Annotated in this window: 46 protein-coding genes and 2 pseudogenes (1 of these 48 running past the window's edge); 25 read left to right on the plus strand and 23 right to left on the minus strand. The window is 67.9% G+C overall.

Annotation, left to right across the window (positions count from 1 at the left end; genetic code table 11):
* Positions 1-130: 130 nt before the first annotated feature.
* Positions 131-1,831 carry a thiamine pyrophosphate-dependent enzyme gene (locus tag FPZ41_RS09290; RefSeq protein ID WP_152860917.1) on the minus strand — a complete coding sequence of 567 codons (1,701 nt, stop codon included), beginning with the start codon at positions 1,829-1,831 and terminating at the stop codon, positions 131-133.
* 473 nt (positions 1,832-2,304) lie between these two features.
* Between FPZ41_RS09290 and FPZ41_RS09295 the strand changes: the two genes are divergently transcribed.
* The 5 genes from FPZ41_RS09295 (at position 2,305) to FPZ41_RS09315 (ending at position 7,630) form a co-directional block, all read left to right on the plus strand.
* The gene (locus FPZ41_RS09295) at positions 2,305-3,666 is read left to right on the plus strand and encodes an MFS transporter (protein WP_228022624.1); all 1,362 of its coding nucleotides are present in this window, start codon (positions 2,305-2,307) and stop codon (positions 3,664-3,666) included.
* Positions 3,663-4,064 (plus strand): RidA family protein, encoded by a 402-nt coding sequence (locus tag FPZ41_RS09300; RefSeq protein ID WP_152860919.1) that lies wholly within the window; start codon positions 3,663-3,665, stop codon positions 4,062-4,064. The genes FPZ41_RS09295 and FPZ41_RS09300 overlap by 4 nt, the downstream gene beginning before the upstream one ends.
* Complete coding sequence (locus FPZ41_RS09305; RefSeq protein WP_322620006.1) at positions 4,061-4,861, plus strand: RraA family protein; 801 nt, start codon at positions 4,061-4,063, stop codon at positions 4,859-4,861. Before FPZ41_RS09300 ends, FPZ41_RS09305 begins: the two co-directional genes overlap by 4 nt.
* Before the next feature lie 45 nt (positions 4,862-4,906).
* Entirely contained in the window at positions 4,907-6,289 is a 1,383-nt protein-coding gene (locus FPZ41_RS09310) for an NAD-dependent succinate-semialdehyde dehydrogenase (protein ID WP_322620007.1), read from the plus strand.
* Positions 6,290-6,445: 156 nt separating this feature from the next.
* Positions 6,446-7,630 (plus strand): PucR family transcriptional regulator, encoded by a 1,185-nt coding sequence (locus tag FPZ41_RS09315; RefSeq protein WP_152860923.1) that lies wholly within the window; start codon positions 6,446-6,448, stop codon positions 7,628-7,630.
* Positions 7,631-7,766: 136 nt separating this feature from the next.
* Here the strand turns inward: FPZ41_RS09315 and FPZ41_RS50175 are convergent, their stop codons facing one another.
* Both FPZ41_RS50175 and FPZ41_RS09320 read right to left on the minus strand, forming a co-directional pair.
* A complete protein-coding gene (locus FPZ41_RS50175; protein ID WP_228022625.1) occupies positions 7,767-8,030 on the minus strand; it encodes a hypothetical protein in 264 nt (87 codons plus the stop codon).
* Positions 7,916-8,464 carry a DUF1062 domain-containing protein gene (locus tag FPZ41_RS09320; RefSeq protein WP_322620008.1) on the minus strand — a complete coding sequence of 183 codons (549 nt, stop codon included), beginning with the start codon at positions 8,462-8,464 and terminating at the stop codon, positions 7,916-7,918. Before FPZ41_RS09320 ends, FPZ41_RS50175 begins: the two co-directional genes overlap by 115 nt.
* A 436-nt stretch (positions 8,465-8,900) precedes the next feature.
* On the opposite strand from FPZ41_RS09320, the gene FPZ41_RS09325 reads away from it, so the two are divergent.
* Both FPZ41_RS09325 and FPZ41_RS09330 read left to right on the plus strand, forming a co-directional pair.
* Positions 8,901-9,521: an SMI1/KNR4 family protein gene (locus FPZ41_RS09325; RefSeq protein ID WP_152860925.1), complete on the plus strand. Its 621-nt coding sequence runs from the start codon at positions 8,901-8,903 to the stop codon at positions 9,519-9,521.
* A 507-nt stretch (positions 9,522-10,028) separates the two neighbouring features.
* The gene (locus FPZ41_RS09330) at positions 10,029-11,087 is read left to right on the plus strand and encodes a LacI family DNA-binding transcriptional regulator (RefSeq protein WP_322620009.1); all 1,059 of its coding nucleotides are present in this window, start codon (positions 10,029-10,031) and stop codon (positions 11,085-11,087) included.
* A gap of 64 nt (positions 11,088-11,151) precedes the next feature.
* On the opposite strand, the gene FPZ41_RS09335 is transcribed toward FPZ41_RS09330, so the two are convergent.
* The 4 genes from FPZ41_RS09335 to FPZ41_RS09350 are packed head-to-tail and all read right to left on the minus strand — an operon-like array spanning position 11,152 to position 16,703.
* Complete coding sequence (locus tag FPZ41_RS09335; protein WP_152860929.1) at positions 11,152-13,494, minus strand: glycosyl hydrolase family 65 protein; 2,343 nt, start codon at positions 13,492-13,494, stop codon at positions 11,152-11,154.
* A complete protein-coding gene (locus FPZ41_RS09340; RefSeq protein ID WP_152860931.1) occupies positions 13,495-14,367 on the minus strand; it encodes a carbohydrate ABC transporter permease in 873 nt (290 codons plus the stop codon).
* Positions 14,364-15,317 carry a carbohydrate ABC transporter permease gene (locus tag FPZ41_RS09345; protein ID WP_181586884.1) on the minus strand — a complete coding sequence of 318 codons (954 nt, stop codon included), beginning with the start codon at positions 15,315-15,317 and terminating at the stop codon, positions 14,364-14,366. Before FPZ41_RS09345 ends, FPZ41_RS09340 begins: the two co-directional genes overlap by 4 nt.
* A 12-nt stretch (positions 15,318-15,329) precedes the next feature.
* On the minus strand, positions 15,330-16,703 hold the full coding sequence (locus FPZ41_RS09350) for an ABC transporter substrate-binding protein (protein WP_322620010.1): 1,374 nt from the start codon (positions 16,701-16,703) through the stop codon (positions 15,330-15,332).
* A 323-nt stretch (positions 16,704-17,026) separates the two neighbouring features.
* On the opposite strand from FPZ41_RS09350, the gene FPZ41_RS50180 reads away from it, so the two are divergent.
* Together FPZ41_RS50180 and FPZ41_RS09360 are read left to right on the plus strand one after the other, a co-directional pair.
* A complete protein-coding gene (locus tag FPZ41_RS50180) occupies positions 17,027-17,548 on the plus strand; it encodes a TetR/AcrR family transcriptional regulator (RefSeq protein ID WP_407698767.1) in 522 nt (173 codons plus the stop codon).
* Positions 17,545-17,877 (plus strand): hypothetical protein, encoded by a 333-nt coding sequence (locus FPZ41_RS09360; RefSeq protein WP_152860933.1) that lies wholly within the window; start codon positions 17,545-17,547, stop codon positions 17,875-17,877. The genes FPZ41_RS50180 and FPZ41_RS09360 overlap by 4 nt, the downstream gene beginning before the upstream one ends.
* Positions 17,878-17,982: 105 nt before the next feature.
* On the opposite strand, the gene FPZ41_RS09365 is transcribed toward FPZ41_RS09360, so the two are convergent.
* The gene (locus FPZ41_RS09365) at positions 17,983-18,126 is read right to left on the minus strand and encodes a hypothetical protein (RefSeq protein ID WP_194236037.1); all 144 of its coding nucleotides are present in this window, start codon (positions 18,124-18,126) and stop codon (positions 17,983-17,985) included.
* A gap of 323 nt (positions 18,127-18,449) precedes the next feature.
* Between FPZ41_RS09365 and FPZ41_RS09370 the strand changes: the two genes are divergently transcribed.
* Positions 18,450-18,947 (plus strand): hypothetical protein, encoded by a 498-nt coding sequence (locus FPZ41_RS09370; protein WP_152860934.1) that lies wholly within the window; start codon positions 18,450-18,452, stop codon positions 18,945-18,947.
* Between the two features lie 290 nt (positions 18,948-19,237).
* On the opposite strand, the gene FPZ41_RS09375 is transcribed toward FPZ41_RS09370, so the two are convergent.
* The 5 genes and pseudogenes from FPZ41_RS09375 to FPZ41_RS50185 all read right to left on the minus strand — a co-directional run.
* On the minus strand, positions 19,238-23,440 hold the full coding sequence (locus FPZ41_RS09375; protein WP_152860936.1) for a serine protease: 4,203 nt from the start codon (positions 23,438-23,440) through the stop codon (positions 19,238-19,240).
* A gap of 39 nt (positions 23,441-23,479) precedes the next feature.
* Positions 23,480-23,791 (minus strand): trypco2 family protein, encoded by a 312-nt coding sequence (locus tag FPZ41_RS09380; RefSeq protein WP_152860938.1) that lies wholly within the window; start codon positions 23,789-23,791, stop codon positions 23,480-23,482.
* Between the two features lie 121 nt (positions 23,792-23,912).
* A complete protein-coding gene (locus FPZ41_RS09385) occupies positions 23,913-24,101 on the minus strand; it encodes a hypothetical protein (protein ID WP_152860940.1) in 189 nt (62 codons plus the stop codon).
* Positions 24,098-24,322 (minus strand): LexA family protein, encoded by a 225-nt coding sequence (locus FPZ41_RS09390; RefSeq protein WP_152860942.1) that lies wholly within the window; start codon positions 24,320-24,322, stop codon positions 24,098-24,100. Before FPZ41_RS09390 ends, FPZ41_RS09385 begins: the two co-directional genes overlap by 4 nt.
* 110 nt (positions 24,323-24,432) lie before the next feature.
* Positions 24,433-24,528 (minus strand): annotated as a pseudogene (locus FPZ41_RS50185) (hypothetical protein); the annotation flags it as partial.
* A 784-nt stretch (positions 24,529-25,312) separates the two neighbouring features.
* Between FPZ41_RS50185 and FPZ41_RS09400 the strand changes: the two are divergent.
* Both FPZ41_RS09400 and FPZ41_RS09405 read left to right on the plus strand, forming a co-directional pair.
* Positions 25,313-25,666 carry a CU044_2847 family protein gene (locus FPZ41_RS09400; protein WP_152860946.1) on the plus strand — a complete coding sequence of 118 codons (354 nt, stop codon included), beginning with the start codon at positions 25,313-25,315 and terminating at the stop codon, positions 25,664-25,666.
* Positions 25,638-30,875, plus strand: coding sequence for a S1 family peptidase (locus FPZ41_RS09405; RefSeq protein WP_152860948.1), 5,238 nt, complete (start codon positions 25,638-25,640; stop codon positions 30,873-30,875). Before FPZ41_RS09400 ends, FPZ41_RS09405 begins: the two co-directional genes overlap by 29 nt.
* A gap of 210 nt (positions 30,876-31,085) precedes the next feature.
* Here FPZ41_RS09405 and FPZ41_RS09410 read toward each other — a convergent pair whose 3' ends face one another.
* The 3 genes from FPZ41_RS09410 to FPZ41_RS09420 form a co-directional block, all read right to left on the minus strand.
* Positions 31,086-35,456, minus strand: coding sequence for an NACHT domain-containing protein (locus FPZ41_RS09410; protein ID WP_322620011.1), 4,371 nt, complete (start codon positions 35,454-35,456; stop codon positions 31,086-31,088).
* Positions 35,457-35,674: 218 nt separating this feature from the next.
* A complete protein-coding gene (locus FPZ41_RS09415) occupies positions 35,675-36,214 on the minus strand; it encodes a GNAT family N-acetyltransferase (RefSeq protein WP_194236038.1) in 540 nt (179 codons plus the stop codon).
* Complete coding sequence (locus FPZ41_RS09420) at positions 36,211-37,494, minus strand: XRE family transcriptional regulator (RefSeq protein WP_152860952.1); 1,284 nt, start codon at positions 37,492-37,494, stop codon at positions 36,211-36,213. The genes FPZ41_RS09415 and FPZ41_RS09420 overlap by 4 nt, the downstream gene beginning before the upstream one ends.
* A gap of 242 nt (positions 37,495-37,736) precedes the next feature.
* On the opposite strand from FPZ41_RS09420, the gene FPZ41_RS09425 reads away from it, so the two are divergent.
* From FPZ41_RS09425 to FPZ41_RS09455, 7 genes and pseudogenes are all read left to right on the plus strand, one after another.
* Positions 37,737-38,183 (plus strand): ATP-binding protein, encoded by a 447-nt coding sequence (locus FPZ41_RS09425; protein ID WP_152860954.1) that lies wholly within the window; start codon positions 37,737-37,739, stop codon positions 38,181-38,183.
* 211 nt (positions 38,184-38,394) lie between these two features.
* A complete protein-coding gene (locus FPZ41_RS09430) occupies positions 38,395-38,595 on the plus strand; it encodes a hypothetical protein (RefSeq protein WP_152860956.1) in 201 nt (66 codons plus the stop codon).
* A 93-nt stretch (positions 38,596-38,688) separates the two neighbouring features.
* Positions 38,689-38,868, plus strand: coding sequence for an FxLD family lanthipeptide (locus FPZ41_RS09435; RefSeq protein ID WP_152860958.1), 180 nt, complete (start codon positions 38,689-38,691; stop codon positions 38,866-38,868).
* 216 nt (positions 38,869-39,084) lie between these two features.
* Positions 39,085-42,041 (plus strand): annotated as a pseudogene (locus tag FPZ41_RS09440) (lantibiotic dehydratase).
* Entirely contained in the window at positions 42,038-43,303 is a 1,266-nt protein-coding gene (locus tag FPZ41_RS09445; protein ID WP_322620012.1) for a lanthionine synthetase C family protein, read from the plus strand. The pseudogene FPZ41_RS09440 and the gene FPZ41_RS09445 overlap by 4 nt, the downstream one beginning before the upstream one ends.
* A 25-nt stretch (positions 43,304-43,328) precedes the next feature.
* Positions 43,329-45,410 (plus strand): methyltransferase, FxLD system, encoded by a 2,082-nt coding sequence (gene fxlM / locus FPZ41_RS09450; protein WP_152860962.1) that lies wholly within the window; start codon positions 43,329-43,331, stop codon positions 45,408-45,410.
* A gap of 86 nt (positions 45,411-45,496) precedes the next feature.
* Positions 45,497-46,606, plus strand: coding sequence for a hypothetical protein (locus FPZ41_RS09455; RefSeq protein ID WP_152860964.1), 1,110 nt, complete (start codon positions 45,497-45,499; stop codon positions 46,604-46,606).
* Between the two features lie 170 nt (positions 46,607-46,776).
* Here the strand turns inward: FPZ41_RS09455 and FPZ41_RS09460 are convergent, their stop codons facing one another.
* Positions 46,777-47,040 carry a hypothetical protein gene (locus FPZ41_RS09460; RefSeq protein WP_152860966.1) on the minus strand — a complete coding sequence of 88 codons (264 nt, stop codon included), beginning with the start codon at positions 47,038-47,040 and terminating at the stop codon, positions 46,777-46,779.
* A gap of 270 nt (positions 47,041-47,310) precedes the next feature.
* Between FPZ41_RS09460 and FPZ41_RS49815 the strand changes: the two genes are divergently transcribed.
* The 3 genes from FPZ41_RS49815 (at position 47,311) to FPZ41_RS09475 (ending at position 50,471) form a co-directional block, all read left to right on the plus strand.
* On the plus strand, positions 47,311-49,113 hold the full coding sequence (locus FPZ41_RS49815) for an Hsp70 family protein (RefSeq protein ID WP_152860968.1): 1,803 nt from the start codon (positions 47,311-47,313) through the stop codon (positions 49,111-49,113).
* Positions 49,113-49,847, plus strand: coding sequence for a hypothetical protein (locus FPZ41_RS09470; RefSeq protein ID WP_152860970.1), 735 nt, complete (start codon positions 49,113-49,115; stop codon positions 49,845-49,847). The genes FPZ41_RS49815 and FPZ41_RS09470 overlap by 1 nt, the downstream gene beginning before the upstream one ends.
* Positions 49,848-50,039: 192 nt before the next feature.
* Positions 50,040-50,471, plus strand: a complete 432-nt coding sequence (locus tag FPZ41_RS09475) for a DUF317 domain-containing protein (RefSeq protein WP_228022628.1) — start codon at positions 50,040-50,042, stop codon at positions 50,469-50,471.
* Between the two features lie 54 nt (positions 50,472-50,525).
* Here FPZ41_RS09475 and FPZ41_RS09480 read toward each other — a convergent pair whose 3' ends face one another.
* Positions 50,526-51,023: a hypothetical protein gene (locus tag FPZ41_RS09480; protein ID WP_152860972.1), complete on the minus strand. Its 498-nt coding sequence runs from the start codon at positions 51,021-51,023 to the stop codon at positions 50,526-50,528.
* Positions 51,024-51,360: 337 nt separating this feature from the next.
* Here FPZ41_RS09480 and FPZ41_RS09485 point away from each other — a divergent pair, with 337 nt between their 5' ends.
* On the plus strand, positions 51,361-51,561 hold the full coding sequence (locus tag FPZ41_RS09485) for a hypothetical protein (RefSeq protein ID WP_152860973.1): 201 nt from the start codon (positions 51,361-51,363) through the stop codon (positions 51,559-51,561).
* Positions 51,562-51,635: 74 nt separating this feature from the next.
* On the opposite strand, the gene FPZ41_RS09490 is transcribed toward FPZ41_RS09485, so the two are convergent.
* The 5 genes from FPZ41_RS09490 to FPZ41_RS09510 all read right to left on the minus strand — a co-directional run bounded on the left by FPZ41_RS09490 (position 51,636) and on the right by FPZ41_RS09510 (position 56,799).
* Entirely contained in the window at positions 51,636-53,342 is a 1,707-nt protein-coding gene (locus FPZ41_RS09490) for a relaxase/mobilization nuclease domain-containing protein (RefSeq protein WP_322620013.1), read from the minus strand.
* Positions 53,339-53,680, minus strand: coding sequence for a plasmid mobilization relaxosome protein MobC (locus FPZ41_RS09495; protein ID WP_152860975.1), 342 nt, complete (start codon positions 53,678-53,680; stop codon positions 53,339-53,341). The genes FPZ41_RS09490 and FPZ41_RS09495 overlap by 4 nt, the downstream gene beginning before the upstream one ends.
* A gap of 406 nt (positions 53,681-54,086) precedes the next feature.
* Entirely contained in the window at positions 54,087-54,971 is an 885-nt protein-coding gene (locus FPZ41_RS09500; protein WP_152860977.1) for a DUF2637 domain-containing protein, read from the minus strand.
* Positions 54,972-55,160: 189 nt separating this feature from the next.
* The gene (locus tag FPZ41_RS09505) at positions 55,161-56,420 is read right to left on the minus strand and encodes a DUF3631 domain-containing protein (RefSeq protein ID WP_322620014.1); all 1,260 of its coding nucleotides are present in this window, start codon (positions 56,418-56,420) and stop codon (positions 55,161-55,163) included.
* A gap of 136 nt (positions 56,421-56,556) precedes the next feature.
* Positions 56,557-56,799 carry a helix-turn-helix transcriptional regulator gene (locus FPZ41_RS09510; RefSeq protein WP_322620015.1) on the minus strand — a complete coding sequence of 81 codons (243 nt, stop codon included), beginning with the start codon at positions 56,797-56,799 and terminating at the stop codon, positions 56,557-56,559.
* A 466-nt stretch (positions 56,800-57,265) separates the two neighbouring features.
* Here FPZ41_RS09510 and FPZ41_RS09515 point away from each other — a divergent pair, with 466 nt between their 5' ends.
* Together FPZ41_RS09515 and FPZ41_RS09520 are read left to right on the plus strand one after the other, a co-directional pair.
* Positions 57,266-57,547, plus strand: coding sequence for a helix-turn-helix domain-containing protein (locus FPZ41_RS09515; RefSeq protein WP_152860979.1), 282 nt, complete (start codon positions 57,266-57,268; stop codon positions 57,545-57,547).
* On the plus strand, positions 57,548-57,671 hold the beginning of the coding sequence (locus tag FPZ41_RS09520; RefSeq protein WP_152860981.1) for a tyrosine-type recombinase/integrase. 1,115 nt of this gene lie beyond the right edge of the window; only the first 124 of its 1,239 coding nucleotides appear in the window; it begins with the start codon at positions 57,548-57,550; its stop codon lies off the right edge, out of view. It begins immediately after the preceding gene.

The raw sequence follows: 57,671 nt of genomic DNA on the forward strand, positions 1-57,671 counted from the left end.
GGCTTGTTGGGCTTGGGCTCGTTGGGCTGGGGGGCTCGTTGGCACTGGGAAGGTGGAGGCAGGAGGGGCCTTGGCTCACAGGCGTCGGCCGGGAGAGGTGAGGCTGACGTCGGAGACCTCGCCCAGTGGCTCAGCCGGCGGTCGCCGGAGCGCGGACCGCGGGATCCTGGATCAGGTGGAGCACGGCCGGGAGCCCGCTCGCGCGAGCACGCCGGAACGCCTCGCGGAAGCCGTGGGCCGAGGTCACGGTCTCGCCGTACGCACCGTACGAGCGGGCCCACGCCGCGAAGTCCGGGTTGGTCAGCTGGGTGCCCGACGGGCGGCCCGGGTAGGCGCCCTCCTGGTGCTCCCGGATCGTCGCGTAGCAGCCGTTGTCGACCACCAGGGCGACGAAGGCGGCGCCGTATCCCACTGCGGTCGCGACCTCCTGACCGTTCATCAGGAAGCAGCCGTCACCCGCGACGGACACGACCTCGCGCCCGGGGAAGGCCAGCGAGGCGGCGACGGCGGCCGGTATGCCCATGCCCATGGCGCCGTTCCGTGGTGCGACAAGGGAGGCCGGGGCCCGGTGGGGGAGGTAACGGGCGGGCCACAGGGCGTGGTTGCCGGCGCCGTAGGTGATGACGGCGTCGTGCGCGAGCTCCTCCCGCAGTACGCCCATGACCGCTGTCAGGTCCACGTGGGCGTCGTTCGCGGCCGGTTCGGCGGCAGGGGTGCTGAAGCGGGCGTGGGCCGTCGTCGCGGTCCTGAACCACGCGACGTCGGCGTCCAGCGCGGCGGGCGCGGTGACGAGGTCGAGGACGAAGGACGGCGCGTGGGCCGGGATGAACTGGTCGATGCGGCCACAGTGCCCGAGAGCGTCGCCGGACAGCACGAGAACCGTTTCCGAGTCGAGGCCGCGGGTGTACCCGTCGCTGAGCACGTCACCGCGCGGAGCGCCCAGGAAGACCGTGAGGTCCGCCTCGTCCAGCAGCCGGGCCGCGTGGTCGCTGCGACCGTATCCGAGCGAGCCGACGTAGGCGCCGACGCCTTCGAGACCATGGGGAACCGCTTCGAGACCACGGTGGACCGCGTCGAGACCATGAGGAACCGCGTCGTAGGCGCGGAAGTCGGCGAGGACGGGGACGGAGCGCTCCGTCGCCCAGCGCACGAGTTCCTGGCCGCTCTGCGCGGTCCATCCTTCGCCTCCGACCACGACGAGGGGCCGCCGCGCACGCTCGAACCGGCGCACCAGCTCCTTCAGCTCCGCTTCGGCGGCGCGCGGCCGGGGCACCGCGAGCGGCTGAACGGTGCGGGAGGAGCCCGCCGGCCGGGTGAGGACGTCCTCGGGAAGGCCGATCACCACGGGGCCGGGCCGACCACTGCGGGCCACATGGATGCTCTCGGAGACGACACGGGCCGCGGCGGCGGGGTCGTCCAGCATGACGACCTTCTTGGCCGTGCTGCCGAACCAGCCGCTGAGGTCGAACTCCTGGAACGCCTCCCGGCCACGGTCGGCCACCGGGATCAGTCCGACGAAGAGGAGCATCGGCGTCGCGTCCTGGTAAGCGGTGTGGACGGCGATGAAGGCGTTCGCGGCTCCCGGCCCCCGGGTCACGACCGCGACTCCGGGCAGCCCCGTCAACCTCCCCTCCGCCAGCGCCATGAAGCCCGCACCACCCTCGTGCCTGGTCACCACGGTCGAGATCGGCGAGTCGTACAGCCCGTCGAGAACGTCGAGGAAGGACTCCCCCGGAACCCCGTACACCCGCCGCACGCCTTCGCGCTCCAACTGCGCGACGATCAGATGGCCCGCGGAGAGGGGGCGCTCGGGGGGTTCGGGGTTCGCCATCGGGGTCTGTTCCTTTTATTCAGGCCGCAGATGCACGGCTATTGAGGTCACGGTCACCCGTCATTGTTGCTTTCGGGGCGACCGGGAACACGGGGCAATGGACCCCGGATAAAAGCGCAGCGATGTGCAGATGAACATGGCCACCGAGTCCGACCGGGTCCGACCGGGTCCGAGGAGGGGTCCGGCAGGGTCCGGCCGAGAATTTCCCCGCATGCCCGTGGGAACTCGATGCCCGTACAGCCCTATGCCCGTAGCAATCCGATGTCCGTAACAACCCGTAACGAGAAGTTTTCATTCAGGCTTCGGTCGGGCAGCCGAAGCGCGACGTGGCACATTGGTCATCTGCACACTCGTCGGCCTGCGGCGATGTGCTTCTGCTTCTTGTGGTCGACGAAGTCGTCGATGCACCGTTGGCCAACCGCACGGCGCCCGCGCAGCACCTCGACGATTCCTCTGCTCAGACCGGAGTTCCCATGACCACTTCCGCCTCCCCGCCGAACACCGGCGGCCGGCTCGACGCGACGAAGATGCGCAGGATCTCCCTCGCCAGTGTGATAGGCACCGCGGTCGAGTGGTACGACCTTTTTCTGTTCGGTACCGCCTCCGCGCTGGTGTTCGGCAAGGTGTTCTTCCCTGAGTTCGATGGAGCCGTCGGCACGATTCTGTCGTTTCTGACATTCGCCTCCGCTTATCTGGCGCGCATGGTGGGTGCCGTGTTCTTCGGCCATTTCGGAGACCGGCTGGGCCGGAAGTCCATGCTGCTGATCTCCCTGACGGCGATGGGCGTGGCCACTTTCGCCATCGGCCTCGTCCCCGGTTATGACGCCATCGGCGTGGCCGCGCCCCTGACGCTGCTCGGCCTCCGTGTGATCCAGGGCCTCGCGCTGGGCGGCGAGTGGGGCGGCGCCGTGCTCATGACCGTCGAGCACGCACCGCACGACCGGCGCGGATTCTTCGGTTCCATGGTCCAGGTCGGCGTACCGATCGGGACGCTGCTCGCCAACGGGGCGTTCCTGCTGGTGGCCACCAACATGAGCGCCGACGCGCTGCTCTCGTGGGGATGGCGGATCCCCTTCCTGGCCTCGGCAGTTCTGGTCGGGGTCGGCATCTACATCCGGGTCCACATCGAGGAGACGCCCTCCTTCCAGACGGTCAGGGAGGAGGGAGCCAAGGCCAAGATCCCGTTCTTCGCACTGATGCGCCGGTACTGGCGTCAGGTGCTGCTGGGTGGTGTCGCGACGCTGTCCACGGGGTCGACCTTCACCCTCATGGTGGCCTCCGGAGTGAGCTACGGGACCAACGGCCTCGGCCACTCGAAGAGCCTGATGCTGTGGGCGGTCATGCTGTCCTGCGGCATCGCGTTCGTGGCGATCCCGTACTTCGGCCGGCTGTCCGACCGGGTGGGCCGCAAGCCCGTCATTTACGCGGGCATCGCGGCGGAGGCCGTGCTGGCCTTCCCGTTCTTCTGGCTGCTGGACACCCGGTCGGCGCCCCTGGTCTTCGTGGCCTACGCGCTCATGATGGTCGCGTTCTCCGCCAACTACGGCCCGATCGCGACCTTCCTCGCCGAACTCTTCGGCACCCGGGTGCGGTACTCGGGCCTCTCGGTCGCCTACATGCTGTCCGGTCTGCTGGGATCCGCGGCGACTCCGGCCGTCACCGCGTGGCTGCTGTCGCTCACCGGAAGCAGCTCCTCGATCGCCTGGTACGTCCTCGGCGCCGCGGTCGTGTCCCTGCTGGCACTGCTCCTGCTCGCCGAGACCCGCTTCGGGGACATCGACGAGCCGGGCGTGGCGACCCGGCCCGCCGCGCGCCCGATCGGGGCCGGCGCATGAACGTGGGCAGCGGGATCACGCGCGTCGACTCGGCCCCCGGCGTCCCGGCCGCTGTCGGCCCCTACGTCCAGGCGACGTCCGCCGGCGGATTCGTCTTCACCACCGGCCAGATCCCGGCCGCCCCGGGACGGTCGATCGGAACGTTCGAGGACGAGGTGCGAGCGACGTTGCGCAACCTCGAAGCCGTACTCGTCGAGGCGGGCTCCGATGTCGACCACATCGTCAAGGTCAACACCTACCTCAGCTCACCGGACCAGCTCGCGCCCTACAACGAGGCGTACGAGGAGTTCTTCGCCGACCGCCGCCGGCCGGCGCGGACCACGGTGTGCGTGGGGCTGTGGGGAGTGTCCCTGGAGATCGACTGCATCGCTGTGGTCAGGGCGGGAGCGGAAGAGTGAGCGTCACCGGTTCCGGTGCCACCGGCTCCAGCGTCATCGGTTCCGGTGCTGCTGGCGCCTGCGTCCCTGACTCCAGCGCCACCGGCGCCTGCGTCACTGGCTCCAGTGCCACTGGCGCTTGCGTTACTGACCCCAGCGCCACGGGCCCTGGCGTCCCTGGCCCGAACCCGGCCGAGCCCGGACATGCGGACCTGCTGGAGCGCCTCCAACGAGTCGACCTCCCGACCCTCGGCCATCTGCTGGAGGAGGGCTTCGTCGGCTCGGCCATCCGTCGACTGGGGCAACCGCGACGGATGGCCGGAACGGCCGCCACCCTCGCCCTCGACGCCCCGGACGCCACAGCGGTGAACCGCGCGCTCGTCGCACTGCGCCCCGGTGAGGTACTGGTCATCGACATGGGCGGCGACCACGCCCACGCGCCGATCGGCGCGGTCACGGCCGCCGCGGCGCGAGCGCGTGGGGCCGCGGGCATCGTCGTCGACGGAGTGGTGACCGACGTGGACGCGCTCACGGACCCGCGCTCCGGCATGCCCGTCCACGCTCGGGGCACCAGCTGCCTCACCACCAAGCGACTGGACGGCCGGGGCGGGCGACGCCAGGTGCCGGTGGACATCGGGGGTGTCCGCATCGCACCGGGGGACCTCGTCCTCGGCGACGCCAACGGCGTGATCGCCCTGCCGCCGACGTGGCTGGCCGCCGTCGTACACGAGGCGGAACTGGCGGACGCGGCCGAGCCGGACCTCATCCGCCGCATCCGGGCGGGCGAGGACCTCCGGACGCTCCTCCACCTCGGCTGACCGGAAACCGGGCCACGCACAATGCGAAGGAAAGAGCAAGAGCACGTGACGGAATACAAGATCGTCAACCCGGCCACGAACACGCTCGTGCGGCGGTACCCGACGGCGGACGACGCCACGGTCGACCGCGCGATCGAGGCCGCCGCGGAGGAGTTCACCGACTGGCGGCGACGCCCGGTCAAGGAGCGGGCCGACGCAGCCCTCGCCGTGTCGCGGGAGTTCGAGACCCGGCGAGAGGAACTGGCCGCGATCATCACCCGCGAGATGGGCAAGACCACCCGCGAGGCCCTGGCGGAGGTGGACCTGTCGGCGGCGATCTTCGCGTACTACGCGGAGCACGGCCCCGCCTTCGCCGCGGACCAGCGGCTCGACATCCGCGGCGGCGACGACGTGGTCGTACGGTCCGAGCCGCTCGGCGCACTGCTCGGCGTCATGCCCTGGAACTACCCGTACTACCAGGTCGCCCGCTTCGCGGCACCCAACCTGGTCCTCGGCAACACCGTCATCCTCAAGCACGCCCCGAGCTGCCCGGAGTCGGCCCAGGCCATCGAGGACATCATGAGGGCCGCCGGACTGCCGGCCGGCGCGTACGTCAACGTGTACGCCACCAACGAGCAGGTCGCCCGCATCATCGAGGACCCGCGGGTCCAGGGCGTGTCGCTCACGGGCTCGGAGCGTGCCGGACGCGCGGTGGGCGAGGCCGCGGGCCGCCACCTCAAGAAGTACGTCCTCGAACTCGGCGGCTCCGACCCCTTCATCGTCCTCCCCGACGCCGACCTGGAGGCCGCCGTCAGTGCCGCCGTCGAGGGCCGCATGGGCAACGCGGGCCAGGCGTGCACCGCCTCGAAGCGGTTCATCGTGGTCGACCCTCTCCACGACCGCTTCCTCGGCGCCTTCACCGACGCGGTGCGGGCCCTGACCACCGGAGACCCGACCGACGACAATGTCTCCTTCGGTCCCCTCTCCTCCGAGGAAGCCGCCCGAACAGTGATCGCGCAGGTGAGCGACGCGGTGGAGCAGGGCGCGACGGCGGTAACCGGAGGCACACGGCCGACCCGCACGGGCGCCTTCATCGAGCCGACCATCCTCACCGGTGTCACCCCCGACATGCGCGCGTACCACGAGGAGATCTTCGGCCCGGTCGCCGTCGTCCACCGCGTCCCCGACACCGCGACGGCCATCCGCCTGGCCAACGACACGCCGTACGGCCTCGGCAGCGTCGTGTTCGGCCGCGACATCGCCGCCGCGAAGGCGGTCGCCGACGCACTCGACGTCGGCATGGTCTCGATCAACGGCCCCTCCGGCACCCAGGAGGACCTCCCCTTCGGCGGGGTCAAACTCTCCGGTGTGGGACGGGAGCTGGGCGCCTACGGAATGAGCGAGTTCGTCAATCGGAAGGTCATACGGGTACGGGGACGAGCGAGCTGACAGGCTCAAAGCCGGGGCCGAAGCCGAATCCGGGACCGGACTGCATCGACTGCAGCGGACCGGACCGGACCGGACTCGACCGGACTGCATCCCCCTGCCGGACTGGACCGGACCCCACGTTTGAAGCCAGGTGAGGACGAGGCCACGATGGAGCACATGCACACGCCGCACTCGGCCCTGCCCCCGCCGGACCCTCATGTCGTCGCTCTGGCGCGCGAGTGCCTGGAGGAGATCGACAGCCTGGTCGACGAGTGGGCCGAGTACGTCGGGCCGGTCCGCGCCCCCTACTCGGACCTGGTCTCCCGGCAGGAGTTCCGCGACAGCGCCTGGCAGGCGTTCGAACTGCTGCTGCGCACCGTGGCCCGGCTACCCGTGCCGGAACACATCGCCGGCGTCTCCGAGCGGGTCGGCGAACAGCGGGCCCGGCAGGGCGTTCCGCTGGACGCACTGCTGCAGGCGGCGCGCGTGGACTTCCGGGTCGTCTGGGCCGCCCTGGTGCGGCGCGCGGGCGACGAGGGCAGGGCGCAACTGGTCACCTCCGCCTACTACGTGTGGGAGGCGGTCGAGCGCCATGTCACCGGCATCATGACCGCCTATCAGCGCACCGTCCTGGAGATGGGACGGCGGACGGAGGACGAGCGGCGTCTGTGGTTCAGCCGGCTCCTGGACAGCCACGGCCGCAACCCCACCGTGGTGCAGGACGCCGCGCTGGCGCTCGGTTTCCAGGTGTCCGGGCACTTCCTGTGTGCGGTGGCGCCCGGAGGCGGCGAAGCGTCGCTGCGTTCCGTCGCGAACGCACTCCGCACCCTGGGTGCCCCGCTGCAACAGCAGGCGGTCGCCGCGGACATGGTCCTGGTCGTTCAACTGGGCCCTCGACTGACCCGAGAAGCGGTACTGGCACAGCTCGACGGAACGCCGTGCGGCGTGTCTCCCGCAGTGACCGGACTGACCGAGGTGCCCCGCGCGGTGACACTGGCGACTGCCACGGCCCGAGTGCTGCCCCGCGATGCCACGGGACCGCGCCGGCTGGAGGACAGCTGGCTCGACGTCCTGGTCCATCGGGCCGAGGACCTCGGCCGCGATCTGGCGGCCGACGTACTCGGCGGGCTGTGCACGGGAGTTCCCCCGGTGGAGGCGGATCGGCTGCTGGAGACCGTTCAGGTCCACCTGTCCGGCAGCGGATCCGTCGCGGACACAGCCGCCACCCTGTACTGCCACCGCAACACGATCCAACAGCGCCTCAACCGCTTCGCCGAACTCACCGGCCGCGACCCCAGACGCCCCGAGGACGCGGCTTTGGTGATCCTGGCACTCAGCGCGAACCGCCTACAACAGACGTGACGCGGAGGGCGATCGGCCCGCTGCGGGTGCTGCCGTCGTTGCAGGACACCAAAGCCGGACAGTGGCCCTTGGCGGTCTGCCGCCGCTGGCGAAAGCAGACGGCGACGGCAGACGGCGACGGCAGACCGGCCCTGGCTCAGCCGGCGAGATTCCCGCGGTATTCCACAGGCCCCTCACCGGGGAACTGGGCCGTGCCCTCGAACCGCGTGCTTCCACGTGCAGAGCCGTACCGGCTCGGGCCTGTCCGACGGATCCTGCCGGACAGGCCCTGGTCCCGAGGAGGGCTCAGCGCTTGAGCATGAAGGTGAAGTCGCCGGAGAGCTTGCCGCTCAGCCGGACTGCCGAGACGAGCTTCCCCTCCGTGATCAGTCTCTCGACCTCGGCCCGTGAAAGACCGCAACCTTCAGCGATCAGTCGCACCGGCCGGACAGGGATCCGCGCCGCAAAGCGTACTGAGATGTCGATCACCTCGCGGTCCAGGTGATCCGATCCGTCGGTGTCCAGGCGCCAGGCGTTCTCCCAGTCGAGGGCGATGCGACTACGGCGCCGCACGACCGGATCCTGAAGCAACTCAGCTGCGAGGCCAGGGTCGTTGTCATGCATGCGGTCCAGCAGCTCGGGCCGTACGGAGCGCACATTCATCCGCTCCAGGACCGTGAGCTTTGCAGTTTCCCCGCAAACGGTACAGAGGGCGAGGAGCCAGGCGTCGATGAGCTTGTGGTTTGCGTTGACACGAAATTTACCGCTTGTCCGGAAGCGCCCTGACGCGCACGCGTGGCAACGGCGGAGAACGAGCGGCAGGCAGGTGGGTGCGACCACCCAGTTATTGGGCACAGAAGTACACCGGTTTCGGTGAGAAGTCCACAGCAAAAAGCAGCGCGGCGCATATGCGCGACGCGCGACCAATCAGCGCTTGGGAGGTCTCACACGGTGTACAATGGCATGTCCTTGACCAGACGACTTGGTTCGGCAGCACGGTAAGGGCGCACAGCGACGCTCTTCCACTGGTTTTCGGGCGCCGCCTCACCGCCAGGTCCAGGTCCGGGTCCGGCGGATCACGGACGAAGCCAGAGCCAGATTGCGGCAACGGTCATGGTGCCGTGGAAGACCAGTGCCTGACGCCCCGTGATTACGACACCGGCTCCAACCTGGCGGATCCGGGCCGGACGCTTCTGGAAGTGACGCGCCACCTTCCTGACCTGCACGCACTCCAGCCGCCGTCCTTCTGGCCCGTGGAGGCTGTCAGTACCAGGTGGCAGGATGCCGTGCCATGACCGCACCGATCAGTGAGTCATGGACGCGAATCGAGAACTGGCTGGCCGAGCACGCCCCGGCAACCTACGCCGCGCTGGCCCCGCCCGCGGATCCGGCGGACATCGCCGCAGCCGAACGCGTCATCGGCAGGCCACTCCTGAAGCCCTTGGTGATGTCGCTGTCGCGACACGACGGTCTCCTCGACCAGCGGTTCTCTCTGCTGCCAGGGTTCTACAGACCGATGAGTGCACGCGAGACAGCGGCGGAGTGGCAACTCTTCACCAGCTTCTACGACAAGCGCACTGCGGATGAGGAAGGAGAGGAGGCGGACTACGACTTCATGAAGATGGGGGCCAGCAGGGTCCTGTACGGCCATCCGCAGTTGATCCCCATTGCGCGGGACGTGCGCGGGGGTTGCCTCGTACTCGACCACCGTCCCGAGATCGACCGGGGGCGCGTCCACCAAGTCGAGGCCGAGCAAGGCATTATGCGCGGATCACACGGGATGTGGACGTCCCTGCCGGTGCTCATGGAGATGATCGCCACGTCTCTCGAGACCAACCAGCCCCTCAACGACTACACGCCCGCAGTGGACGAGGAGCAGAGGCTGTACTGGCTTCATACCGCTGCGCAGTGACGGGACCTTGCACCGGTCATGACGCAGCAGCGGACAATGAGGTCGGTGGAGCGGCTTTGGGCTGGAGCTGCTTCGGGGCGAGTGATCACGGTCCCGTAAGCCTCCGGCGAATCGGGCAGTCTGTGCACGCCGTTTGGAACACGCAGCGCGAAGCCATGAGTCACCTTTGTCTGGTGCCCCCGGCATGGGCCTGCCGAATCCTTCGCCGTACCGGGCCCACGCGAGGCGGCGTAGCTGTCGTCGCGGGCGAGTACGCCACCGGGGCAGCCTGGCGCGAAGCTGCCCCGAGGGGACGTCGGCCGAGCCCGGTCCCGAGCCATGCGCCTCGACGTCGACCGTCTGCTGCCCACTGGCTCTCCCACACCTCGGGGCGTGGCCTCGACAGCCTCCGTGTGAACGATAAAATCGAGGGTCCCAGCCTGGGTCAGGGAGAGCGAGGGGGAGACTGTGACAGCCGGTTTCCGCGACACACGGCCGTCGCCTGCGCAGCCCGTGACCATTTCGGACGTGGCCGAGGCCGCAGGCGTATCGCGGCAGACGGTCTCCAATGTGCTGAACGCACCGGACCGCGTGCGCGCCGAGACGCGGGAGCGGGTCACAAAGGTCATCGCCGATCTCGGCTACCACCCCAACCACATGGCGCGCTCGTTGCGGGCGAGTTCGCCCCGCATGATCGGCTGCCGCATCCAGCCGCTGCACGCGGAGACGGTGGCCGCCATCCAGGACCGGTTCCTGCACGCGCTCGCCGAGGCGGGGCAGGAGTGCGGTCATCACCTGTTGCTGTTCGCGGCCGCGGATGTCGCCGCGGAGGCCGAGCAGTGCACGGCCCTGTGGCGTGCGGGGGCCGTGAGCGGGGTCGTGCTCTACGACATCACGCCCGACGATCCGCGGCCCGGCCGGCTCACCGCGGCCGGGGTGCCGTTCACGGCCTTCGGGCGTACGGCGGTGGGCACGGAGAGCTACAGCTGGGCCGACGTCGACAACACGGCGGGAACCGCCTCGGCCGTCGACCACTTGGTCGCGGCCGGTCACCGGCGCATCGGATTCCTGGGCTGGCCCGAGGGGTCCAGTGCCGGCGACGCGAGGGCGCACGGCTGGCTGACGGCCGTGGACCGGCACGGTCTGCTCGCGGCGAGTCACCGACTGGACGTGCGAGGCGACGACACGACGACGACCGGTTCCCGGCTGATGAGGGAGCTCCTGGACAGGCCCGGCCCGCCGACCGCCGTCGTCGCGGCGACCGACACGTTCGCGGTGGGGGCGCTGCACGCGGTGCGCGACCAAGGGCTCCGCCCCGGCCGGGACGTCGCCGTGGTGGGCTTCGACGACTCTCCGGCGGCCGCGGCGATGGGACTGTCGAGCGTTCGTCAGCCGATCAAGGAGGTGGGCCGGCTGGTGATGGCGGAGGTACTGCGGCTGACCGGCCGGCCCCCCGGTGCGGACGGCGAACCGCCCCAGGAGCCACTGCACCGGCTCCTGGCGCCCGAGTTGGTCGTACGTGCGAGCTCCGCGCCGTCACAGGGCTCGCCCCCGGCCGGTTCGGACGCCAGTCCGCTGTGCCTCTAGGACCCCGGCACGCAAACGTGGCCTGCCGGGGCACTGGCGGACCGAGATACGCGGCCGCACGTCGTCATCGATACGGCGTGGACGTCCGCGTGGCGACCATGACCTCGCCCCCGGCCGGCACCTGCCGCAGTGTGCCCGCCGTCTCCACCGGGAGCGGCTCACCTGTGTGGAGCCGTACGGTCGTGCCGTCGTGGCGGATGTCCACGTCGAAGACACGGCCCTGCCAGCGGAGCCGCCGCAGGGTGATGCCGTCCAGGGAGCCGGGCAGGATGGGCGCGAGGACGACCCGGTCGGTGCGCCGGCGCAGTCCCGAGTAGCCGTACAGGAACTCCTGAAGAAAGCCGCCGTGGCCGGTCAGGAAGGTGAAGGCGCCCCCGGCTCGATCCTCGGCGAACTGCTCGAAGGGCGGTCTGACGAACGGTTCGACACTGCGCCGGGTGTACTCGAAGGCGGCCTCGGCGTCGCCGAGTTCGGCAAGGACGATGGAGTGGACCGAGTCCGTCATCGACGGCCCGTCCTCGTCCGTACGGGGGGCGTAGTACTCCAGATCGGCTCGCGTGACCTCGGGGGGCTGCGGGTTCTCCCACGGGTAGGCGAGCATCACCACGTCGGCCTGCTTGATCGTCTGGCCCTCGTACCCGGTGAACTCCGGGTGGATGCCCAGTGCTTCGTCGAACGGGACGACGATGCGGTCCGCGGTCTCGGCCCACCGCGGGTCGGCGCTCACGCCGAGCGCCTCGGCGGCCAGAGCAGCGAAGCGAAGGGCGTCGCGGGCGGCGACGTTGGTATAGACGGAGTCGTCCTTCGGTTCGACCGCGTACTCGTCCGGCGGTATCACGCCGTTGATGTGGCAGCGGCCGTCGGCGTCGGCGGTGACGCGGTCGGCCCAGAAGTCCGCGACCGCGCTCAGCACGGGCAGCCCTGCGGTACGCAGCCATGCGTGGTCGCCGGTGGCGAGCCAGTACTGCCAGAACGCCAGGGCCACATCGGCGCTGACGTGCAGTTCCAGGTCTCCGAACGGTACCCACCCGGGGGTGTCCTCGTCCCCGGTGAGTCCGCTCTCCCAGGGGAAACGGGCGCCCCGGTGGCCCTCGGCGGCCGCGGCGGCGCGGGCCGCGTCGAGCCGGGCGACCCGGTAGTCGAGGGCGCTGCGCGCGAGGCGCGGATGCTGGGCGAGCAGGCTCGGCCAGATCCAGGTCTCGGTGTCCCAGAAGACGTGGCCGTTGTAGCCGTCACTGGACAGTCCGCAGGGCGAGGGCGACCAGGGCGAGTCCTCGTGCGCACTGGTGAGGAGGTAGAACTTCGAGGCGCGTACGCGGCGTTGCAGCAGGGCGTCGCCGCGTACGACGATGTCGCCCTCCCACTCGCGCTGCCAGGCACGCCGGTTGTCCTCGGCCAGCCGCGCGTGTCCCTCACGGGCCGCCTCGTCGGCGTGGGCCCGGGCCGTGCTCAGCGGCCGGTCCGCGGTGTGGGACGTCACCACCGACACGTACTTGGTGAAGGTCAGAGGACGTCCGGGAGAGGTGTGGACGGAGATCGTCCGCGATGCGGTGGCGGGGATCGTCTGCGATGCGGTGGCGGGGATCGTCCGCGACGCGGTGCCGTCCCGCGCCGGGAGGGGCCCGTCGTGCCCGGGTCCGCCTCCGCCCCGGCTGCCCGGCCCGTGCACGACGCTGACGAGCGCGGCCGTGACGCCGCTGCCCTCGGCTTCCACCACCGCCCAGATCCGGCCGTCGCCCGCCCCTCGCTCCACGGTCCGGGTGTGCGAGGCGGCGCGCTCGTCCAGCGCGTCGGTGACAAGGAGTTCGCCCGTCCAGTGGGGCGTGACCGTCACGCTCACAACGGCCACGGTCGGCCGGGACCGGTCGGTGAACACCTCGTAGCGCACGTCGGTGACCCGGCCCGCCGGAGAGGTCCAGCGGGCCTCCGTGGTGATCACCCCGGTGCGCAGGTCGAGGCACTGCCGATAGCGCTCGATGCCGAGGGCCGCCCCGGCGCGCGGACTGGTCAGCGGCGCCCAGTCGCCGCCGACCAGCTGCTCGCCACCGTCCGGTACGTTCTCGTCTCCGCCGGGCGGGGAGGTGAACGCGGCGTTGAAGGTACCGCTGCCGTCGCCCACGTCGAGCGTGGACCACGCCGGCAGGGACGCCTTGCGGGACCAGCCACCGTCCCGGCCGGTGTAGAGGCCGGCCACGTGGAACTGGGTGCGCACGGGAGTCTCGGCGAAGCCGTTGCCGGCCGCCGGGACACGTGCGGCGAAACAGCCGTTGCCGGTGAAGGCGGGGTGATGGGCGACGAGCGCGCCGATGCCGGGGCTCTCGTCCCCGGAGGTGCCAAGAGAACCATCCGTGGTCAGCGTCCACGCGTCGTCGGCCGGGGCGAGACTGCCCCTGGTCGGGTCGTTCACCTACTTCAACCCTCCCGCTGTGAGGCCGTCGACGATCCGCCGTTGGAAGAACAGCACGGCCACGACGAGCGGCAGGGTCACCACGACCCCGGCGGCCATCTGTGTACCGAACGGCTGGTCGTATTTGTACTGTCCGGTGAAGAGGGACAGGATCACGTTGGCTGTCATCATCTGACGGTCGTTCACCACACTGATGGCGATGAGGAATTCGTTCCAGGCGCAGATGAAGACGAGGATGGCCGTGGTGAAGACGCCCGGTGCGGCGAGGGGGAGTACGACCTTGCGAAATGCCTGCGCCGGGGTGCAGCCGTCGACCTGCGCGGCCTTCTCCAGTTCGGTGGGCATCTGGCGGAAGAACGCGGTGAGGTTCCACACGGCCAGCGGCAGGGCGAAGCTCATGCTCGGGATGATCATCGCCTGGTAGGTGTTGATCCAGGCGATGTCCGTGAAGAGCCGGAGCAGCGGCACCACCAGGATGATCGGCGGGAACATCGAGGCCGCGATGATCAGCGTCAGGATCAGCGTCTTGCCGCGGAAGTGCAGCCGCGCCAGGGCGTATCCGGCGAAGATGCCGACGACCAGTGTCACGGCGGTGGTGATCCCGGCGACGACGAGGCTGTTGACCAGCGCCTGGCCGAATCCGTTCTTGGCGTCGAAGGCGGACATGTAGTTGTCGAAGGACACCGGGGCGGGCAGCGGCGCGTTCGAGAACTGGTCGCCCGGCCTGCGCAGGCTGGAGACCACCATCCAGTAGAACGGGGCGAGGCAGTAGGCGACGACTGCGGCGATGCCCAGCCGCCGGGCCCAGGTGGCGCCGCGTCTGCCCCCCGTCGCCCCGCGCCGGGCAGATCGTGTGAGAGGCAGCGTGCTCATGGCTCACTCCTGGTGCCGCGGCCGAGCAGATCGGCGCCGAACAGCTTGACGAACGCGAGGGCGACGACGGCGATGTAGACGAACAGGACGGTCGCGTACGCGGCGGCCGAGCCGAAGCGCAGATTGGTCATCTCGTTGAAGGCGGACATGGACAGCGTCTCGACCGAATGCTTGCGCGGCCCCACCAGGATGTACGGCAGGTCGAACATGCGCAGGACGTCCAGGAGGCGGAACAGGACGGCGACCACGAGGGCGGGGCGGACCAGGGGGAGGGTGATCCGCCAGAAGGCACGCCATGCGGAGGCGCCGTCGACGCGGGCGGCCTCGTACAACTCGCCGGGGATGATCTGCAGTCCGGCCAGGACGAGCAGACCGACGAATGGTGCGGTCTTCCAGGTGTCGGCGATGACCACGGCGAGCCAGGCGTGGAACCCGTCGCTGCTCCACAGCACCTGGGTGTCCAGGAGGGAGTTGGCGACTCCCTGGCTGTTGAAGATCCACTTCCAGAGGATGCCGGAGATCGCGGTGGGGATGGCCCAGGGCACGAGGACGGCAGCGCGGACGAACGCCCTGCCGCGGAAGGCCCGGTGCATCACCAGGGCCATGCACACGCCGATGAGGACTTCGAGAGTGACCGAGGCCAGAGCGAACGAGGTGGTGTTCCACCAAGGCCGCAACAGCCGGTCGTCCGAGAAGACGGCGGCGTAGTTGCCGGTTCCGTAGTGCGTGGTGGTCGCCACGAATCCGGTGCTCGGATCGATGCCCTCGCTGGACACCTGGAAGGAGAGCCGCAGGGCGGCCACCACGGGGTAACCGATGACCAGGCCGAGGACCAGCAGTGTCGGCGAGAGCAGGGCCGCGGCCAGGCCGCCGGTCCCGGCCCGGCGCGAGGTGCGCGCGGGCCGGGACGGGCGCACGGTGCGCCCCGGCGTCGGGGTGATGACGGACACGAGCGGGACCGCCTACTTCTCGGCGATCGCCGCAGAGAGGTTCTTCTGCATGTCGGCGAGGGCGGCATCGACGGGCTGCGAACCGCTCATCGCGGCGGCGGCGCTCTCCTGGATGGCGGCCGTGGCGTCGCCGTAACGCACCACGACGGGCCGTGGCGTCGCCGTGGCCAGTGACTCCTTCAGCGTGGCCAGGTACGGGAACTGCTTGCGCAGCGCCGGGTCGTCGTAGAGGTCGGCGTACGGCGGGGCTGCCGAGTTGACCTTCAGGTTGGTGCGGGCGTTCGCCTCGTTGGAGAAGAACTTGATGAAGTCGAGCGCGGTCGCCTTGTTCTTGGCGAACTTGCTGATCGCGAGGTCGAGTCCGCCGAGGCTCGACCTGCCGGGCCCGGTGAGGCCGGGCAGCGGGGCGACGCCGAACTTTCCGGCCACCTTGCTGGAGCCGTCCTTGGCGCCCGCGAGCGCCCACTGGTACGGCCACTGCCGGTGGAAGAGCAGCTTGCCCGACTGGAAGGCACGCCGGCCGTCCTCCTCCTGGTAGGTGGCGGCCTGCTTGGGGATGGTGCCGTCCTTGAAACCGTCGACGAGGAACTGCAGGCCCTTCTTGGCCGCCTCGGTGTCGACCGTCGCCTTGCCCTTGGCGTCGACGACCTCGCCGCCCGCGGAGGCCACGGCCTCGGAGAAGTTGACGGTGAGCCCCTCGTACTTGTCGAACTGGCCGGCGTAGCAGCCGATGTCCTTGCCCTCGGGGGGCTTTTGGACCTTCGCGCAGGTCTCCTTCATCTCGGCCCAGGTGGTGGGGGGCTTGGCACCTGTCTTGTCGAGCAGGTCCGAGCGGTAGAAGAGCAGCCCGGCGTTGGTGTTGAACGGGACGGCGTACTGCTTGCCGAAGTAGTTTCCGGTCTTCACGACGGCGGGGATCATCTTGTCGAGGGGGAACTCGTTGGCCGGCAGCTCGTCGATCCACTGGTTGGCCGCGAACTCGGCGACCCAGATCGGGTCGAGGTTGAGCACGCTGTACGCGTCCGACTTGGTCTGGGCGTTCTGGATGAACTGCTGGCGCTGTTGATCCGCGCTCTCCGGCAGTTCGACCAGGGTGACCTTTTCGTCGGGGTGCTGCTTGTTCCAGCGGTCCAGCTGAGCTTGCAGGGTGCCGGTGGTGTCCTTGCCCGAGGCGAGGGTGATCGGGCCGCGGTCGTTCGACTTCTCCGGGCCGCCCTTGGAGTCGGACGAACCCGAGTCGCCGCACCCGGCGAGCACCGACGCGCACATCACCGCGGCAAGGGCGGCCGCTGCCCGCCGCCGCGGCGCAGTTCCCCCGTGCCCCGAAGGTGTCCGTCCCACACCCAACACGATCCGCAACGAACTCACCGAACTCACCGAACTCACCGTGCCCTCCTCGCTGTCTGACCTGAAGGTCGCGGGCCACACCACACACGGCTCCCTGCGGCGGCTCGTCGACGACTGAAACCCCAATTTGATCGTTCAAGATGGCCCCGGCAGTGCGCCCCGTCAACCCCTGGGGAGGGATTCCTCGCACTCCAGCCGACTCATCAGGGTTCCTGAGAGGCCGTCCAAACCGTTCTGCCCTCTTCCGCCATCCTGGAGAATTTGATCGTTCATATAGGCTTCGTCGTTTGTGATACCTGTCTGGGATCTTGTCGGCGGCCTGGAGGACAGGGCGCAGGGCGGGCGCCCGGCCGCGGTTGGTGATGGGGCCGCCGTCGAGTACGTCTGGCGATCACCGCGTGCGTCCCGTAACTGCGTGCGTCCCGGGATGCTGGGCTCAACTGGAGGAGATCGCCCGCAGGGCCGGGGTGGGATCGGCGACCCTGCACCGGCATTTCCCGTCCCGGCGCTCACTGCTCGAAGTCGTCTTCCACGACCGCGTCGAGGCGCTCTGCTCCAGGTCCCGGGAACACGCCAATCGCAGCAGCCCCGACGCCCTCGTCTGCCGTAAGGGCGGCGCGCCCGATTCCGAGCCCGGCAAACGGTCAGGGCAACGGGCTCCGGTCCGCAGGCCTGGACCCGACCCGCCGCCAGTACGTGTGACACCGCTCCCTGCACAGTCCACCAGCAGCCGCGCAGGGGGCGTCTCGTCATGCTCTTGGGGTGGTCCTGCTCGGGGTCCCGCCTCCAGTGCCCCCTTGCCGGGTGGTTTGGGTCATCGCTCGTGCCTGGTAGGCCGATTGATTGCGTGTCAGTTCCTCACCGATTGTGGGAGGTACCCATGAAGTCACGTATGGCTCTTGCGCTCAGCGCGGCTGCAGCGGCGCTCATCGCAGCGATGGCATCACCTGCGGCCTTGGCCGCCACGGCTGCTTCCGAACACGTAGCCCGGACCACCGCCCCGGCGGCCCAGACCGCTCAGGATGACCCCCCGCTCTACCGATGCCAGCAGATCAGGGTGGACTCCTCGACCACAGTCGAGGGTATCGGCTGCATTCCCCCCACCAATCCCGAGCGTTCGTTCTACATCCAGGACCCACAGCGCACCTATTTCTGCGATGCCGGGTTCTACAACGGCCCGTACCTGTTGGGCTTCGAGTGCGTCAGGCTCTGATCCCCAGGCGGCCGTGAGCAGTACCGTCTGACGGCACGATGATCCTCGTCTCGTACAGGGCCCCGGCTGTGCGTTCGGCTCGGGCCCTGTATGGCGACGGGCAGGCTACGCGGCTTCGACGACTTCGATCCGCCGCTCGGCCGCGACAGCCGCTGTCCATTCCTCCACCAGCTCGGCGTACCGAGCCCGCGCGGTCCCGTACAGCAGGCACCCACACCCGGTGACGAGCTCACGGATCTCCGTATTCACGGCCGCAGACGGGCGCACGGAACCAGGGCCTGAGGGGTTGGGGGCATGTCTTCAGCCTGGCGAGCAGAACCGCGAATCACTCATGGCCGCCTCAGCTCTCTTCAGAGCACGCAGACGAAAATGGTCTCGCCCCATACCCTGACAGTGACGAAGCTGCAAGGAAGGGGCGAGACCGTGCCAAATGATTGCTTTGTACGCCCCGTACGTAGCCGGACGTCCACGGACTCACCCGGACACAGCGAGAACTAGTGAGACTGAATGGGACTGGCTGGGTTCGACCCACACCAAGTTATGCGTCCCGGCGGTCGGGTCACACTGCATTCATGGCGAGCTTTCAGCAGCGGAAAGTAGTAGGGGACGCCCACGAACAATACGTCGCCGAACAACTCACCTTGCGTGGGTGGGAAGTCAACGCCAGGGGGCAGGGACTGCTCACCAGGAAGCTCCAAGACGCACTTCGGGTGACCGACAGTTTCATCAGGTGGATCCCCGATCTCATCGCAGCGAAGGGCATGGATCTCGTGCTCATCGACTGCAAGGCCCGCATGACGAGTAGGAACACTGGGCGGCATGCCGTCGAACGCGCAGCTGTGCATGCACACTTGCAGCTCGTTGCCTGGACAAGGCTTCCTGTCTACTACGTCTTCGACGACCTTGGAGTGTTGTCGCCGCACGACGTTCTCATCGCGGGGCAGGAGGGTCCGCACAGCGTCGCGGGATCAGGATCGCCGTACTTCTTGATTTCCGGGAGTAACGCTCGCCGCTTCGATGGCCTGTTTGGCTCGGGGGAGTCGGCTACTCAATGGGGGATTGCCTCGTAGTCCTGATGCCCTCCGCCAATTGAACTGATCAGAAAGGATTAGAGTGACCGGCTCTTGGCAGGGCGAGCTGCTTACTGTGGCGCACCCTTTGACGGAGCACATCCACTACCGAGTCCACGATGCCGATACGGGGGCACTGCTTGGGTTCGGGACCGGGCACAACGGAGCTCTCGGAGCGGTAGTTGCCCATTGCGCCCGGATCCAGACGGCCTACCCTGGTCGGCAGCTACAACGGTAGGACAGCTTTTGACGCTGTGCGGGTGGATACGAGTGCGCGAAGGTGCCTGCTGCTACGACGTATCCACATCGCCGCGGAGACGACGGACCTCCTCCTCGAACAGAGGGTGAGAGTCCGGGGCGTCCTGGAGGGCGCGGGTGAGCAGAGCGAGGGCGGACGGGGTGGCGCCGTTGCGGGCGAGCAGTCCGGTCACCGTGAGTAAAGTGGTCCTCCAAGCGGAGGCCCAAGGCAGAATGCTCGCGGCCGCGGCGGCAAGTACTTCGCACTGGCCGGCGCCGAGCCGCCCCTCGGAGTCCAGGAATTGCGCCGCGACGACGACATCGGAGAAAAGGGTGGCGCTCTGCTTGTCGGGGCGAGTGGCTTCCTCAAGGATCCGTTCGTACGCTCTGATGGCGTCGGCCCGTTCGCCGGTCCAGGCGAACAGGCTGGCGGCGCTGCGCAGGTCCGTACTTTCCGGGTCTGGCCGGTCGAGGACTCGGCGGAGCATGATCAGCGCGGTGGCACGCTCGTCGAGCCGCAGCAGATTACGGACCGCACAGAAGAATTCCCTGGGGTGCAGGGAATCGGTGCGGATCAGATCGCGGAGGACGTGGCGGGCTTCGGCCGGACGCAGCCAGGACATCAGGTCGAAGGCGATACAGCGCTGATGCGAGTTGTCCGGTGCGATGTCGCTGATGGCGCGGTGCAGCAGGGACACGGCTTGGTCCTCGGCCCCGACAAGGAGAAGGGAATGCACGAGCTCGACGGCGCTGGTGATGTGCCCCGGTGGTCCGGTGGACTCGCTGACGAGGGCCTCGATGCCGTGTTGCCGGTCGTCGGTTTCCAACAGCGCAGCGGCTGCCGCCCTACGTGGCCCGCCGCTGCCGTTGCGGGCCAGCCACAGCAGCATCTGCCGGTTCCTCTCGTCCCCGATCTCGGCCAGGAGGCCGGCGATGGACCACACGTCCCAGAGGTCGGTGATGGACCACACGTCCTGCTCGGTGTAATGACGAAAATCCCGCATCAGGCGTCTGTTGACGGCCTCGCGTACGTCCTCGGCTCGGCCCTGTCGCGAGATCACACGCGCGAGCATGATCCAGTCGCTAAGCTCGATGACCGGGGGTGACATCTGCTGACGGTCGTTGCCGAGCGACGCGGTGTGCAGCAGATCCAGGCCGGGAGCGGGGTCGCCGGCCCGGGCGACAGCGCTGAGCGACACCACCCGCGTCCGGGAGTTCGTCACCATGGGCACCGTCCGCTGCGCCGTTGCCAAGGCTTGCTCGGTGAGTCCGGCGCCCACGTATACGTCGACGATCCCCTGGATGTCCGCCCACGGACCCTGGACGTCCCCCCACCGATCGCGCTCCGCGCTGCTCGCGAACCAGGCGTCTACCGTCCGCGCCGCCGCGTCCTGCCGTCCGGTGCGCAGTAGGACGGAGACCTCGCCAGGGATGTTGCGGTGAGCCCCCGGGGGCACGGGAGTGATAAGTGAGGCGGCCCTGTCCGAGTCGCTGACCGCGAGGGCGGCCTCCGCCGCCAGGAAGCGGCCCCAGCCGTCGTTCTCCGCCAGCACCATGCGATCAAGGAATGCGTTGGCGAGGGGACGGGCCGCATGACCGAGCGCCGAGATCTTGTAGGCGATGATCGCCCGGACATCCGAGATGCCCATGGACGCCATCCGGCCCCCCTCCTGGTACAGGAAGGACTCGGAACCGTCGAGGGCGAGCAGTGGCTCAGTGGCGTCGTGCAGGACGTCCAGGCCGAAGATTCGGCCCACGGTCAGCGCCGCGTCGGCCCGGATCACGCCGGACAGGTCGTTGTCGTAGGCCATGCGCATCAACGCGTTGCGGGCACGCTCGCGTTGCGGCTGGGCCGCGACGAGCTGACAGAAGTAGCGGGCGTTGAAGATGGAACGTGCGCGGATGAGGAGTCGGTCGAGGATCTGCCCGGACATCGCCGCGGGGACCGGCACGCCCTCCGCGAGCAGCCGTCCGGCGAGGGCTATGTACTGGTCTACGCGGCTGCTGTCGTCGTTGACCGTTTCCCCTCCGCCGCCATGATGCTTCAGCAGGACGTCGTAGGCATCGCTCCACACGATGAGAAAGTCCAGGAGCCGGGCCACGGCCGTGTCACGGTGCTCGGCCCAGCAGGCGAGGGTGAGCGCGGACTGGTCCTGGCCCACGCCTTCCAGGGCTTGGCGCAGGAGAGCGTCGGCGTGAGGGTCCGTGCCCGGCCATGTGCTGGGCAGGGCTTCCGCCGCGTCGCGCGCCGCCAGGTACTCGGCGAAGCTCCGGTGTACCCACTGGAGTTCGCCCGTCCCGTCCTCGTCGGTGACCAGGCCCGTGCCGGTCAGCAGACCGAGGACGATGTCGGGCCACCCCACCAGGAAGTCCGGCGGGTCCGGTGCGTGCGCCCTGACCCAGGCCAGGCTCTCCGCAAGGAGCGAGGCCTCCGTGGAGAGCGTGCGGCTCGCGAGGAACTGCAGCAGCGACACGCGGTTCTGGTAGAGCCACTCGGCGAGGCGCGGGCCGGCGCCGGCTGCCCCCGCGGCCTGCCGGAAGGCCGTACGTCGCTCGGCCTCGCCGTCGCGGCCGGTGAGGAGGTACGCGATGAACTCCCGGTACAGTCCCGGCCGGCCGACGGGCAGGCCTTGTCCGTTGAGTCGGTGGAAGATGGTCAGGGTGATGGTGGCCAGCAGCGGGGCCCTGACGAGCTGGCGGAGTTCGCTCTCGTCGAGTTGCCGCAGAAACTCTTCCACCCGGGCCCGGCCGGACTCGTCGCCGGAAGATCCGACCAGCCACCCCTCTGCAAGTGTCTGGAGCTGTGCGTCGTCGAACGCGGCGAGCGTGCATGGACACAGTCCCGCGCTCCGGAAGGGAGCCAGTTCTCCGGCCGGCAGGGGGCGGGTGGTCACCACCCAACGGTAGGGGCTGGAAGGTTTCGCGGCGTCCCGCGCGATGGTCGTGATGACCCGTTCCCTGGCCACTGGGTCAAGGATCTCGTCGAGCCCGTCCACCAGCAGCAGCCAGGGCACGCCGTGCGGCGGTGCCGCGAACAGATCAGCGGGCAGCTCGTGTGTGAGGCGGATGCCCAGCCGGGTCCGCACCGAGGCGTGCAGCAATGCCGTCAGTGGTGCGTCGTCGGCGAGGTGCCCGGCTGGGACGCGAACGGCCACCGCGGACACTCCCGCCAGATCCGCGGCCGCGGCCTCGTCGCCGAGCCGGACCGAGGCCAGCGTCCCGCTGACGTGATGCGTGAACGTCGACTTCCCGGTGCCGGGGCCGCCCTCGATCAAGACATGACGCCGGGCGTTGAGCACCTCGGCCACCGGAACCCGCTCGGTCGCGAGCCCCGGCTCGGTACCCGAGCTGGCCGTCAGGCCCGGTTCACGATCCGCCCACTGGTCGACGTACACCTGACGCAGCTCCGGGCTGCGCAGGCCGGGGATGCGATAGGGCTGCAGCGCCGACGCCTCGCGTTCGGCGCGCAGCAGTGCCTCCAGCGCCTCGTCGCGCAGGGTGTGGAAACTTCGGGGCAGCGCGACTTGGGCGAGCTGGTCCCGGGGCGGCAGGCCGATCAGCAGGGTCAGCTCGCTCAGCTGGGTGTCGTCCAGCCGGTGGTACCAGTGGTCGACGCGGCTCGCCGCGAGTTGCCCGAGCCCGTCGGAACGGTGGTGGGACCGCACCAGCCCGATCAGGCAACCGCCGCTCCACACCGGCGCACCCGACATGCCCTCCCACGGCGACCGCTGCGGATCGGGATCATGCTCCGGCGCCGGGACCCGTATCGACAGGGTTCCCTCGCGCAGATTCGACCACGGAGAGACCGTGCCGTTGACGTGGGCGGAGTCCCGGTAGACCGAAGGAGGGCCCGGGTGGGAGGCGTCGGTGGGATCGTTTCGCAATTTGTGGCGCGGGAAGCCCATGGTGCTGCACGGCACATCGCCGTCGTGGTCCTGGATCCCGCCGAACCGGACGGGAACCACGGCGCCGACGGGGCGGCCCGCCTCGGCGATCGCCACGATCGCCACGTCCACGTCGGTGTTGCGCCATAGAACCGCGCCGTCCGCGCTCCAGGAGCCCGGCCGGTCCGCCCTGAACCGGACGCGCACCAGCGAGGCGTCCCGCACGACGTGGGCAGCGGTGAGAACGAAGCCCGCCCGGATGCGATAGCCGGACCCCCGGCGACCCCGCGGCTCTGTAGACCCCTCGACGATGACCTCCGCCACGCGGTCGGGATCGAGTCCCGCCGAGGCGAATCCGAGCCGTCCCTCCATCACGCCTCCCCGTAACCGCTGGCGCCTGCCGAACCGTGGTCAGCGTTCCCCGGAGACGGCGTGCCCGGAAACCTCGGGACGGCTCCCCGTGGCTGCAAGCTTGGGTTCGAGCTGGAGCTTGATCCGCTGGGTCGTGGCGCCCGCCACCTTGCCGTGAGCGTCCGCGTCGACCACCCAGAAACGGACCTTGGCACCGCCGCCGCCCTCTTTGGTGATCGCCACTGAGACCTCGAGTTCGATCGGCCCCAGCTCGAAACGGAGTTCCTCACCGGCCCCGTTCGTGATGGCTGTGCTCAATTCGGTGCGCAGCTCCTGAATGACCGTGGACAGTTCGATCACAAGACCTCCCATGCGGCGTCACCTGGACTGTACCGCCGCTACCACCTCTCCTGAGGCAGCGCTGTTCCGGCTGCTGTTCGCGCATCCGACGCTTACTAAAGCGGTGCTCGGCTAAGGGCTACGTCTCCTTGGGCTACGTCGCCAACATGGTGCCTGTCTCCACGTCGGCGAGAGTGACGCGTGCGCCGGGCTTGCCCCAGCTACCCACCCACGTCGCGAACTTGTGGCGGGCCGTCGCTTCTCTGGGCCACCAGCCGTGCATGGTGGGGTGGCCGGCGCTGGCCATGGTGAGGTGGAAGCGCTCCGGTGGCGAGGTGGTCATGTGAGCCTGATCCCGCGTGGCCTGCCGGGCTCGCGGGCGATGTACCCGAGTTCTTCGATGCGTCGCAAGTGGTAGTGCACGGACGAGGTGCTGCTCAGGCCGAACTGCTTGCCGATCTCCTGCATGGTGGGGGACTCGCCTCGATCGGCGATCGACTCGCGGATGCAGCGAAGCATGCGCTCCTGGGTGCTGGTGAGGTAGTCGACCTTGTGGTTCGCCATACTCGGATTAGAGCGCGTGTTCGAATTTGGTCCTGGCGCTGCCGGAGACGGGCGTAGAACAGCTCCAGCATCTCGGCGGTCAGCTTGCCGGCCTTGAGGTCGCCGAACGTGGGCTTGATGTAGTTGCGGATGATGCCCTCGGCTCGCTCGTACGACGTCTCGTCGAGCTCGGCGACGCCCAGCCACCGGTCGAGCAGGAATGCCATGGTGACTGCGCGCTTCGGGTGGCGCTGCTCGTCGACTTGGTGGAGGAGCTTGGTGCGGGCCTTCTCCGCTTCGGGGGCGTCGCGGCCTGCTCGTAGAGGTAGATCTTTTTCTTCGTGAGCGGATCGCGCCCGACGTAGACGCTCGCTTGGTAGCCGGATCCATTGCGCCGGATGCGGCCTCGTTGAGTGGTGTCGACCTTGGTGTTTGCCATGACGTGGAACCTGCTGACGGCTAATGCCACGGCTACGACGAACAGCGCGCCTACCCCGGAGAGGTAAACGCGCTGGTCAGATCTGGTGCCCCCGGCAGGATTCGAACCTGCGACACCCGCTTTAGGAGTTTTCCTTGGGCGGGGCTGTGACCTGCGGAAACGTCGTCCATGGGGTTTCTGGCCTGGGGAAACACTCCTCCGTAGTTCTCACGTGTTCACGGGGTTTCCCGGCCTCATGTGTGCTGAATCCGTTCTGCCCGACACCTGTCTGACGTGGCACGGGCTGCTCGTGCATGCGCTGCTGCGGCGGCTTCTTGCCTCGAAGGCCGGGCTGAGGCGCAAACTGCGCTCGGGCATCGTGGTTTCCGAACGACGAGTCCGGCAAGCATTGATCCTGCGGCGTACGGCCGTCGAAGCCCGGGGGCTCCGTGCGGCGCGCCCCTTCCCATCGAGGCGGTGGGGGCGGTCCAGTAGAAGTCGCCCTGGCGGTACCAGATCTCTGTTCGCCTTTCGGTGGCCAACCAGGCGCGCAGACGCCAAACTTGCTGCACACGCTGGTGAGAGGGCACGGAGTGGGCGACGAGAAAACTGTGGACGTCGAACTTCCCAACGGGAAGCTGATGATGGCCAGGGTTCAGCAACTGGATGTGACGCTTCCAGGAGGGCCACAGGACGTCGGATTGGACCGGATGCTGTCCTTCGACGCTGTCGGTGAGGCGCTGCAGGGCGTGGGCTCGGTGATCGTCGATAGCCTGGAAAGGATTAAGCCCTCCAAGGCCACGGTCGAGTTCGGTCTTGAGCTGGGGGTGAAGGGGGGCAGCCTGGTGAGTGTCTTCGTGGACAGCGGGAGCAAGGCGTCTTTGAAGGTCACGCTGGAGTGGGAAAGTGGCGCCAGGAATGCTGGGGATCAGACGACTTCTGGCTGACTGTTTGGTCCGGATTACCGGTTCCGGAGCGGCGGGCGGTACCGGCTTCTTTGTGGCTCCTGGCACGGTGTTGACCTGCGCCCACGTCGTGAGCGGTGCGGAAGCCGGGCAATCGCTGAGGGCAGAGTGGCAGGGAGGCGGAGCGCAGGCCCGGCTTATCGCTGTACATCCGGCTCCCAGTGGTCGGTCTGCCGCTGGCCCGTACCCTTACCCGGACCTGGCCGTTCTGAAAGTCGAGCGCAGCGGTCACCCTTGTGTGCGGCTCGACCTCGACGAACCGCGCTGGGAGGACCGCGTGCATGGGTGTGGATACACCCGCACCTGGTCCCGGGATGACGCGCAGGTGGAACCGGTCACCTTCACTTACGAAGGCGTTCATGAGGTGGGCGGCGGCCTGCTCAAGCTCGCTGGTGGTCAGGCGGTACCGGGCATGAGTGGGGGCCCGCTGCTCAATCTGCGCACCATGGGCGTGTGCGGGGTGCTCAAGACGACGCGTGACCCTGCCCTTCCGACCGGTGGTTGGGGAGTGCCCGTTGGACTGCTGCGTAAGCTCCACCCGGAGGTGGTCGCCGCACACGACACCTTCCACCGTGGGGACTGCCGCTGGCGGGAGGCCGCCGACGCCGTGTCCCCGCTGCTTGCCGGGCTGACCACGTTCAGCGCCAGCTACGCAGGCCGGATCGAGAACTTCCTGGTGGAGTATCTGGGTCGGGACGGCGCCCCCGTGCCCTTCGGTGGCCGGGACCCGCAGATGAACATGCTCACCGCATGGCTAGCTGATCCGCAGGCGGCGCCATACGCGCTGGTTGCGGCAGAGGCCGGCCGAGGCAAGTCGGCGCTGCTGGTGCGCTGGGCCCAGGAGGTCATGCGGCAGGAACGGGCGCACGTGGTCGTCGTCCCGGTGAGTATCCGCTTCAATACGGCCCAGGCGGGCGTGGTTTTTCCGGCGCTGGCGACCAGGCTGGGCGAGGTGTACGGAGAGCCGCCCGGCGCCACGGATATGTCGGCTGAGCAGTGGAAGGAGACATGTCTCGGCTACCTGCGACGCCCGCCTCCCGACGGGCGTCCCCTGCTGGTCGTGATGGACGGCCTCGACGAAGCGACCGACTGGCAGCCGGGCCCCGACCTCTTCCCTGCCGCGCCCGGACGGGGCGTACGAGTGCTGGCATCGGCCCGACATCTGGCCGGTGACACGGACGACCGGGGCTGGCTGGCCCGCCTGAACTGGGACTCCCTGGCCGTCAGCCTGCCCCTGCCTCCCATGGACCGGGACGGCGTCCGCCAGGTACTGCACGCCATGGGCGACCCCCTCGCCGGCCTGGCGACCAAGGTGGACGTCGTCAGCGAGCTGTACCGGCTCAGCGAGGGCGATCCCCTGTTGGTCCGGCTCTACGTCGAGGCGCTGTTGCCCTACGGCGAGCGTGCCGCGGCAATCAACGCGGACGAACTACCGTCGATCAGCACGGGGCTGGAGGGGTACTTCAGCCGCTGGTGGGATGAGCAGGAACGGCAGTGGCGGGACCGGAACCGCAACCCGACCGCGGAACGACAGGATCTCGGGGACTTCCTGAACGTCCTGGCCTGTGCGCTCGGACCGCTCGGCCACGACGATCTAGCGGGCATCATGCCCCGGCCGATGTCGTGGCTGAGGCTGCGCGCCCTGACTAGCGAGGTAGGACGCTTCGTCATTGGCGACGGCAGGGACACCGGCTTCGTCTACTCCCACCCACGACTCGGGATGTACTTCCGGGAGTTGATGGGACAGCTCGAACGAGATGCCTGGGACGAACGGTTTCTCGCTCATGGCAGGCGCGCGTTGGCGCAGGCTCGGGAGGGAACGACCGCCGTCCCGCCGTACGCTGTCCGTTTCCACGGTGCGCACTTGGAACGAGCACAGGCTCCCGATGAAGACCTCTACGCCCTCGTTGACGGCGGCTGGCTGCGTGCCTGTCAGGCGCTGGAGGGCGGCGACAGCACATTCCTGAACGACAGTGAGCGGGCCTGGCGGCGCGCTGAAGCACGGTGTGACGACCGGGCGTTCGAGGTGCGCTTCCTTAGCGCCCTCGCCCGTGCCAGCGTCGCGGCCCGAAGCGACGGAATTCCCGTGGCCCTGGTGGATGCGGCTGCGCGGGCGGGAATCCTTCCGCCCGCGCAGGCGCTGGCGCTGTGTCGCCGCATGACCTATGAGCATCGGCGCTCCGCCGCGGTGGTACGGCTGGCTGAAGTCGTCGGCCCAGAATGGCTCGACGAGTGTGTAGCCGTCGCGGCCACTGTGCGGGCCACGGCCCGCCGCTCTGCCACGCTGGCCGGGCTGAGCCCCCACCTGCAAGAGCATTCGGCCCGGCGCGCAGTGACCGTCGCGCGGTCGTTGGAGGCTCCTTGCCCGCGTGCGATCGCCCTGGCGGCCCTGAGCGTCCGTTTGCCGCGGGACGAACGGTTGGCACTGGCACGGGAGGCCGTTGACTCGTGCGCCGCCGACGAGGACGGAGTGCGGCGCGGCCGTGCGCTGGTGCTGATGGCCAGCCATCTGCCGAAGAACCTGCTGCCACGGGCAGTTCAGCTGGCGCGGCGGACGCCGGATCCCCTGATTGTGATCCGGGCTCTCTGCGCCCTCGCCCGTCACCTTTCGAAGGCAGAGGCACGGGCGGCGCTTGAGGAGGCGTGCGGCCGACAGGAGCAAGTGGCGAGCGTCAGTCACACCGTGCGGGCACGGTTCGCCCTGGCGGAGTTTGCCGCTGCGGAGGAGCGTGACGACCTGCTGTCGATGCTCGTACACGTAACTCCGCAAGTCCGGTACAGCCTCCTCATTGATGCCCAGCCTTGGCTTGAGAGGTCCGGCGCGCCCCTGCCGCCCGCTGTGTACGACGATCTGCGGAACACACCGCCGGCGGACTCGGAAGAGCTAGTAGCCGCTCTTCCTAGTCCGGTCCGACGGCGCTTGTGCAGCGACCTGGAGGTGTCGGGCGACGACCGGATTGAGTCATTGCTATTCCACGCCCACCTGCTTGCTGCGGAGGGGCACGGCGAGACCCCGGATGCCGTCCCGCGGCTCCTGCGACGCGCACGCGAGCTAGACCGGTCCGCCCGGGCCGCAGCCCTCACCGCCCTGGCTGCCTGTCACCAAGGCGAGGCTGCCGACGCCTTACTCCGCGAGGCGTTGGACTGCGCCCAGTTGATTGACGACGCGCACGCCAGGACCGAGTTGCTGAGCGACGTGAGCGCGAACGCCTCCGAACAGATCCTGGCAGACCTCGAGTGCGATCTCGTGTTCCGTCCGGGCCGGCTCAGCGACGGCGAGGTGCTGTCCTTTCTGGGCGGCAGCGTGCCCCTGGCGGATGCGGCGGTCGAGGGCGCAATGGCGAGGGTGGCACGCATTGCGGATGATGACACCAGACTTCAGGCCCTCATGATCTGCCTTCCGCGGACGCCGGAGCAGCACCGTGGCAAGCTGGGAGGGTACGCGCTGACGGAGGCACTGGCCCAGCAGAACACCAAGGCCCGTGCCACCGCACTGCAACGACTGGCACAGCTTCCGCTCCCGCTCGAATTGCGGCACCGGGTCGACATCGCACAGCGCATGACCCTGGAGCTGATCACGCGCGTCGAGTACCGGCTGGCCATGCTCGGCGGAGACCGCGTATTGGCCGGCATGGTGTCAACAGCTGTAGACAAAGAGCGCGTGATCCGCGAGTGCGTCGTGCCGTTGTTGGTCGCCATTGTCGAGGATCCGCCATTCAGCAGCCGGTCGGCAGAGCTGTCGGCTGCGGTGGAAGCATTGTTCGGTGCCCTTCCGCACCGGCTTTCCGAGAACCTTGCGGCGCTGCTGTGGAACATCTCGGACCAGGCCCAACCGTGGCTTCGGACCTGGCTGCTGGCCCGCCTGGTGTCCCGGCTCCCGGCAGGGCAGGTCGTGGACGCGGTGAACCAGGTACGGGCACTTGAGATCGACCCTCCCGAGGACGTGAATCGTTTTCAGCACGTCTTGGCCGAGGAAGTGGCCAAAGTGTTCCCCCTACTCGTGCCGGAGGCACGGGCCTTGTTGCTGGGCGACGCACTCGGCCGCAGTCCCACTCTGGCCAGGATCCGGGCACTGATGCCCGTGGTTGGCGCCGACCAGACCGAGGACGTCCTGCGCCACGCACAGGAGTTGCCCTTTCCTGCCCGCGTCGCCGCCGCTATGTCGGTGCGCCAGCATGTCGACACGGAGCGTTTCACGTCCTTCTTGAAGCTGTTGACGGACACCGCCCTGGCGGGTGGCCCGGGGGTGGGGCCAGCCCCACTCATCGACCTGGCCCGGCTCGTGAACGACGACGATCGTGCCAACCTGCTTGACGCGGCCGCCGTGGCACTCGCACACCGAAAGCCGTCGGAGCGGCGCAAGGTCCTGGACCGGCTGTCGGCCCGGGATCGGGGCAGGATCGTGCGCTTCCTGCTTCAGCGGCAGGCTTTGGAGCCGGAGGAGTTGACGCCGCTCCTCGTGGATCTGCCCACGGAACTCCTCGGGGACGTCGAGCAGACGGTCCTCAGCATCGAGTCTCCCCAGCACCGCCTCACGGCGCTCGGGGCGCTGATCACGGCGGCTGGGCGGCACACGCCGGAGCGGCTGTGGACGGAGGTGCTGCGAGCGGTGCGAGCGGATCTCGCGCTGCGGGACGCGACCGACGGACTGTTCGGCCTGCTCCAGCGGAACCTGCCGGATATGGACAATCTCAGAGTTTCCCAGCTCCGCACCTTGGTGGAAGCGGTGGATGACTCCGAAACACGGATCGCCCTGCTGTGCGCCCTCGCCCGTCATGCCAGCGCCCCGCTGCGCGGTGCCCTCCTCGCCGCCGCCCTAGACGCGGCAGAGACGATCGTGCAGGACCAACGCCGTGCGGCTGCCCTTGTGCCCATCGCACAGAGTGCCGTGGGTTGGCCGGACGCAGTGGTACGGACGCTGGATGCGATCGTCGGAATCCGTCCGCCGGACGGGCGGCAGCGGGTTCTGCGGGTGCACGTGCCAGCCCTGCGGGATGGGATCGCGTCTGGCACCGTCGATGTGACGGCCCTCGATCGCGCCCTTCGGGAGCTGTCGCGGATGCCCCGACCGCTCGTCGTTAGGGACATGGCACTGTTGGCGACCGCGGGGGCCGCGCTCCTTCCGGATCACGGCGGCGTGCCCCGGGCGTTCCTCAAGGCGATGCATACCGTTGGCGGTTGGTGGAACTGAACCTCACCACCCACGAGGCCCCCGTTCCGTCATTCGTCCGCTGCAACACCGCCAGCGGGAGATGCGGACTCCATGCCAGTCAGCGGCAGGTGTGTGGCGCGCCCCTGAACACGGCGGAGTGCCAGGTCGGGAGGAGACCTCTCTTGACTCGGCCTCCGGCCCGGTGCTCTGCTGATCGCCGACGGTGGTGGGAATCACGCCCGTTCAATACTATCGCTCAGACTTTTCTACCAAGTCCGCCACACCAAAGGCGCCGATAAGCAAAAGTTGATCCAGTAGATCAAGAACCTGCCCGCGGCTTGTAGTCGATGTAGCTTGCGCGTAGGCCCGAACTAGTAGCTCACCAACATGCCGTGCGTCTGCTGCTGCGCGGTTCCGAATGTCTCCGGAGCCCTCTCCATGGATCTCAACGAATCGACGACCGCACTTCAACGCCAATTCGTCGACGCGGTCAGGGGCGTGCTCAAGAGTAATTAGCAGTTGCGGTAGAGCCTCCTCGAAAGAGGCAGACTCAATTAGCGCTTCGAGGGAGACCTTCAGGGGACGTAGGCGTTGAGCGCGAACTACTGATGCAAATTCAGCAATAGCGCCGCGTACTTTGTCTTCAGGGCCATCGATAAATTGCTCGAAGGCCCGCTGAGCAACGGCGGTATCGGTCGCATTAGACAGCCCGTGAGCGCAAGCCCCGGCAGCTCCAATACGGCTGGCTACGTCTTCGCCTGAGAGCACCGAGTCCAACAGCTCTACCAAGCCCCAATGCATCGCAGCCAGGGCAGCCAATTGCCCGCCACACTGTCGCGTCTCGGAGATCTCCGATTGAAGCATACGTTCAATCACGGGCCTCACTACATCAAGGTCCTCAAAACCAATGTGCGCCATAAGTCGCACTACAGCATGTGTAGCCAGAAGTTCATCGCCTGCATTAATGAGTCGAGCGAAGGCTTGCAACGCCTGAGGGCGAGCGTGACGCATAGAGGCATGAATCACATGCGCGACGCAAGAGCGTACGGTGACAGCAGGATCCTCGGCCATTGCATCGAGCACTGGGAGAACCAACGCTGTTCGAGAGCCATCCGCGTCGTAGATAAGGAGGTCACCCAGAATCTCTGCCGAGCTTCCTCGCGAAGAATTAATCCCCGACGTATACAGGTCTCGTCCCAGAGTGTGCTCTTGATTGGCGGTTTGAACAGTCAAGCTGCCATCAGTTGGGTCACTAGCACCGGTCGTGCGGTCAACAATAAGCTGAACGATATCTTGAGGAACTGTCTTGAGATACTTTCGGATGGCAGATCCCAGCCACCGATTGTTTGCCTCGTGTCCGAGGGAAGCGATGTGTCGGACGGCTTCAAACACCGACGTAGGGTCAGCAAGGGCTTCGGCGTTGCCTAGTCCCATGAGGATTGCATCACCGTAAGCAGCATGGACGCTTTCATCAAATCGGAGAGCTAGCCGAGAGAATCTCTCAGGATCGCTCTTCGTTTGCTCCTGTAGGACATGTGATTGCTCGTAAGCGCCGCCGGTGTGAGTCTGCCAGTCGGTTCTCTCTGAATTATGTTTTGCTATGGCACCCAGCCACTGTTCATCGTTCATGCGCCCAGCGGCAGCCTGATTAATGGGAGCGCCGATCGCCCCTCCCGTTACGCCCTGAGGCTCTGCCGGCTGATCGGAATCAAACTTCCTGCGTAGTTCGCCGAGTCGACGGCGCCCTAGCTCAGATAGCCGATCTTCCTGCATCGCTGAAAGTAGATTGAAAGGGTACCAGCCCGTAGGCTTGGACTCCCATGGAAAACGAACTTCGAGAATCGCAGCTTCAATACTGGCGAATGCCTCATCAGGCATGAACTGACTCGTGCTCTGGATCAGTTCCCGCGTTTTCCACACAGCATTTGCCGCATAGTAGCCACTAATAAACCGGTGAGTCCCCTGAAGTAGAAGCTCGGCTGCCCAATCTGCGTAGTGACTACCTGCCGCCCGCAATGCTTCATAGAGGAGCCACTGCGCTGTGTCGTGAGGATCGGATGCGAGGCTTTCGAGGACGGGACGAGCCGATGCGGCGTCCCTTTCAACGATCCCGCGAAGCGCTGTAGCAGCCCCTGCTAGAAGCGCATCTTCAAGTTCACGAATGTTGGTTCGTGGGTGGCGGTGGGAGAAATGCCGATCCCTATGAGGGCGGTTGTCGTCGTGCTCGTAGGCTGTCTTAGCCATTACTCCCAACATGTACGGGATGAGATGTTCACAGAAAAGCTCTGGCGCTCCCGCTGCCGCGAGTTGCGCTAGTTGGATTACCGAGTAATCTCGGTCAAGTAGGGCCTCGATCTTCCCTTTGTCATCTACGCCCATGGCACTAGGGCGGTCCACGAGGTGTGCGGCCAACAGTTCAACCCCCCAATCGGGCCGCTGCTTACCGAGATCATGAGCAGAAAGCCAGACTTCATCCTCCATTCCCGCATATTGCCCGCTCCTCACGGCGTCGAGGAGCAAATCAAATAGAGGGCGACTCTGATGGATATCAGAGAACCGAGTTACCCATCGTAGCCACTGCGGGTATTCGGCTACAGCCTTGTACTTCTGAAGGATCTTGGCAAGACGATCAGGGCTTGATTTCGCAGCCCCTGCCATCACTTCGATGGCTCGCCCGTGCTCAGTTTCGTCTGCCCCATCAAGCCACTCTTCGATGACACCCTCCGCATCGAGACGCTCAAACCACGGTGCTGTCTGGAGGATTCGCCACAGTCGCGCCTCGAAGGCTGGGTGTGTCTCTTGGACGTTGGTCACCATCTCCCATTCACGGGATGTTGGATCAGACAGAGATCCGAGAAGTTTAAGGACCACATCTTTGATGTGGTACCTGATGTCAGGACTCGTAAGTAGGGCCTCCGCCTCGACAGCGAAGCGGTCTGGCTCGAGTTCTCGAAGATGGTTCATGACTTGACGAACTTGCGCCCGCCTGAAGAGTTCTTGCTCTCCTCCCAGTAGGAACGATACGAGTGACTCATCGCGCTCGATCCAGCCACGAGCAAAGGCGTAGTCGAAGAAGCTCTCATGGAAGAACGCGATCTGCTGACCATCGCGAACCAGAACATGCTCCGAGACAAGGACTCCCGCATCATCAGCCAGATCATCGGCATCAAGAGCAGTAATCGGGACAGAGAGCCGCTGCCTCGCACTGATGGCCTCAGCAAGAGTCGAGATGACCTTGTTAAAGCGAACTGAATCACGTCTGTGGCGACAGTCGGTCAGCTTGCGCTGCCAGAAGGCGTCGAAGAGGTTTTTCGTGGTTTGAAATGCCATGGCGTCTTCGTCGCCGGCGATACTCTTCAACAGTACAAGGTTCAGCGGAGAGCGCAGCAGCCTCTTTTGATGGTCAGCTAGCGCGTTCGCATCCAATCCCATTGCACGAACCGACTCTGTGATTTGCGCGTCGGAAAGCTCCCCGACCTCGACATGCGCGCAATTCTTGGCATCGACAAGTTCGCGGATCCGGTAGTCGTTCTCGGCATCAAATTTCCGACAAGCGAGAACAACCGTCATTGCAGGAAATGCTGACGCTTCGCGCACCAAACTCGCAACGGCATCAAAGTTCCTCGGCATTCTCCCTGATGTCAGACTAACGGCGTCCAGCTGGTCCACGATGAGAACACTGGAGCGCTCTCCAGCAACTGCAGCAAGTGCCGTGACAGGAGAAACGCCTACGCCAATCCTTTCCCCTAGCTCAGTCGTAGAGGAGAAGGGCTCGAGACGATCAAGCCGGAAAGCTAGAAGTGGCACCGAATCCGCGTCAAGAGATTCGTAGACGTGATGAAGCGTGGCACTCTTTCCGCCGCCGCCATGCCCCATCAGTAGAAGAAGTTTATTCGACCCATTGGTCAGCCCTACTAGCTGGTCGGCCTCGGAGCGATCAATAGTCGGTTGAAGGAGCTCTCGCTCAATATTCGAAGCCCACCCCTTAGAAACCGAGCTAACCTGTTCAGCAATCCCATTCGCGTTAAGCAGTCGGGCCCGACTCAGTCCATAGGTGCCCAGGCGAGAGTCAATTGCCGGGGCATCAAGCGTGACACCAAGGGAATTCTGAACCAAGTCCCCTAGACCAACTGCCGTTAGACTTCCGGCTGCACCTTCCAAAAGGAGTTGTGCCAATGCTCCGTTCATGCTCACAATGTCTTGCTCATCTGGCCATGAGATCGAAAAACCTCGCAAGATTTTCCATGCTGTCTCAGAAGATTCAAAGATTTCGGAAGATGAAAGGTCGTCGAATGGGTCCCTGAGTCCTTTTGTTAGCCAATGCTTGATGAAATCGTCATGGTTTCCTGAGCGCTTTGCGCGATCGGCAAGCTCTTGGAGGGGGCTGGCAGGCAATAGGGAAACGAAGCGGAACTGACGTCCATCTTCGACGTGCGAGCGAACGTTCGCCCAAATCCCTTTGTCTTGGAGGGATTTGACCGTCCAGGTGTTTGCGCTGCCGTTCTGCCGCTTCAACTGATGGACCTCTACGGTGTCGCCGTAGCGATAGGTGAACTCGGCTCCCAGGCCCAGCTCATCGATGTCCTCGACCGTTACAGAATCACCCGCACCAAGAAGCACGTAGAGAATGTGTCGAATCGTCCAGGCGCCTTCGTAGCGGTTACCAAATTTGTCAGCCTCACCCCCTGGCCTAGGACTCATGAGCCTTTCCCCCTTCACTGCGTGACAGCATCACGAACGGTGCCCCTTGAGCTGAGTGCTTCAACGATAGCGCCGGGTGCTGGCAGGGGATGCGGATTCCCCTACACCACGTCGTGGGGCATGATCTCGGGAGCCGTTCAGCGAATGGTACGGATCATCACAGTGAGCACCGGTGAGGCCGGTGACGGCTGACTCTGGCCGATGTCCTTGTACCCCCACGACTCGTAGAGCGCGTGGACCTTTCCGTCTCCAGCAGCCGGGTTGACCATGAGCGTGACGAGAGACTCGTCGCGTGTGGCAAGGAGGGCGTCGTGGATACGGCGAGCGGTGCCGGTTTTCCGCCAGGTGGGTCGGACCCCGATCTCCTTCAGGGCCACCGCCTGGCGCTGGGTGTACTTCTCGGCCGGCGCCGGGCTGGTGCGCTGCCAGTAGCGGTCGCCGTGCCCGATGGTGTTGCCGTAGGCGTAGCCGACCGGATGCCCGTCTGCGTATGCGAGGACGGCCGTGAATCCCGGCTCGGAGCCATGCCGGTCCAGGCGCTCGCCGAACGCGGTGACCGCGTAGTTCGGCAGGTGGAGGAGCGGGGCGCGCACGTCGGCGTACACGTCGAGGAGGTCGCCGCGGGCGGTGTCGAGAGTGGTGAACGTGCGCAGTTCGATGGCAGGCGCCGTGGTCATGCAGCCATCCTCCAGGCGGTGGCGTGCTCGGTCCAGGTCTGCACGCTGGAGCTGCCCGGCGCGGTGGCGCGCAGCGCGGCCCCGAACTCCTGCAGCATCCGCGTCACCCGGGCGTGCTGGGTAGCGGTCTCGGCAGGGACCTGCATCGCGGTGGCCGTGGCGGCTTCGGGGGCGCCCTGGGCGAGCTGGGCGTGTGCGAGGCGGGTGGTGGTGATGGCACGGGAGCGGACCATGTGGGGTCGGAGGGCGGACAGGCAGCGGTGGGCGTGGTACTCGGCGGTTGAGTAGTCGCCGAGCGCCAAGTGTGCGGAGAGGGCCAGGGAGTCCAGCTCGGCCTGGTCGTAGAAGGCGAGCATCCACACCGGCCGGTAGTCGGCGGGGTCGGCGCGCAGCATGGCGTCCTGCGCCTGCTCGAAGGCCCGGCGGGTGCCGTTGCGGTCCTGTGCCGCGCCGTGGATGGCGCCCTGGCGGGCCAGGCCGAGGGAGGCGAACAGAGGGTCTCGGCGGGTGAGGTGCAGGTTGCGGGCGACGTCGTTGGCGGCGAACGCGTCGGCGGGACGGCCCATGTGGCGGTACATGGTGCCGGCGTGGCTCCAGATGCGGAACTTGATGGCCTGGTCGCCGGACATCTCGGCGAGGGTCTGGGCCTCGCGCATGTGTGCCTTGGCGTCGTTGTAGCGGCGGCCGTCGATGGCGGCCCACATCGCGGAGGAGCGGAAGGCGGCTGCGGAGGCGTAGAGGTTGTTGCGTACGCGCTGGCTGGCGCTGCCGGCGTTCTGGAGGTTCAGGGCCTCGTCGGCGAGCGCGGCGGCCCGCTCCTCGATGCCGAGTTGGCCGCCGTGGCGGTGGTCGCTGGCGATGATCTCGGCGAAGCGCGTGTTCAGGCGGTTGACGTCGCTCATGCCGATGCGGCGCGGGGATGCGGTGCCGGGAGCGGCGGCCGCCGCGGCAGCCGCGGCGATCCCGCCGACGAGGGTGCGGCGCTTCATGTCGGGGTCCTCCTGCTGCGGTGGGGCTGGGGTGGACGGAGTCCGGCCCCGTGGCACGAACCCTAAAGCGACGGCCGGCAGGCCGCTGACGTCCTCAAGTGCCTTGCGGGTAGCCGATTTGGGCCACGTGACCCGGCCTGCTTTCCAGTCCCGGACCGATGAGCCGTCGAGGCCGCCGTGTCTCCCGGTCAGCTGCTCTAAGGCCCTGTTCACAGCGTCAGCGAGGCTGTTGGAGCTGTAGCCGTGTTCGGCCATCCACGCCTCAAGAACGGTGTTGCGCGTGGTGTCCATGTCCGCACGGTAGCTCTCACCTCCCCCACCCCACCACGTAAAGGGAAGGTCAAATCACCCTAGGTCCTTCCGTCGGGTGGATGGCTGATCGCCCTAATCACCTTGCTCAGAAAGCGAGTTGGGTTGTTGTCGGTCGCCCGCCACGCCCCACCGTGCGGGCGGCTGTTGACGGCCCGGCCCGCCCCTGGGGTTCCCTCACGGGGGTGGGCCGGGCGCCGAGACGACGCGAAGGCTCAACCCCAATGACGAGTCTCATCAAGCCAGTTCAAGTTGCCGCCATCGGCCATCCCGCCTACATCCAGACCTTCCCCTGCGAGCCATCCACGGCCGAGATCGGCCGCAAGCTCGTCCGTGACGTCCTCGGCGTGTGGCACCTCGACAACCTGGCCGACGTCGCCGCGCTGATCATCTCGGAGCTGATCGCGAACGCCGTCAGGCACACCCCGTGCAACTCGATCCGCTTGATTGTCGGGCGACCGAGCGCGACACGGGTGCGTGTCGGAGTGGTGGACCGAGCCCCATCGCGCTTGCCGGTGCTCAGTCAGGGCAGTGAGGACGACGAGTCAGGTCGTGGCCTGCTCCTGATCGACGGGATCGCCGACCGCTGGGGCTATGACCTTCACGGCCCGGACAGGCGCCCATGGTGCAAAGAGGTCTGGGCCGAACTCTTCATGAAGGGCGACGAGTGAACCCGGCCGTGGCGACACCGGCCCTGCCTGACGTCGCCCGCCTCCGTCCCCGCCAGCAGATGGCCATGGAGTGCGCACGCTGCGCCCGGTACCTAGGGGCGAGCGGCGAGATCTTGGGCGATGTACGCCATCGGGGCCTGCTGTTCCGGCTCTGGGTCTGCGGGCCCACCTGTCGGTCGCCCACCCCTGGCCCGCAGGTGGGAGCCGAGACATGACCTCCCGCGTGCAGGAGCACTGGGTCACCGGTGACTGCTGGCTCGGGTGCGAGCGCACCGGAGTGCCCGTGATCTGGCTCGGCCCGCTTCAGTGGGACGGGCAGCACGCCCCGGTCCACGCCTGCGAGCCGTGCCTCGACCGGCTCAAGGCTCAGGCGCTCGCCTACTTCATGCAGCGACGGCCGGTCGCCGTCTGACCTGACTCCCGCCTCCGGCCGACCGGACTGTGCCGTACGGCCGGAGGTGGGCACCACCGCACAACAACTTCCCATCCACTCAGAGGAGTTGGCATGACACGCAGCACCGTCGTACCGAGCAGCACTCAGGTGAGCCGGCAGATCGCGGGGACGCCGGACGGCTTCGACCTGGACGTCTCCCTCGTCGAGGTCGCCGACCCGGCAGGCCTGGTCAACCTGACCGACGACAACTGCGGAACCACCTGCGGCGCCTGCACCACCAACGTCGCCTGACCGAGGCTCCAGGTTTCTACGGGCTGGTGCCGTCACGCCCCGCGGCGTGGCGGCACCAGCCGCCGTCCCTCACCTACGGAGGTAGTGGTGGCTGCTTCGCTCCCCGCGTTCCGAACCGGCACGACCGTTCTCGTACGAGCCGTTGCCCGGCCGACACTGCCGTGTCTTCCGCTCCCTGACCTCGACGATCGGTCTCCCAACGGGTCGGCGACCTGTATCGCGTGGCTGCGCGAGGTTTGGGCGGACAGCAACGTCGCCGAAGCCCTGGAGCACGCGAGCCCAGTCCTGGCCGCGCAAGTACGGACCGTATGCACGGCCAAGGAGCCGTCCACGCGTGACGTGCGGCGTACGGCGCTGTCAGTGGCCCGCTACCTGCTGCGCTCCCAGCACCGGGCGACTCCGTTCGGGCTCTTCGCCGGTGTGACCACCGCGGAGTTCGGTCCGCATGCGCGCGTCGGCTGGGGTGGGGAACACGTAGCCGTGGGCCATGCGAGCGCAGAATGGCTTGCCGCCGTTATGGAGCGGCTGGAGTCCTGCCCCGATCTCCTCGAACGGCTGGCCGTGGTCGTCAACAACACGGTGACGAGCCGCGGCGACCGGCTCATCGTGCCGTTTCAATCCGACGTCCAAAACGATCGAACTCGCGGGGTTGAGGTGTCCCTGGCCTTGACCGGTCCCGTGCGAGCGGTCCTGGCGGCCACGCGGTCGCCGATGCGAGCAGGGGCGCTCGCGGACAAGCTCTGGGCGGAGTTCCCCGAGGCCGGGCCGGAGAGAAGGTACGTCGGCTGCTGGTAGAGCTGATCCAGCGGCGTGTGTTGATCACGAGCCTGCACGCGCCGAGCACCGAGACCGACGCCCTCGGGTATCTGCTCGACCAACTCGACGCGGTCGACGCCGGTACCTTCCCGCCGGTCGCGGAGACGGTGCGCGAGCTGCGGGCGATCCGGACCGGTCTGAAGGAGTGCACTTCGCGTGGCGGGCGGGGCAGCGTCGCAGCGCGGATGAGGGCCCTCGTGCCGGGCCTGCGCCGTCACCCCGTCGCGCTCGACCTACGCTTGGACGCGCAGCTCGTACTGCCGGACGAGGTCGCCCGCGAGATCGAGCGCGCGGCCCTGGTCCTGACCCGAGTCAGCGCCCGCCCGTACGGCACCGCGGCGTGGGGCACGTACCACCAGCGGTTCTACGAGCGGTACGGCATCGGCACGATGGTGCCGCTTCAGGAAGTCGTCGCGGACAGCGGCACCGGTTACCCGGACGGCTACCCGGGCACCCCGCCTGGCGCCCGTCGGCCGCGCGTCTCCGCTCGGGATGACGCCCTCGTACGGTTGGCGCAGGCCGCGGCGCTCGACGGCTGCGACGAGGTGGTTCTCACCGATGAGTTGATCGACGCCCTGGATGTAGGGCCCGACGAGCCCCGGGTGCCGCCGCACCTGGAGGTCGGGGTGCGGGTCCATGCGGCCAGCGAGGATGAGTTGCAGCGCGGGCGGTTCTGGCTGGAGGTCGTGAGCGTGTCTCGCGGCGTCGGCGTCTCCAAAGGCCGGTTCCTCAGCGTCCTGGCCCCGGCTGACCGGGACCTTCTGGCCGCCGAGCTGGCTGATCTTCCGACCGCCGACAGCAACACCGTTCCCGCGCAGCTCTCCTTCCCACCTCTCCTGCCCGAGAGCACCCACGTGACGCGCGCCCCGCAAGTCTTGCCCATCCTGATCAGCCTCCAGGAACACCGACCCCACGATGGCAATGTCCTGACACCTGACAACCTGGCGGTGGGTTGCGACGGCCGACGCATGTACCTGGCCGCCCCCGAGCACGGTCAGCGCATTGAGGCCGTGGGGATGCACGCGCTGAACCTCCACACGCACACTCCGCCGCTGGTGCGATTCCTGACTGAGTTGTCCCGGGCTCAGTGCGCGCAGGTCACCGTGTTCGACTGGGGCGCCGCAGCGGCGATGCCGTTCCTGCCGCGCCTGCGGTACGGGCGCACGGTGCTGGCCCCTGCCCGCTGGCGGCTGGAGGCGTCCGAGCTGCTCGGTCGCGCGTGCCCTCGGGCCGAATGGGACGCCGCCCTCACCGACTGGCGGGCCCGGCGGCGGCTACCTCAGCGGGTCTACCTCGTGGAGGACGACCGGCGCCTCTTCCTCGACCTCGACCAGGCCGGCCACCGCACGCTGCTGCGCCACCACCTCGACCGAGAGGGCCTGGCCGCGCTCGTCGAGGCCGCGGAATCGGAGGCGTACGGCTGGTGTGACGGTCGTGCCCACGAGGTGGTGGTGCCGCTCAAGGCAACCCGGCCGCCGGTGTGGCCGACGCTGCCCATCCCCAGCCCGGCCCGTGCCCTCTCCACAGCTCAGATGCAGACCCCGGCCGTGTCGTCGGTGCTACTGGCCACCTTGTACGGAGACGCTCGCCGCCAGGACACCCTGCTTTCCCACCACTTGCCCGATCTCCTCGAACGACTCGGCAGCCCGCCCTGGTGGTTCATCCGCTTCCGCGACCCTGAGCATCACCTGCGCCTGCGCATCGCGCTCTCCGCCCCGGAGGCATTCGCCGTGACGGCCCGCACAGTGAGCGCGTGGGCCGACGAGCTGCGCGGCGCCGGCCTGTTGGCGGACCTGCGTTACCCCACTTCCTACCGGGAGATGGGCCGCTGGGGCTCCGGCGCCGCATGGGACGCGGCCGAGGACGTGTTCCGGGCGGACTCGCGCGCCATCCTGGCCCAGCTCTCCCAGCCACGACGCCCACACGAACGTACCCTGGTGGCCGCGCACACTGTCTCTATCGCCTCCGCGTTCCTCGGCAGCACCCAAGCCGGAATGGGCTGGCTGATCGACCACATTCCACCTACAGCCCCCGCGCCCGTACCGCGCCCGCAGTTCACCGACGCCGTACGTCTCGCCGACCCAGGTAACGACTGTGCGGCACTGCGCGGCGCCCCTGGAGGCGGGGCCATCGTGTCGTCGTGGGCCGACCGCGACTCGGCTCTCGCTGCCTACCGGCGGCACCTGCCAGGACCCCAAACGCAAGGCGTCGCCCTCGATGACGTCCTGACCTCGCTGCTGCACGTCCACTTCGTACGGCACATCGCGGTGAACTTCCCCGAAGAAGAGGTCTGCCTCTACCTCGCCCGCGCTGCCGCCCTGGCCTGGACCGCCCGCACCACCGGGAGGACACCGTGACCGCACAGGCCGCGTTGGACCTGGCCGACGCCGTCGCCGAGCAGCTCGCCGACCCCCGCAGTGCGCTCCTCGGGCCAGCGGCACGTCAGCAGCACCTCGCCAACGGCCTTCCCGGAATCGCGCTCCTGCACATCGAACGGGCAGCGGCTGGCCTCGGACCGTGGCGGCGAGCCCACGACTGGCTCGCCGCCGCCTCCCGCGAACCCCTCACCAGTGGCCCCGACAGCCACCCCTTCTACGGGGCGCCCGCCTTCGCACACGCACTCGTCTGCGCCGCCGACCACCTTCCCGGCGCCTACCAGCGCGCCAGTGACACTCTCGACCGGCAGATGACGGCCGATGTGAACCGCCGTCTCGACGCCGGTCACCGCCGTATGGATGCCGGACGACCCGCGGCGCTCGCCGAGTTCGACACCATCCGTGGCCTGGCCGGCTACGGCGCCTACCTGTTGCGCCGCGACCCCGGCGCCCCCGCCCTACTCGCCGTCCTCGACTACTGCGTACGTCTCACCCAACCGATCACGTACGAGGGTGAGCCTCTGCCGGGCTGGTGGACGGACACGGGGCCCTCGGGCCGCCCAGACGACCGTTTCCCAGGCGGGCACGCCAACAGCGGCATGGCGCACGGCATCGGCGGCGTGCTCGCGCTGCTGGCGCTCGCCGCCCGGTACGGCACCTTCGTCGACGGCCACGACGAAGCACTGGGCCGGATCCTGGCATGGCTGGACCGTTGGCAGGAGCACGCTGGCCGAGGCCCGACCTGGCCGTACTGGATCACCCGGGATGAGCTGCGCAGCGAACGCCTCGCTCCATCCGGGCCGCGGCGGCCGTCCTGGTGCTACGGCACCGCTGGTCTCGCCCGCGCCCAGCAACTCGCCGCGCTCGCCCTCGGCGACACTCGCCGCCAGATCGAGGCCGAGACCGCACTCGTAGCAGCCCTCACCGACCCGGCACAGCTCAAGGCCACGACGGACAGCGCTCTGTGCCACGGCTTCGCCGGCCTCGCCCACGTCGCCGCCCGTGCGGCCGATGATGCCCATCCCTCGACTGCCGGACAGCTCCGCGCCACGATCCCGCCACTCCTAGCCGCAGTCCATCCACCGGGCACCGACCCCGTACACGCCGCCACGACGCTCATACAGGACGAGGACCGCGGCCCCGGCCTCCTCGACGGCGCAGCTGGCATCGCACTGGCCCTTCTCGCGCCCAGCACCGCCACACCGCCCCGATCCGCATGGGACGCCTGCCTGCTCATCGCCTGAACCCCGTCGACCGAAGGACCCCTGCATGCCCCCGGACCGCTGGCAGCAATACAACATCACCTTCGCTGACCGTGAGAGCGCCCAGCGCGCCGTCACCGAACGCATCGCCCCTGTCCTCCTCGCAGCCGAAGGGGACAGGCAGATCACTGGCTGGTGGTTCATGAACAAGCAGCCCTGGCCGCTGCGGTACCGCGCTGACGAGCCTTCACCCGCTGTCGAAGCGCTGCTGAGTGACCTCGTCCACGACGGCACGGCCGTGTCGTGGCTGCCCTACATCTACGAGCCCGAGACCGATGCCTTCGGTGGGACCGAGGCCATGGATGTCGCTCACGACCTGTTCCACCAGGACAGCCGCCACCTGCTCGCCTACCAGCCTGGCCAGGAGAACCTTGGGCGCCGGGAAACTGCCGTGCTGTTGGCGAGCGCGATGATGCGGGCGGCCGACTTGGACTGGTTCGAGCAGGGCGACGTGTGGTCGAAGGCTGCCGCGCTTCGGCCGGCGACTGGCCATCTGTCCCCCGATCGGGCCGCCGAACTGGCGCCCGCGATGCAGAAGCTGATGACCGTCGAAGCCATCAGCCTGTGCCGCCCGAGCGGCCCGCTTGCCGGGCACGGGGGTTGGGTGGCCGCCTTCGAGAGGGCCGGTGCCGCGCTGGCTGCCCTCGCCAATCGTGGCGCCCTCACTCGCGGTCTGCGAGCCGTCATTGCCCACCACGTGATCTTCCACTCCAACCGCGTCGGTCTCCTCCGGGATGACCAGAGCGCTCTGTCCAACATCGCACGAGAGGTAGTCATGGGAACGAGTGACAACACCGCGTCGCCCACCGAGGCAACGGCCGGCGCCGATAGCGTCGGCGCGGTGAACACCGACACGATCGCCACCACCACGGCGGACGCCGAGCGCCTCCGCAACGCCCTGGTCGACCAGCTGCGTGCGGACGGGCACGCCCGCACGCTCGCCGTCGAGTCCGCGTTGCGAACCGTGCCCCGCCACGTGTTCGTGCCCGACGCGTCGCTCGAAGACGCCTACGCCAACGCACCGGTGCACATCAAGTACGACACCGACGGCACGTCGATCTCCTGCGCCTCCCAGCCGGGCGTCGTCGCCCTCATGCTGGACCAGCTCGACGCCCAGCCCGGCGAGCGCATCCTCGAACTCGGCGCCGGCACCGGCTACAACGCCGCTCTGCTCGCCCACGTGGTTGGCGAGAGCGGACACGTGACCACGCTCGATGTCGACGACGACCTCGTCGAGGGCGCCCGCGCGCGCCTCACCGCCGCTGAGATCACCAACGTCAAGGCTGTGACCCGTGATGGAGCCCTCGGCTACGCCGAGGGAGCGCCGTACGACCGGATCATCGCCACCGTCGGCGCGCACGGCGTACCGCACGCCTGGCTGCAGCAGCTCGCCCCTGGCGGCCGGCTTCTCGTCCCCCAGCGCCTCAAGGGCACCGTCGCCCGATCCATCGCCTATGAGAACCGCGACGGCCGGTGGGTGTCCTTGGGCAGTGAGATGAACACCTTCATGCCGCTCCGTCGCGGCATCGCCGACGACGACCGCCGCGTCATCCCGCTCAGCACGGACGGCACCGTACGACTCCAGGCCCCAGCCGGGCAGAACATCGACGCCGACGCCCTTACCGGCGTCCTGGACCAGCCGCGCACCGAGGAATGGACTGGCATGACAGTCCGCGCCATGGAATCACCGGAGTGGATGGAGCTGTTCGTTTCCTGCTCGCTCCCCTCCGGCCTGATCCGGATGCTGTTCCCCGAGAACGCCAAGGGCACTCTGCTCACGGCGGACCCCTACCCCTCCTCGACTGCGGCCGTCGACAAGGGCGCCGTCACCTACCTCGCCCGGCGCCCATCGCAAGAAAAGACGCCTGAGGGCGGCAAGCTCTGGGAGTTCGGCGCCATCGGCCACGGACCCGGCAGCGACGAGCTGGCCGCGAAGGTCGCAGACGCCATCCGCACCTGGGACCGCGAGTACCGCGGCCGTGAGGCCACGTTCGAGATCCAGCCCCTCGACGCCCCCGCCATCGACCAGCGCCCCGGCCTCTTCGCGGTCGATACGCCGCTGAACCGCATCGTCGTCGACTGGCAGTGACGCCTCACATGTAGCGGACGGTGCTCGCCGGCGCTCCGCTGGCGGGCACCGTCGTCTCATAGATCTCACTCACGCCCGGGGAACCCATGGACCCGCACGGACCCATAGCCCAGCGCTTCCCACTCGTCGCCCGATTCCGACCCCCCTGCCTGCCGTTGCCCACGCGCGTGCGTGGCCTCGTCGAACTTGCCGACACGGCAGTGGAGAAGAGCGACCAAGGGCTCGCATCGGCCGTCTACAACCAGGCCGCGCTCATCGCCTCCGATCTCGGCCTTCATGACCTCGCGCGCGAGATGTGCCACCAACACGCCGCCGCTTACCTCCACGCCTGCCCCCTCCCCGGCATGAGCGCAATCCGGGGACTGGAACCAGTCGTCAACCTCGCCCGCATCCAAATCCGCGCCGGCCACGCAGACGAGGGGCGTCAGCGACTCCTCGACCTGTATGCGGCGGTTGAGGCAGGCACAGCCGCCCAGTTCGAAGGCGTCGCTGTCCCGGCGGACCTCACCGCGACCGACGACGACCGCCGCGAGGTCCGCGCATGGCTGTGGCGCGTGCTCCTAGCCGACGGCACACGCACGCTCACCACCACAGGACGTTGGGCCGAGGCCAAAGCACACATTGAGGCTCACCATGGCTTAGGCACACGGATGCTCGACGGGCGCCAAGTTGCCGTACTCGCCGCTCTCACGGCGGGCGACACCGCACGGGCCGCTGTCCTCTTGGCTGAAACGATGCCCGGCGACCCGTGGGAGCAAGTCGTCACAGCCTGCCTGACTGTCCTGTGCCGCCGGGACGCTGGGCAGCCGATCGACGCCCACCTAGCGGACCTGGTGACGGCCTACTGCGGACGGAATCCCGAACCCGGGATGACCGTCTTCGATATCCGGCTGGGACTCACCGTCCTCGACGCGATCGGTTCCGCCGAAGCACCTGCTGCGCGCCGTGTCGTCGGGGACCTCCATCTCAGGACGACGGACGCCCAAGACGGCTACGCGGCTCGCGAGAACCTGGCGCACCCTCTGTTCACTGCAGCTGCCACGGACAGGCAATCGCAGGACAGCCGCGCCGTGGTGGACGCCTGCGCCCTCGGGGCAGGGACCATCCCGGACGACCTACAAGGTGAACTCACGGCAGCGTTACGCACCAGCGACAACGTGATCCGGTGGAGCCTGGCGGGGCCCGTCGATACCTGAACTCACCCAGAGTCGCCAGGACTTCGGATAGCGGCGCCAGGTGGGGAAAGCCAGCTGACGGCGCACAGACGCATGGGTGCGGCCCACTTCGAACTGCATCAGTTCGTGCGCCTTGCCATCCAATCGAGGCGTTTGGCGGCGAACCCGTCCCGTACGGTCACGAAGCACCCTCAGCCTGCGCTCTCGCCGTGCTTTGCAAGGATGCTGCGAACTGTGTTGCGGGAGTGGCCCGAGAGCTGAGCGATTTCGACCTCGCTCAACCCTGATCTCTTCGCCGCGATGACCAGGGCGTCTCGAGTGGCACACGTACGCCGGTACTTCTCAAGCTTCTCCCGCGCGGCGTCTGCGCTGTCCGGCGACGGTGCATACGAGACGCCCGCCCGCTCGATCTTGTATGCGCGATGCGATCCGGAGTCGTCGCTGCTTCTCTCCATCTGCCGCACAGTAAGCGGTGACGGCGCTCACGCGGTTGTGCAGCATTGCACACCTCCTGTTCAAAATTGCACAGCCTGACTACTCCCTACGAGTGACAGCTTCGCCGCGTCGCTACTTCCCTGTCAGCGGAGACACTGCTGGTCTGCGACAGCTTGAGCGTCAACTCACCGCAGAAAGGGAGCCGTTGTGCAGAACTGCACAACCCTCGCGTTCCGGCACCGTGTTCCGGACCTTGAGGTTCACCCTTTCGTCTGTACGAACGGAATCGCGTGTCTGCTCCTCGCCTCGTAGCGGCTATCGACATCGGCACCCACGGCATCGGCGCCGCCTGGTGCGTCATCTCGGAATCCAACGCCGAACCCTCCAGCCGAAAGATCCATTTCTGTGACCAGTGGGAGTCCCAGCCCGCACCCACCGCGAAAAACCTGTCGGCGCTGCTGCTTGGCGCCGACGGAAAGTTGATCGCCTGGGGGTACGACGCCCGACGGCTCTGGCTCACCCAGGGCGCCGCGCTCCGCAGCCAAGGGGCGCGCTACCACCACGGCTTCAAGATGGATCTCGGGGCACGCCCGGCTCCACAGACCAGCGATGACGGCAGCGTCAACTCGGACTCTCTGTCGGTAGAGCCAGCTGACAAGGAGCGGGAAGTTCTGAAACGCAGCACCCCCACCGACCGGTTGACCCCTGACCTGCTCACGATGCTGCTGCGCGAAGTCGTCGCTGTAACCCTCCGGCAGATCGCTGCCAGCGGATACGACGAGGACGACATCAGCTGGTGTCTAACTTCGCCCGCCTGCTGGAGCGACTACCAGAAATCCGTGCTGCGCGGCATCGCGTTGGATGCCGGGCTGCCCAGTGAGGACGGGAGGGTTCTGCTGTCCCTCGAGCCGGAGGCAGCAGCCCACTACGCGCGCGTGTCCGGGGTGCGGGTCGTGGGCGACCAGGATGGTCCCAGCAGCGACCTCCTGGCTCCTGGCGCGCGGTTCATGGTGGTGGACTGCGGGGGCGGCACCGTGGACATCACGGCCTACGAGAACGACACCGACGGAAAGATGATCGAGATCGGCCGATCCATCGGCGATCGCTTTGGGTCGGACTTCCTCAACCGCGCCTTCGAGAAGGAGCACCTTAGGGACTGCCTCGGCGACCAGGAGATCCTGGACGAGATCCAGGAGAACTGTCCCGACGCCCTGCTCAACCTCGTTGACCAGTGGGAGCGCGGCAAACTACATGTCGCCCTCGACCAGGACGAGAACCTCAACCTGCTGATCCCCACGGCCATTGACCGCCGGCTGGGCGCCGCCGTCCGCAAACGCCTCGCCCGACGCCAGAACAAGATCAACGATGCCATCGTCCTCACCCCCGCCCAGATCCACGCGTTGTTCGACACCGTCATCCCCGGCACGCTTGACCTCATCGAGGCGCAACTCAAGGAGATGGATGCCTCCCGCGAAGAGAACAGCAACGCCGACGTCATCCTCTTGGTCGGCGGCTTCAGCAACTCCCCATATCTTCAGCAGGCGGTCAAGGAACGCTTCGGCGAGCGCGCCCAGGTCATGGTGCCCCCCAACCCCGACATCGCTGTCCTGTTCGGCGCCACGCATTTCTGCTATGACCCCCAGACCCGCGCGCGGCGTAGCCGCTTCACCTACGGCACCGAGGTCAACGACGACTTCGAAGAAGGCATCGACCCCGAGGCCAAGCGCTATGTGACATCTCGGGGCCAGGTCACCTGCGCTGACCGCTTCTCCATCTTCACCCGAGCCGGCGCGTCCGTGCCCACCAACGCCGAGGTGATGCGTGAGTACCTGCCGCTTGAGGAGGACCACACCGAGGTCGACTTCACGATCTACGCCACAAGCCATCCCGACCCTCGCTACGTAACCGATCCAGGGTGCGATGCACTGGCCACGGTCACCGTGGACCTGAAGCCCGTCATGCGCTTCAACCTTGAGGAGCGCGCGCTGCGCCTCTTCATGCGGTTCGGTGAGACCGAGATCAAGGCACGTGCCGAACTCGTACAGGGCGGTGGTGAGATCGCTACCAGCGTCCGCTTCCACTCGAACTACTGATGGGAACGACGATGCATTTCCTGAGCCCTCATCGTGAAGTGCCTGAGGCCAGCCCAGCAGCAGATATCGAGTGGGGAGATGAAGAGGAGCCGCTGCAGGAGCTGCTTGACCAGGCGTTGGTGCGGATCGATCAGCTGGAGAAGTCCGCCAAGGTCGGCGAACACGAACACGGTCAGCTGCGGCGCCGACTGGACCGGCTGGAACGTCAGCTCGGCGCGTTGATGGCCGCGCGGACGGCAGAGCGCGATGATCTGCCCGGAGCGGAGCACGGCGAGCACCAGGCCCTCGCCCGCAGGTACCGCACGCTGGTCGAGCAACGTCTGCTGAACTTCGCCCGCCGCTATGCCGAGCGCTGCGACCGCGTCATGGACCATCCTGAACGTGAGCGCGGCTACCGTCTGATGGGGCTGCTGAGCCAGCAGATGTTCACCGACGATCTGAAGTCCAGCCGAGAGATCCTGCGTCACCTTCACCTCCCGGAGGGGGACGGTCACATCGAGAACGCCCTCACCGCACTCCGCGGTCACTGCTCCGAGCTAGCAGTGGAGATCCACCGTGTTGGTCTCCACCACAGCTGGGACATGGAATGCGCGCAGGGCGTTGCGCTCGACCCAGCACGCCAGGAGCACTGGCCCTCTTGTGACGAAGGAGCGCCGGTGCTGTTCGTCATGGCGCCGGCATACATCGTCAACGGGCGCTCGTACTGTCTTCAGTACGTGTATACCTCCTTCTGACGCCCGGGAGGCGGGTCGTTGGTCCACTGCTTGGACCTCGATCCGCCTCGCAGCACATGGTGTCGACACACGATCGTGGCACCCACCTCAGCGACGTGTACACGGACACGGACACGGTCCAGGATTTCGCTTCCTGCCGCCCGGCCATCGCTGAGGCCGCCCCGCCTTCGGCCAACTGCGCCTCTCGGCGGTATGACGGGCAGGCACGAGCAGGGCCTCTCGCCCTGCCCGCTGGCTAGCTCATCCAGCACAGGCACGTCCGCTCGGAGCAGCCTGCTGTACGTCAGTCCTGACGTGCTGTGTGGTGCCGAGTGGATCCTCTCGGCCTACCCATTCGAGCTGGGCGGGCTGCCGGTGACCCGGCAGTTGAGTGCCCGCTCGCATGTCACGTCCGTGATGGCGGAGTGGAACGCGTACTTCACGACCGGTGTTCCGTACGAGGCGCTCGCTGATCTCCTCATGCCGATCGGCGCATGCGAGGAGCCGGGTGCCGGGCTGGCGGGGGCCGGAGACGGTCCTTGGCGCCATCACTGCCCGGGGCTGGATCCGCGAGGTGGACCGCCCCGGTCCGGTCGATCGGTTCCACTCACCCTCCAAGATGGTCTGCGTCTCCTCAGGCACTGAGCCGCTGAACCCTGCGCCTCTCCTCACAGCGGGCGCCCGGAGGGCCGCCACCGTTCAGAACGGTGGCGGTTCGTCTTGAAGAGAGGCCGAGTTGCCGCCCCATCCGCTGCCTCTGCGGCTGGTGGCCCAGGGGTCAGCCGGGGTCTGGGCCCACGGATCCTCACCCTGGAGGACCTTCTGCTTGGCCGCATCTTCCTGAGCGCGGAGTTGTTCGGCCAATGGCGTGGGTGCCGGCGCGTCGATGGCTGTGTTCCATAGGTTCCGCAGGTGATCACGGTAGGTGGGGCCGTCCTCGTAGCCGCCTTCCCACTTGGGCACGTCGGGGTCGGTCTTGGAGATGCGACACAGGGCGACGAACAGAGCTTCGACTACCTTCCAACGCCCCAGAGCCCGCCCGACGAGCAGGCGCCGGGCTGTCTCACGGCTGACGGTCTGTCCGGAGACTTCCTCGATCGTCCGCACGGCAGGCCGGCCTGCCTGCCGGTAGTGCACATGAAGTTCTTCGAGGAACTGTCGCTGAGCACCAGGGGGCAGGGCCTCCTCGGAGGGCATACGCAAAACGCTCGGCATGGGTGTCTATGGCTCCCGGACAGCGCGGCACGTGGTGGCAACTGAGAACACACGATGACACAAAACAGTGCGGCTTTGACGCGAAGAGACCTAGCGTGACAGGCGCCTGACACACCAAAACTTCTTTCGCCTACTCCCTGTTTTTGCTGGTCAGGGGCGCATTCGGGGTGCTTTCTTGGATACGGAAGGCCGCCCGCTGGACATCTGCGTCTCAGCGGACGGAAGGCGGCTCGGCTCGTCGTCGCACATGGCGACGGCCCCCTGGGGGCACAGGGAGCCGTCTGCAGCCGGACAGCTCAACCACCAAGAAGGAGGCGTCGTGTCCACCGCTGACCCTATGGGCAGTAAGCCAGAGCAGAAAGGTGCTGCAGAGGAGCAAAGCACCGGCAAGGGAGGGTTGGCGAAGCGTCTGCAGGCACTTCGACACGAGGCTGGCCCGCACATCATGAGGGGAGCCGCGACGGCGCTTGGCTCGGTGATGGTGACGGGGACGGTCATGTGGATTCAATCGCGGTTCTGATGCGTCCATCCACGGACTGCACTGCCCTACTGGTGCCCTCCGCTTCTGCGGAGGGCACCGGCGTATGTGCTCGATCACCGTGCCCTGCGGGGCCGATCGATTCGGCTCGGCGAAGGCCGAACAGCCCCGCCCTTGGGAGCGGTGGTGCGGGGTTCGGGCATGGCGGTCGCGTCAGCGGGCAGGTCGGCCAGGCGGCGTAGCCGCCACACCAGGACGTCGCTGACCCAATCCGCGGTCTGAAGCTCCCGCCGCTCAGCTGCCTGTGTCAGCAGTGCCGTTGGATCGTGTCCCGCCGCTTCGGCATCGGCGAGCGTGGCGGCCAAAGCGTGCCAACCAGGCTCGGCCAGGACTTGCTCGGCCAGCTCCGGCACCGCACGGCGCAGGTGAGCAAGCTGCTTCTGACGCAGACGCTGGGAGAGGCGCCGACCGCGCCCGTACAGCACGCCCATCGGGATCTTGGCTGCGGCATCGTACGCGGCGCGCAGGTGCTCGGCCGCCTCGCGAGCTGCGGCGGCCTGTTGGGCGTGCTCCCTCTTGGCGTGCCATTGCGCGGCGGCGCTGACGAGAAAGAACGCCATGTCGATCACCATGGCGGTGGTGGCACCGTCTTCCCCGCGGCCGAGTGCCGGCCCGCTGTAGACAAGGTCGCGAGCGGCTTGGCGCAGGGCGCGGTCGTGGCCCCGTTCGGCCTTTATGAGGGAACGGGCTGCCCGCTCGAACGCAAAGGCTGCCTCGCGCAGTTCGGCGCGAGTGTGGGCGGCGGAGGTCTTGGCGAGCGCGTCCAGGACCTCTCCGGCGGCGGCGATGTGCGCGGCCACCTCGGCGTCCTCACCGTGATCGATGACCAGCATCGCCTGCCACGCGGTTGTGGCGGTCCGGCGCCGCGCCGTCGCGGGCCCGCTCGGGGTCTGGGCGGAGGGCGTGTCCGTGTCCTGGCTCGGGGTGCCGTCGGAGAAGCGTTTACGGATGCGGGGCAGGGACAGGTCGGGGGCGAGGGTGGATCCGGCGTAGTAGACGGGCTCCTTGTCCCCGTTGCGGTCGTCGGGCAGGGCGACCTTGTACCCCTGCAAGTCACCGGAGGGCAGCACCTTGGTACGCACGAGAAGCCCGGCGTTCTTGAGGCGGCCGAGGAACTCCTCCTCGCTGGTCGCTCCGGCTACCGCGCGGCGCACGGTCTCGCGCAGTTCCTCCCGGGCGGTGCGATCCCTGCCTTCGCGTTCGGCCTTGTGCCGTTCGGCACTGGTCGGCCGCTTGGCAGCGGTCCCGTCGCCGGACGCGACGCGGCGCAGCCCGTAGTCGGCCTCGATACGGCGGCACTCGGCCTGGGCGCGGCGGGCTTCATTGTGCAGGCGGGGCCGGCGGCCGTCGTCGCGTACGAGGGTGGCGATGATGTGGATGTGATCGTCGGCGTGCCGGACGGCCGCCCACCGGCAGGCGGTTTCGTCGCCGTCGGGGGCGACGCCGGTGGCGGCGACCATGCGACGGGCGATGGCCGCCCAGTCCTCGTCAGACAGGGGCGGATCCTCCGGGGCGGCCCGCACGGACAGATGCCATACGTGCTTCTCGGGGCGCTTGCTGGCGGGCAGGGCGTTGACGGGCTGGTCGAGCAGGCGCTGGAGCTGTTCGTAGGTGGCCTTCGGGTCGCGGCCGGGGTCGGGGGTGAGCGGGTCGAAGGCGGCGACCAGGTGCGGGTCGACGTGCTCCTCTTCTGTGCCGGGGCCGTAGAGGTAGCGGATCAGCCCGACCGTCTTGCTGCCGCGTTTGTGGATGCTGGGGATCACTCCGGGGCGCCGCCGTCGCGGTGGGCGAGCAGGGCATCGGCGGCATCCTCCATGCGGCTGGCCGCGCGGCGCACGGCCTCAGCCGCAGCGCCGAGCTGGGGTGCGTCGGCGCCGGAGTTGAGGGCCTTGGCGACCTGGTTGAACAGGCCGTGGATGCGACCCAGGTGTCGGCGCGCGGCGAACAGCTCGTCGATAACCTCCCGTTCGGTGGCGATCTCGGCAGCGGTGCGGGTCAGGTCACGGGCGGCCTTGTCTGCAGCGAAGGCGAGGAAGGCGGCGTTGGACATCTGGCAGAGGGCTGCGGCGGCGGTGAGGCGCCTGAGCTCGTCATCGTTCATGCGGCAGCTGGGCTGGTGCACGCGCTTGCGCGGCTTCGGCTGACGGGCGCGCTGACGCCGCCGTGGCAGCAGCTCAGCCTGCCGATTCCCTCCTGGCTGCGGTCCGCCCTCGGTCGCAGCCTGACGGTCCGGTGCCCCCTGGCACCGGGCCGTTCCCGCCACCCCCGGGGCGGGAACTCCGGAAGCATCGCTTCCGGTACAACTTGCTGACGCGGTGGCTGAGGTCGTGGGCATCTCTTTTTCGCTGGTGGGGAGTTCTTTGTGGAGGTCGGGCATCGAGTTGTTCTCCATGCGGTGTTGCCGGTGCGGTGGCGACGGGATTCGATGGGCGCTCGTCCTCGCACTGGGCAGCGTGAGGACGAGCGGAGAAGTCGAGCGCCCAGGGCGATGGGCGCGACTGGGAGCCTCAGAGGGCGCTGGCGGGTTCCTTGTCGGGCTCGGTCTGCCGCTGGCGGGCGGCCTGATCGAGTTGGGCCTGGACCCGGTCCTTGATCTGGGTCAGGCGGTCCTTGCCGATACGGAAGCCGGCGTCTCGGATCGCCGCCTCGATGTTGCGGCGTGAAGCGCGGCCTCCGCGTCCCAGCGGTGCCGTGTGGGCGAGGGCGAGGAGTTCGTCGAAGGCGGCGTCGCGGTCGTGGCCCTCTGCCACGGCGAGTGGCTTCCGGGCCTGCGGCACATTGACGGCGTCCCGCACCGCGTCGCCTGGGTGACCGGCCACATCGGGCATCTCTGGATGCTCTGGCAGACCGGCGTCGCCCTCGGAGGCCGGAGCTGGCTCGGAGCTGTCGGCGTGGTTGTGGCCGTGGCCAGGAACGTTGTGGCTCTTTGTGGCCGCGGCCTCTTCAACGTGGCGCGTCGGGTGGCGGCGGATGACCAGGTCGAGGTGGACAGCTCCGGCCAGTGCCAGCGGGGCGATGGCTGACAGGGCGCCGACGGTGACGTCGTCCAGGTGGAAGCCGGCCGTGTGAGCCTGCTGGTTGAGGCGGACGGCGTGCAGGGCGTTGGCCCAGATACTGGTGATCGTGGCGATGCCGACGAGTGCCCAGACGTACAGCCGGGAGCGCAAGGGTGCGGTGCGCAGGATGAGCAGGGCGGCGACGCCGATGGCGATGAAACCGTCGATCACCAGAGGGAAGGCGTACGTGAGGATTCCGCGGACGTGGATGGCGACGGCCATCTGCCGCAGAGCGTCGTAGGAGAGGGCGAAGCCGATCGTGCCGACCAGGGCGACGCCGAGGCGGATCGCTTTGGTCAGTACCGGCACGGGGGCTTGGGCGGTGCGTGAAGGCAAGCGGGGTACTCCAGGCGGGAGTGGGTGCCATGGGCACTGTGCGAGGCTGGTGGGAGAGTGCGGTCTCGTCGCACTCGTCGCGTGCCTGGTCAGAGCAGGTACGGAAGGTCGGCGTGATACGAGTGGACTCGTCACGGCGACGACACTCGTCGCGGGGCTGACCTGCGACGCGACGAGTGCGACGAGTCTTTACGGGTGCGGGCCCGGAGCGGGGGCGGTGCTCTCGTCGGCGCTCTCGGGCGTCGGCTCCTCGGGGCAGTAGCGGGCCCAGGCGTCGGCGAAGCGGAGGCGGGCGAAGCCCTTGGCCTGCCGACCGCCTTCGAAGCGGTGGGTGGCGGCCTTGATGTCGAAGTCCTTCAGGAGAATGCCCAGGTGGCGTGGACCCAGGCCGGCGGAGCCGTACTCCGCCCACGGCGCCTCCTGGTCCTTGAGGAGTTCGTCCAGCAGGTCCCGGGTGCGCATGATGTCGGGATCACCGCAGCGTGCGAAGGCACGCCGGATGTCCTGCAGCAGCCGGGTCTTCAGGTTCGACTCGTCGTCCTTGCCCGCCTCGGCCGCGCACATGGTCGTGCAGGCGGTGCGGGCCTGCTCGGGCCAGGTGCCGCCAGCCAGTTCAGCCACGATGACGAGCGGTTCCCAGGTGTCTGCCGCCCGGTCTTGCACCGGCATCGGCGGTACAAGGTCGGCTGCGGTGTCCATCAGGGGGCGCAGCCAGGCGGTCAGCCGGTCGCGTAGCTGATGCAGAGCGGGAATGTCACGGCGGGAGCGGAACTGCTCCACCCGTTCACCGCCCTTGCGGCGCTGCATACGGATCACCACCGCACGGTCCATGACCGTGTCCGGTAGGTCTCCGATGCCGGCGAGTGCGGCCATGGCGAAAGTGGGGAACGCCTGCGGCTTGTGCTCCGGGCCGGAGATGCGCAGGGCGGGCCGGTTGCGTTGATGCCCGGCGTTGAGCAGGCCGCGCAGCTCCTCGTTCTTCTCGGCGGCCTTGATGCTGCCGAAGATGGTGTCGGCCTCGTCCACCAGCAGGGTGGGCGGGTCGTCGCCGATGGCGCGGAAGACGACCGCCGGGCTGGTGTTGACCGTGATCAGCGGCTCGCGAACCGTCTCCGTGATCACGTCCAGCAGGCGGGACTTGCCGCACCGCTTCGCCGGTCCGACCACCGCGAGACGGGGCGCGTGCTGGAGCGCGGGCTGGATGTGCGTAGCCGCCACCCACAGCGTGACGGCGGTCAGCGCCTCGCTGCTGGGCAGGATCACGTACCGGGCGATGGCTTCCCGCAGCTCGTCCAACAGGGCGGCGCCCTCTGGGGCCTGGGGCGGCTTCACGTCCTCGGTGGGCGAGGGCTCGGGCGTTGCGGGGGCTGCCTGGCCAGGGACGGCGACAGGCAGCCAAGCGGGCGTCGGGGACGCGGTGGGGCTGGTGGAGGACGTAGGTTCGTCCACAGGCGTTCCTCCCTGATGGGCCGGACGGGCAAGGTCCGGCCCATCGGATCGGTCATTCACGGGCGATGAGGCAGGGACTGTGCGGCTTCGGCGGTGGCTTGCCGAGAGCCGTTTCGCTGTCCCTCAAAGGGCGGTGTCAGACCGCGAGGTCGTACGTGGCCTGGGCGTTCAGCCAGACGTCCACCTCGTGCCAGCGGTAGCGCAGGTGACGGCCGACCTTGTGCACGTTGGGGCCGATGCCCCTGTACTTCCACTGGTAGAGCGTCTTCACCGGCACCCCGAGGTACGCGGCGACCTCTGCGGGGGTGGCCAGCGGGCCGCGCTGGGCAGCCGCAGTGGTGGCAGGGGAATTGGTGCTACGGGGAGAGGTCTTCGGCACAGGGCTCCTTTTCGGTCTTGAACAACGGCCTGGACAACACAGCCACACCTCCCGAAGAAAAGTCCAGAGTTAGTTCTGAAACTCTGCACTACTTCTCTCGGTGTGGCCGGAGGAGACCAGACAGTAAGGGCGGATCCCCGGTTGCCGAAATCACTCCCGCAACCCCGAAATTTTTCTGAGGCGCAGCGATCGGAGGAGGTGCCGGAATCCGGCACCCCCGCAGCTCAGAGGCAATGCATCGCAGTCAGAAGTGATGCGACCAGTGCGCCGGGCATCAAGGTTGATGCCTGCCCAAATCGCCCATCTTGGAAGCGTTTAGGGAAGGTAGCGCGCCCTCCCCTTGGAAACGGCCCGTGATATGACGGAATTCGATGAGGCGAACGCCACTTCGACCCCGAGCGGCTTTTGTAGAGTTTAAGAACTAACTCTTGCCATGGCGGCCGGATGCAAGGTACAGCTACCTGTTATGGCAACCCGACCTGTCGAAATAGGCCCCGCCGGCCTCCACACCGCCCGCGCCATCGAGCACATACGCCTCGCGCGCGGCCTCACCCAGCGCCAACTCGCCGCCCGCTGCACCGCACTGGGCCGCCCGATGACCAACACCGCCCTCAGCCGCACCGAACGCGCCCACCGGCGCTGCGATATCGACGACCTCGTCGCCCTCGCCACCGCGCTCGGTGTCCCTCCCACGACCCTGCTTCTCCCGCTCACGTCTGTGTCCAGTGATGACCGGAGGGGGTGCTAGTTGGCGCGGGTCTGGATTGAGGACCGCATAGGGCACGCGGCGTATGTGCGCGCCACGGCGGACGCCAAGCGGACGGGTCGTACGCCGCCGGGGCGCTACCGCGTGCGCTGGTACGACCCCGACG

The organism is Streptomyces acidicola, from assembly GCF_009377235.1.
In the GTDB taxonomy this organism is placed as follows: Bacteria; Actinomycetota; Actinomycetes; order Streptomycetales; family Streptomycetaceae; genus Streptomyces; species Streptomyces acidicola.

Coding starts and splice junctions, on each gene's coding strand:
- FPZ41_RS50180 (WP_407698767.1), top strand. CDS start 17,027: ATGGGGCCGCCGTCGAGTACGTCTGGCGATCACCGCGTGCGTCCCGTA.
- FPZ41_RS09370 (WP_152860934.1), top strand. CDS start 18,450: ATGGCGAGCTTTCAGCAGCGGAAAGTAGTAGGGGACGCCCACGAACAA.
- FPZ41_RS09290 (WP_152860917.1), bottom strand. CDS start 1,831: ATGGCGAACCCCGAACCCCCCGAGCGCCCCCTCTCCGCGGGCCATCTG.
- FPZ41_RS09390 (WP_152860942.1), bottom strand. CDS start 24,322: ATGGCGAACCACAAGGTCGACTACCTCACCAGCACCCAGGAGCGCATG.
- FPZ41_RS09315 (WP_152860923.1), top strand. CDS start 6,446: ATGCACACGCCGCACTCGGCCCTGCCCCCGCCGGACCCTCATGTCGTC.
- FPZ41_RS09495 (WP_152860975.1), bottom strand. CDS start 53,680: ATGAACGATGACGAGCTCAGGCGCCTCACCGCCGCCGCAGCCCTCTGC.
- FPZ41_RS09415 (WP_194236038.1), bottom strand. CDS start 36,214: ATGACCACGGCGCCTGCCATCGAACTGCGCACGTTCACCACTCTCGAC.
- FPZ41_RS09455 (WP_152860964.1), top strand. CDS start 45,497: ATGGACCCGCACGGACCCATAGCCCAGCGCTTCCCACTCGTCGCCCGA.
- FPZ41_RS09470 (WP_152860970.1), top strand. CDS start 49,113: ATGGGAACGACGATGCATTTCCTGAGCCCTCATCGTGAAGTGCCTGAG.
- FPZ41_RS09435 (WP_152860958.1), top strand. CDS start 38,689: ATGACACGCAGCACCGTCGTACCGAGCAGCACTCAGGTGAGCCGGCAG.
- FPZ41_RS09385 (WP_152860940.1), bottom strand. CDS start 24,101: ATGACCACCTCGCCACCGGAGCGCTTCCACCTCACCATGGCCAGCGCC.
- FPZ41_RS09300 (WP_152860919.1), top strand. CDS start 3,663: ATGAACGTGGGCAGCGGGATCACGCGCGTCGACTCGGCCCCCGGCGTC.
- FPZ41_RS09475 (WP_228022628.1), top strand. CDS start 50,040: ATGACGGGCAGGCACGAGCAGGGCCTCTCGCCCTGCCCGCTGGCTAGC.
- FPZ41_RS09460 (WP_152860966.1), bottom strand. CDS start 47,040: ATGGAGAGAAGCAGCGACGACTCCGGATCGCATCGCGCATACAAGATC.
- FPZ41_RS09295 (WP_228022624.1), top strand. CDS start 2,305: ATGACCACTTCCGCCTCCCCGCCGAACACCGGCGGCCGGCTCGACGCG.
- FPZ41_RS09430 (WP_152860956.1), top strand. CDS start 38,395: ATGACCTCCCGCGTGCAGGAGCACTGGGTCACCGGTGACTGCTGGCTC.
- FPZ41_RS09480 (WP_152860972.1), bottom strand. CDS start 51,023: ATGCCCTCCGAGGAGGCCCTGCCCCCTGGTGCTCAGCGACAGTTCCTC.
- FPZ41_RS09380 (WP_152860938.1), bottom strand. CDS start 23,791: ATGGGAGGTCTTGTGATCGAACTGTCCACGGTCATTCAGGAGCTGCGC.
- FPZ41_RS09360 (WP_152860933.1), top strand. CDS start 17,545: ATGAAGTCACGTATGGCTCTTGCGCTCAGCGCGGCTGCAGCGGCGCTC.
- FPZ41_RS09325 (WP_152860925.1), top strand. CDS start 8,901: ATGACCGCACCGATCAGTGAGTCATGGACGCGAATCGAGAACTGGCTG.
- FPZ41_RS09425 (WP_152860954.1), top strand. CDS start 37,737: ATGACGAGTCTCATCAAGCCAGTTCAAGTTGCCGCCATCGGCCATCCC.
- FPZ41_RS09340 (WP_152860931.1), bottom strand. CDS start 14,367: ATGAGCACGCTGCCTCTCACACGATCTGCCCGGCGCGGGGCGACGGGG.
- FPZ41_RS09405 (WP_152860948.1), top strand. CDS start 25,638: ATGCTGGGGATCAGACGACTTCTGGCTGACTGTTTGGTCCGGATTACC.
- FPZ41_RS09420 (WP_152860952.1), bottom strand. CDS start 37,494: ATGGACACCACGCGCAACACCGTTCTTGAGGCGTGGATGGCCGAACAC.
- FPZ41_RS09515 (WP_152860979.1), top strand. CDS start 57,266: ATGGCAACCCGACCTGTCGAAATAGGCCCCGCCGGCCTCCACACCGCC.
- fxlM (WP_152860962.1), top strand. CDS start 43,329: ATGCCCCCGGACCGCTGGCAGCAATACAACATCACCTTCGCTGACCGT.
- FPZ41_RS09375 (WP_152860936.1), bottom strand. CDS start 23,440: ATGGAGGGACGGCTCGGATTCGCCTCGGCGGGACTCGATCCCGACCGC.